Genomic DNA, 42204 nt, shown 5'->3' with positions numbered 1-42204 from the left:
GGCGTTGGTCGGGTCGCTGGACGTGCGGTAGTTGAACGCCGCCCCGCCCCACTGGTAGGTGAGCACCCAGATGTTCTTCGGCGCGAAGTAGAACAGCGTCGGCGCGACCGCACCGAAGTTCATCCCGTTCTGGCTGGCCGAACCCATGTCCGACCAGTTCGTGAACAGGCCGAAGTTCATCGACCCCCACGTCGAGCCGGTGTCATGGGTGGTGGCGTAGACCAGGTGCTTGCCGTTGTAGACGACGTTGGTGAAGTCCTTCAGCGACACCCACCCCGACTTGGGGTTGGCGAGCGAGCCGGTCGAGGTCCACCGGTACGACGACGGCAGCGTGCACCCGCCGCCGGTGTTGCCCGGCGTGGTGGGCGTGGTGCCGCCGACGCGGACGAGCTGCCACTGCTGGTTGTTGCCGCCCCAGTCGCTGTACTGCACGACGTTGCCGCCGTCGGCGATCGAGGCGCCCTGCACCTCCAGGGCCTTACCGGAGTTACGGTTGATCAGCCGCACGTACCCGCCGGACGAGTCCGCGAGCCGCCACTGCTGGTTGGTGCCGTTCAGGTCCGACCACTGCACGACCGAGCCGCCGTCGGCGGTCGAGAAGTTGTACACGTCGAGGACCTTCGAGGACAGCTTGGACTTCAGCCGGTAGTAGCCGCCGCCGGAGTCCACGAACTGCCACTGCTGGTTGGAAGCGTCGCTGCGGGCCCACTGGGTGATGCGGGCACCGTCGTTGGTGGCGAAGTTGTACACGTCGAGGGCCTTGCCGCTGTTGCGGTTGACCAGGACGTACGAGGCGCTGGTGTCCACGGTGGCGGCCGCGGCGGTCGTCATGTTGACGACCACCACGCCACCGCCGACCAGGGCCATGGCGGCCGCGGCGAGGCCGATGCGGCGTCGCGTTCGATACGTACTCATGTGCGGGGTGTGCTCCTTCTTCACGGGGGTGTCAGCTATACGCGGACGAGCTGCCACTGCTGGTTGTTGCCGCCCCAGTCGCTGTACTGCACGACGTTGCCGCCGTCGGCGGTCGAGGCGCCCTGCACCTCGAGGGCCTTACCGCTGTTGCGGTTGATGAGCCGGACGTAGCCGCTGCCGGAGTCGGCGAGCCGCCACTGCTGGTTGGTGCCGTTCAAGTCGGCCCACTGCACGACGGTCCCGCCGTCGGCGGTGGAGAAGTTGGAGACGTCCAGGACCTTGCCGGAGTGCTTGGAGCGGATCCGGTAGTAGCCGCCGCCGGAGTCGACGAACTGCCACTGCTGGTTGGCGCCGCTGGTCCGCGTCCACTGGGTGATCCGGCCGCCGTCGTTGGTGGCGAAGTTGTAGACGTCGACGGCCTTGCCGCTGTTGCGGTTGACCAGCACGTACCAGGCGCTCGTGTCCACGCCCGTGGATCCGGTCGGGCCGGGGTTCGTGCCGGCGTTGAGCGCGTTCAGGGTCGAGGTGTAGGCCGCCTTCTTCGCGCCGGAGGCCGTGAAGAGCAGCGGGTTCTCGCCGGTACGCCACGAGTCGCTGTCCCGGATGCCCCAGACGGTGATGCCCGTACACCTGGAGACGGCGAGACAGGAGCGCACGACCGTGGCGTAGTTGTCGGCCTGGTTGCTGCCGGCGATGTCCAGCTCGGTGATCTGCACGTCGACGCCGAGGTCGGCGAAGCGCTGCAGGTTGGCCTGGTAGTCGCCGGACACCGAGTTGCCCAGGTGGGACTGGAAGCCGACGCAGTCGATCGGCACGCCGCGGGACTTGAAGTCGCGCACCATGTTGTAGATGCCGGTGCTCTTCGCGTTGATCCCGTCGGTGTTGTAGTCGTTGTAGCAGAGCTTCGCGCCCGGGTCGGCGGCCCGCGCGGTGCGGAAGGCGACCTCGATCCAGTCGTTGCCGGTGCGCTGCAGGTTGGAGTCGCGCCGGCCGCCGCTGCCGCCGTCTGCGAACGCCTCGTTGACCACGTCCCAGGCGAAGACCTTGCCCTTGTAGTGGGTGGCGACCTGGGTGATGTGGTTGACCATCGCGTTGCGCAGCGCGCTGCCGGACATGTTCTGCGCCCAGCCGGGCTGCTGGGCGTGCCAGGTGAGGGTGTGCCCGCGGACCTTCTGCCCGTGGGCCTGGGCGTGGGCGACGATCTGGTCGCCGCCGGTCCAGCGGAACTGGCCCTGGTTGGGCTCGGTGGCGTCCCACTTCATCTCGTTCTCGGGCGTGATCGCGTTGAACTCGCGGTCGAGAATGCCGACGTAGGTGCTGTCACCGAGCCGGCCGGCGGCGACGGCGGCGCCGAAGTAGCGCCCCTTCTCCGCGGCGGAGGTGCCGAGGGTGGTGCCGGCGTCGGCGGAGCCGTTGACGAGCACGGCCGCGCCGACGGCGAGCACGGCGGCCGCGATCAGCGGCAGTATCACGCGTCTTCTCACGAGCTGTCCTTCCTTACGGGGTGGTCATGTCGAAGCGGCTGACGGTGGCGGTGCCGCCGAGCGCTTTGGTGGCGTAGTTGAAGATCGCGTAGCGGTAGCCCATGAAGAACTGCCACGCGTTGTTGAGGGTCAGCGCGGAGCCCAGCGACGTGAAGTTGGTGCCGTCGGTGCTGTAGGAGAACCGCGCCTGGCGGCCCGATCCGGGCCGGATGTCCGCGGTGGCCCGCAGCCAGATCCGCCCGCCGGACACGACGGCGCTCGCCGCCTCCGTGCCGGTGTTGCTGGTCCCCCAGCTGCTGTTCATCGTCAGCCCGTTGACCATGGCGACCCGGGTGGTGCCGCCGTCGCGCCGGACGCCGATCCACGCCGACGAGTCGCGCAGCATGGCCAGGCCGGCCCGGTCACCGTCGGCGAGCGCGGAGTAGTCGAGCTCGATCGTGGCGGTCGACGTCGGCCCCTGGATGCGGTGGGTGAGGGTGTTGCGGGCCTGGTACAGGTCGTTGGTCACCGTCGCGGTCTGCAGCCGCAGCCCGCTGCCGGTGGAGAACTTCGAGGTGTCGGGGTTGTGGTTCCACTCCCACTGCGGGCCGAGCGCCGCGCCGGTGAACGTGTCGGCGCCGGTCATCGGCTTGACCGTCTTGGCGGTGGTGATGTTCGGCTTCGGGTATGAGGCGCCCCAGCCGCCGTTGACGGTCTGCACGACGGGCCAGCCGTCGGAGGTCCAGCTGATCGGCGCGAGCGCCGGGACGCGGCCGCCGGGGTACGCGTCGACGAAGGACATGTAGTACCAGTCGCCGTTCTGCGTCTGGACCAGGCCGCCCTGGTGCGGGGTGCCGCCGCCGGAGATCGGGCTCGGCATGTTGAGCAGCACCTGCCGCATCTCGTACGGGCCCCAAGGACTGCTGGACTTGAGGATGTACTGGCCGTTGGCCGGCCGGGTCACGAAGATGTAGTAGCTGCCGTTGCGCTTGTAGAACCGCGAGCCTTCGAGGGTGCCGACGCTCGACGGCGTGGTGAACACCTGCTGGGTCCGGACCTGGCTGAGCCCGTCGGCGGACAGCTGGGCGACGCTGAGCGTGCTGTTGCCGTACGCGACGTACATCGTGTCGTTGTCGTCGACGAGCAGCCCGGCGTCGTAGTAGCAGTTGTTGATCTGGGACCGCTTCTGCCAGGTGCCGTCGACCGCGGTGGCGGTGTAGACGTAGGTGCGGTTGAACTCGACGCAGCCGATCCAGTAGTACGTGCCGTTGCTCTTGCGGTAGTTGAGAGTGGAGGCCCAGATGCCCTTGACGTAGGCCCGGCCGCCGCTGAGGTCGTAGTTCGACGACCCGAAGTCCAGCCGGGGCACCGAGTGCCCGGCGTACTCCCAGTTGACCAGGTCGTAGGAGCGCAGGATCGGCGCACCCGGCGAGTAGTGCATCGTGGACGCGGAGTAGTAGTAGGCGTCGCCGACGCGGATGATGTCGCCGTCGGCGAAGTCCTGCCAGACGACCGGGTTGTTGTACTGCCCGGACGGCGTGGTGGGGTCGGTGCCGCCGAGCTTCACCAGCTGCCACTGCTGGTTGTTGCCGCCCCAGTCGGCGTACTGGACGATGTTGCCGCCGTCGGCGGTCGAGGCGCCCTGCACCTCGAGGGCCTTGCCGGAGTTGCGGTTGATGAGTCGCACGTACCCGCCGGACGAGTCGGCGAGCCGCCACTGCTGGTTGGTGCCGTTGAGGTCCGACCACTGCACTACGGTCCCGCCGTCGGCGGTGGAGAAGTTGGAGACGTCCAGGACCTTGCCGGAGTGCTTGGAGCGGATCCGGTAGTAGCCGCCGCCGGAGTCGACGAACTGCCACTGCTGGTTCGCGCCGTCGCCGCGGGTCCACTGCGTGATGCGGCCGCCGTCGGCGGTGGAGAAGTTGTAGACGTCCAGGGCCTTGCCGCTGTTGCGGTTGACCAGCACGTAGGAGGCGCTCGTGTCGACCGTGGCGGCCGATGCGGTGGTCATGTTCGTGACGGCGACCGCACCGCCGACCAGGGCCGCGACGAGCAGGGTGATGATGCCCGACGCCTTGTTACGGACCGCCATGCGGTGCTCCTCGAAATCGTGTTAGCGCTCACATACAGTCCGCGAGATTGCCAGACCGAATGCGAACATTCAAGAGGCCACGGACATGCAATGTCTTTCGTGACGTAACATCGCCGAAATTTTCACGCGTGAATTCCTGCGACGTTTCCGGCGGCCCAGAAATAACAATAAAGGCGCCGACGGATTTGTGTTATGCGCGGCGGGAACACATGGTCGCGCCCGCCGCATGCTTGACGCGGCGGGCGGTTGTCGGTGACAGTCAACGACCATGCCGGGCGGCTGCACGGTGAACGCTGCGACTGCGATGTGACGATGCGAACCACCGACGTGAACGAAACGGACCTCGTGCTGGCGGCCCAGGCCGGTGACCGGCGGGCCGTCGATGAGCTCGTCGCCGCCGGCCTGCCGCTGGTCTACACGATCGTCCGCCGCGCGCTGGACGGGCCCGCCGACATCGACGACGTCGTGCAGGACACCATGCTGCGGGCCGTGCGGCAGCTGCCGGCACTGCACCAGCCGGAGAGCTTCCGGGCCTGGCTGGCGGCGATCGCGGTCCACCAGGTGAGCACCCACCTGCACCGCCGCGGCACCGCCGCGCGGCGGATGGCGCCGCTGGAGGAGGCCGCCGAGGTGCCGGACGCCGCCGCCGAGATCGAGGACGTCACCGGGCTGCGCCTGGAGCTGTCCGGCCAGCGCCGCCAGGTGCGGCGGGCCGCCCACTGGCTGGACCCGGCCGACCGCGCGCTGCTGCCGCTGTGGTGGCTGGAGAACGCCGGCGTGCTCAGCCGCACCGAGCTGGCCGGCGCGCTGGGCGTCAGCGTCGCCCACGCCGCCGTCCGTGTCCAGCGCATGCGCCACCAGCTCGACCTGAGTCGCGAGATCGTCGCCGCGCTGGACGCCACGCCCCGGTGCCCCGACCTGGACGCGCTCGTCGCCGGCTGGGACGGCACGCCGGGCCCGCTGTGGCGCAAGCGCCTCGCCCGGCACGTGCGGCCATGCCCGGTCTGCGCCCCCGCCGCCGAGGGGCTGATCAGCGCGGACCGGCTGCTGCCCGGGCTCGCGCTGCTGCCGGTCCCGGCCACGCTCAGCTCGGGCCTGATCGGCAAGGCCACCCTCGGCGCGACCGTCAAGGCCGGGGTGTTCGGTCACCTCGCCCAGATCCTCGCGGCGCACCCCGTCGCCGCGACCGTCGCCGTCGCCGTCGCGGCCGGCGCCGCCGTCACCGTGACCGCCCTGCCCGCCGACCCGCCGCCGTCCCAGGGGCTGCAGACGGCGACGACGACCGCGGTGCGGGTGCCGTCCGCCGCTCCCCCGGCCGCCACTGCCGGGCCGGCGTCGAGACCACCGGCGACCACCGCCGCCACCGGCTCGCCGTCCGCGCGCACCGCCACCCTGGCCCCCGGGCGGACCGTCTCGATCGAGTCGGCCCACGAGCCGGGGCTGTTCGTCACGACCGTCGACGGCCTCGGCGTGCTCGCGGCGGTCCCGGCGGACGGCGACGCCGAGCAGCGGCGCCGCGCGACGTTCACGGTGCTCGCCGGGCTGGCCGACCCGGCGTGCTTCACGTTCCGCGCCGACGACGGCCGGTTCTTGCGGCACGCGTCCTGGCGGTTCCAGCTCAGCCGGGACGAGGGCACGCCGCTGTTCCGCGGCGACGCCACGTTCTGCACCCGGGCCGGCGCGGCCGCGGGAACGGTCGTGCTCGACGCGCAAATCTACCCCGGCTGGTTCCTGCACCACCGCGGCGAGCAGCTCTGGGTCGACCAGGACAACGGCACCGCCGCCTTCCGGGCGGAGTGCTCCTTCCGCATCCGGCCCGCGCTCCAGTAGCGGTGCGGCTTCCGCGTCGGGCGCGTTCCGGAGCGGTGCGGTCCGGTTGCGGATCGGTGAGCGTCGAACCGACCGGCGGACACCGGGTGGCCAGTTCGTGTCGGGTGGCCGGACAGTTCGTCGCCGCGCCCGGTGGAGTCGCAACCGACGACGGTCATGGTTGGGGGGTCGAAAGAGATCACCTCCAAGGACGGAGCTCCCAACCGTGAACATCGCCAAGAGACTGCGGGCCGCCGCGGCGGGCGCGCTGCTGGCGCCGGCCGCGGTCGCGCTCGCCGCGGGGCAGGCGCACGCGGTCGTCAAGGCCGCGGACACGGCGGCGTCGGCGACCACCCTGGCCCAGGTGCGGTCGGCCATCGGCGCCGACACCGGCACCGCGGCGACACTGACCGGCAAGGGCGTCGGCGTGGCCCTGATCGACACGGGTGTCGCGTCGGTGTCCGGGCTGCCCGCGGCGCAGATCGTCAACGGCCCGGACCTGTCGTTCGAGTCGCAGGCCGCGAACCTGCGGTACCTGGACACCTACGGCCACGGCACGCACATGGCCGGCATCATCGTCGGCAACGACACCGCCACCGGCACCAAGGGCATCGCCCCCGGCGTCAAGCTGACCTCGCTGAAGATCGGCACGTCGACCGGTGCCGTCGACGTGTCGCAGATGATCGCCGCGATCGACTGGGTCGTGGCGCACCGCAACGACGACGCCGCCAACCCGATCAAGGTGCTGAACCTGTCGTACGGCTCGGGCGGCTCAGGGCAGTCGTGGACCGACCCGCTGCAGTTCGCGGTGGAGAAGGCGTGGCAGGCCGGCATCGTCGTGGTCGCCGCGGCCGGCAACAACGGCAACGCCGCCGGCACGCTCACCAACCCGGCCGTCGACGACTGGGTCCTCGCCGTCGGCGCCACCGCCACCAACGGCACCACGGCCACGGCCGACGACACCCTGGCCACCTTCACCAACCTGGCCTCGACCACCACGGCCGGCGTCGCCGGTCAGGTGGACCTGCTCGCCCCGGGCACGTCGATCGCGTCGCTGCGCGTCCCCGGCTCCAACGTCGACAACCTCTACCCGTCGGCGCGGGTCGGCGAGACCCTGTTCAAGGGCAGCGGCACCTCGCAGGCCACCGCCGTCGTCACCGCGGCCGCCGCGCTGGTGCTGCAGGCGAAGCCCGCCGCCACCCCCAACCAGGTCAAGGACTGGCTGGTCAAGGGCGCCACCCCGCTCGGCACCGGCACGGCGAAGACTCTCGGCCTGGCAACCCTCAACGTCAACGGCGCGCTCGCCCGCACCGGCACGACCGTGGCCACGCCGTCCCTGTCGTGGTCCAGCGGCACCGGCTCGATCCAGGGCTCGCGCGGCACCAGCAGCCTCACCCTCGACGGCGTGAAGCTCACCGGCGAGCGCACCATCTGGGGCTCGTTCAACGGCGCCCTGTGGGCCAAGTCGACCACGCCGTCGTGGTCCGGCGGGTCGTGGCGGGGCTACCAGATCGCCGGCAACGACTGGACCGGCACGTCCTGGGCGTCCCGGACGTGGGCGCCGGCGACGTGGGCCGCCGCGCCGTGGGCCGGCAGCGCCGCCACCGGCTGGAGCGACCCGGCGTGGTCCGGCCGCACCTGGTCCGGCCGGACGTGGTCGGCGGGCACCTGGTCGGGCCGCACCTGGTCCAGCGACGGCTGGGCCGGCGGCACCTGGTCCTGACCGGTTCGTCGTGAGGGGGCGGGCCCGGCATCGCTGGGCCCGCCCTTTCGTCATGAGCTGTGCAGCCCGGCCTCCCGCAGCAGCCGCTCGCGCCGCTGCTCCGGGAGCCGGTCGACGTACACGGTGCCGTCGAGGTGGTCGCACTCGTGCTGCAGGCACCGGGCGAAGAACCCGGTGCCGGTCACCGTGATCGGCGCGCCGTTCCGGTCGAAGCCGGTCACCGTCGCGGCCGCGGCCCGCGGCACCTCGGCGCGGGGGCCGGGCACCGACAGGCAGCCCTCGGTGCCGGTGGCCGTCCCGGCGAGCGCGGACGCCTCCTGCAGCACCGGGTTGACGACGTGCCCGACATGGCGGACGCCGTCGTCGTCCGGGCAGTCGTAGACGAACACCCGCAGGTCCACGCCGATCTGGTTGGCGGCGAGGCCGACGCCCTCCGCCGCGTACATGGAGGCGAACATGTCGTCGATCAGCGCTGCGAGCGGCTCGTCGAAGGCGGTGACGTCGACACACCGGCGGTGCAGCACCGGCGTGCCGTAGTAGGTGATCGGGCGGGCCGCGCCCCGGGTGATCGGCATCGTCGCAGTGTAGATACCGTCAGGCCATGCCGCCCCACACGCCTGGGCCGAGGTGACGGGCCACCATCTCGGCGGACTCCTCGTGCCCCTGGCGCAGGTTGCGCAGCTCCTCCTCGGACAGCGCGGGCATCGGCGGGAACTGCGGCATCGCCGGCATCCGGAGCTGCTCCGCGGTGATGGTCAGCACCGCGACCAGGTCGTCGCGGGCCTTCTCCGGCTCCGTGGCGGCGGGGGCGCTGGCGAACCCGTGCCGGTCGCGGACCACCTCGGCCCGCACGATCTTGCGCCCCTTCCGGACCTTCGTCTGCTCCGGTATGCCCGGGTCGATGACGAACATGACGTCGGCCTGCGGGGCTGGCGCGGCGTCCCACCACTGCCGCCACTCCTCGGTCGCGTCCAGCGCCTCGACCAGGTGCAGCCGCGTCAGCTCGTACTCCGCAGACATCTGGACGCCGAGGCCGTAGCCTCCGGACCAGCTCAGCCACGCCGGCTGCCACCCATCCGTGCCGTCCTCGACCGGCCGGCCCCACGCGGCGCTGGTGCCGCTCTCGTAGCTCACCGGCGCCCGGTGCTCCCATGGCCGGTCCGTCACCCGCTCGTACGCCGTGGACGCCACGAACAGCAGGTCCTCCGCTTCGACGTCGTCAAGGGCGAGCAGCGACGGCGGGTCCTCGACGATGCGCCGGAACGCCCGCGATCCGGACAGCACCGCGGCGCAGCGGATGTACAGGAAGGCGTCACCGTGTGCCACGGCGTGCTCCGGCGTGTCCAGCCGGTGCAGCGCCTCGGCGAGGCGGTCCTCGAAACCGGTGATGTCGCCCTCCGCCCGCGCGGCGAGCACGTCCACCAGCCGGGCCGCCCGCGCGTCGAACGGCAGGTCGAGGACGCCGTCGATCATCCGCCAGAAGTCGTCGCTGTTCATCACCGCCCAAGCTAATCCATCACTGTCGCGGCGACGGGCAAACCGGCGGGTTCCTTCCGAGCGGCCGTCTGCAGGACGACGGCGGAGGCGAGCACCAGGGCGGCGCCGGTAAGCTGGACCGGGGTGAGGGACTCGCCGAGGAGGATGGCGGCGAGGGCGGTGGTGACGACCGGCTCGAACGTGGACAGGATCGCGGCGGTGGACGGGCCGGTGCGCTGGAGGCCGGCGAAGAACGTCAGCATGGCCGCGACCGTCGAGACGACCGCGATGCAGCCCAGCCACAGCCACCCCACCGGGGCGAAGCTCAGCCCGACACCGCCGTTCAGCACGGCGTTGGCGGCGAGGGTACCGGCGGCGCCCGTCATCACCAGCGCGGACAGCAGCACCGGCGGCATGCTGTGCACGACCGTGTCGGCGACCAGGATGTAGACGGTGTAGACGACCGCGGAGCCGAAGCCGAGCAGCGCGCCGAGCGGGTGGAAGCTCACGCTGCCGGTGCCGAGCAGGACCAGCAGCGTGCCGGTCGACGCGGCGACGAGGGCCGCACCGCGGCGAGGGGTGAGGCGGTCGCGGCCGAGCAGGACCGCCGCGACGGTCACCAGGACCGGGAACGTGTACAGGATCAGCGACAGCAGCGAGGCGTCCATGAGGCGCAGCGCCACGAAGAACAGGCTCGCCTGGGCGGCGTAGCCGATCGCGCCGAGTCCGAGGGCGGTGCCGACGGCGCGCCGCGACGAGGCGCCGCCGCGCAGCTCGGGGCGCAGGAGCAGGACGAGCCACAGCAGCGCGGCGGCGAGGACGAAGCGGACCAGCAGCAGCGCCCCGGGCGAGACGCCCGCGTCGTAGGCGAACTTGCCGAAGATCGCGAGCGCGCCGAAGCACGCCGCGGAGACGAGACACAGTGCCGGACCCATGCGTCGAGCGTTGACCATGAAACCGTGCAGGTCCAGCGATGATTCCCGGTGCTGATTCGTTAGGATTCCCGCATGGTCGCGCTGGATCTGCGCCGGCTGCGGTTCCTGCGCGAGTTCGAGGAGCGCGGCACCCTCGCCGCGGTCGCCGCCGCGCTGGGCTACAGCCCGTCGACGGTCTCGCAGCAGCTGACGCTGCTGGAGAAGGAGGTCGGCACGCCGCTGCTGGAGAAGGCCGGCCGCGGGGTGCGGCTCAACGACGCCGGCCGGCTCCTCGCCGGGCACGCGCGGGTGCTGCTGTCGGCCGCCGAGGCGGCGGAGGCCGACCTGGCCGCGCTCGGCGGCGACATCCGCGGCACCGTCCGCGCCGGCGGCCTGCAGTCCGCGGCGCGGCGGCTGCTGGTGCCCGCGGTCGCCCGGATGCGGGCCGAGCGGCCGGGGGTGCGGGTGGAGATCTTCGAGCTGGAGCTCGAGCAGGCGCTGCCCGGCCTGCGGCTCGGCGCGGTGGACCTGGTGATCGGCGACGAGTACGACGGCCATCCACGGCCGCGCCCGGCCGGGATGCGCTTCGCCGTCCTGCTCGAGGAGCCACTGCAGGTGGTGCTCCCGGCTGCGCACCCCCTGGCGGAGGGCGGCGGGCCGGTCGCGATCGCCGGGCTGCGCGACGACGTGTGGACCGCGTCGGCCGAGGGCACCGGGCACCACGCAATGGTCGTCGGCACGTGCCGGGTGCGCGGCGGCTACGAGCCTGACGTGCGGCACCGCTCCAACGACGCCGACGTGCAGCTGGAGCTCGTCCGGGTCGGCGCCGCGGTCGCCCTGATGCCGCGCCTCGCCCTGCCGCCCGGCGACCCGGCGCTCGCCGTCCGCGACCTCGCCGAGTCGACGCTGCGGCGCCGCCTCGTCACCGTCACCCGCGACACCCCGCCGGCGCCCGCCCTGACGGCGTTCCACACGGCCGTGCAGGACCTGGCGGCCCGCGTAACAGCGGCGGCGCTGCCGGACAGGTAGAGGTGTGAGCGTTGATGTCGCGGTCGTGGGTGTGCCGCACCGGCAGGTCCACGACCGCACGTGCAGCGGCATCCGCTCAGCGAGCGCACCACAGGTCGAGCACAGCTTGGACGACGGGAACCAGCGGCCCACGGCGACCAGGGTCCGGCCGTACCAGTCGGCCTTGTATTCGAGCATGGTGCGGAACTGCCGCCAGGCCACTCCCCCGGCCCTACCCGACGCCGACACCGCTGCCGACCCTCCCACCACCCCGGGCACTGACCGGTCCGGACAGGGTCGAACTCGACGTGGCCCGTCTCGACCGGGCAGGGCGCTGCTCGGCGCGACGCTGGACCGCTCGAAGGAGGAGCGGTCCAGCGTCATCCGGTGGTGGCTAGCGGCCGAGGAGCCGCCACGTCTGGTTCAGCGGATTGCCCTGGCCGGCCGGGTTGCAGGTCCATTGGTGGACGAGCGCGCCGGCGGCGGTGGAGATGGTGCTGACGTCGACGCACTTGCCGCTGTGGCGGGCGACGAGCTGGTAGTCGTGGCTGTCGTTGCCGCTGTACGTGACCTTGCGGAGGGTGAACTGCTGGTTCTGGCCGCCGGTGCACGTCCACTGCTGCACGGCGGCGCCGTCGGCGGTGGAGACGCCGTTGACGTCGAGGCACTTGCCGGTCTGCTGGTTGACGACGGTGTAGGTGTTCGCGACGCCGGAGACCGGGCGGAAGTTCCAGAGCTGCTGGTCGCCGCCCTCGCAGTAGTACTGCTGTTGGCGGTTGCCGTCGCTGGTGCCCAGGTTGGTGTTGTCGAGGCACTGCTGGGAGTGCTGCGCGACGGCGACGCTCTGGAAGCTGCCGTCCGACGGCGGCAGCACGGTGATGGTGAAGGCGTCGTCGATGTTGCTGTGCGGCAGGTTCACCGTCGTCGCGTTGCCGGACAGGGTGACCACGCTGTTCTGGATGGTGGTGGGGCCCTGCACCGCGCCGCCGTTGTTGTTCGGGATGCGCTGCACGAGCACGCGGACCTGGTTGTTCTGCACGATGCCGGACGTGGTGTCCAGGCGCTGCAGGTTGACCGCGATGTTGCCGGTGGTGCCGCCGCCACCGACGAGGATCTTCGCCACGCCGTTGGACTTGGTGGCGAACGCGTCGTACGCGGCGCTGGGCGTCACGTTGGAGATCTGACCGGTCTGCGAGCCGTAGAACCGGTAGACCCACCATTCGCCCTTGGGCTGGTGCTGCCCGGCGCTGTTGCGGACGAGGAGGTTGCCGAGGTCGTTGTGCAGGTTGGCGGTGCTGGCCCAGTTGGCGCGCAGCCCGTCGGCGCCGGACCGCTCGAGGCGGGCGATGTACCACGAGCCGTCGCCCGGGTTCTGCTCACTCGGGGAGCCGTACTCGTTGATCTGGTACGGGCGGGTGTTCACCAGACCCCGGGCGCCGAGGCTGGCGTTGGCGTTCGCGACGTCGGCGACCGGGTCGCCGGGCAGGCTGTGCCAGCTGTAGATGTCCGGCGCCACGTTATTGGCCTTCACGTGGTCCAGAAACTGCGTCCACCAGCCGCTCTGGGTGGTGGGCACGCCGGCGTAGCTGGGCCCGACGAGCAGGGTGCCGGGCATCTCGGCGCGCAGCCGCTGGTACGTGCGCCGCCACAGCTCGAAGTACTGGGCCTGCGGCCGGTTCCAGAAGAAGATGTTCGGCTCGTTCCAGATGTCCCACTGGACCGGGACGCCGGTCGCTTTCACGTCGGCGATGACCCGGGTGAGGAAGTTGTTGTAGTCGGTCCAGTCGCCGTTGTCGCCCGGGAAGCGGGAGATCGGGTAGCCGTCGGCGCCCCACAGGTCGTGCGGCAGGAGCACGAACGTGCCGCCGAGCGCCGCGGTGCGCAGCAGCTGGGCCCGGGTGGCGTTCCAGCGCCGGTCGTACTTGCCGGAGACCCAGCCGCCGGGCTGGTCCAGCTGGGCCCCGCCGGCGCGCATGGCGCGGAACTTCACGTCGCGGTAGAAGTGGTCGGCGGGGCCGGCGGCGTTCTCGGTCATGCCGTAGATCCAGCCGGACGCTCGGTACGTGGGGCTGCCACCGGCGACGGAGAAGTTGACGCTGATCGACTCGTCGGCGGCGTTCGCCGGGGTGGCGACCGTCAGCGTCGCGGCGGCGACGGCAAGAGCGACGGTGGTGAGGAACGTGCGTTTCAGGTGCATCGGTGGGACTCCCTTGAGGTTGGCGGGGCAGGGAGCGAGACGCCGTCAGCGGTGGCGGCGCTCGACGTGTGCGGCGGCCAGGATCAGGTAGGCGCTGGCCGTCCAGGTGTAGGCGCGGTCGCGCAGACCGGCGCCGGTGTGCGCGTCGAAGTTCTCGGCGAAGCCGGACCGTTCGCACAGCGCGCGGAAGCGGGCGCTGATGTCGTCGGCGAGGTCGGTACAACCGGCCCGGCGCAGCCCGTCCTCGATGAGCACGGTGGACGGCGCCCAGATCGGGCCCCGCCAGTAGCCGTCGGCCTCGTAGTGCGCCGACGCCGGATCTTCGGTGGCGAGGCCGTGCTCGGTGAGGTGGGCGCGGATCCGTTCGGCGAGGATGTCGCGGATCCCGGCGGGCAGCTCGGCGCCCAGGACGATCGGCATGAGGAACAGCAGGCTGTCGGTGCTCCAGGTGTCGTGGCTCGCGGGGTGCCGGGCGACGAACCGGTCGCCGGTCCACAGCTGCCGCAGCAGAGCGACCCGGAGCTGGTCGGCGCGAGTGCACCAGGCGGTGGCGTCACCGGAAAGGCCCAGGTGCGTGGCGAGGGCGGCGAGTTCGCGGATCTGGAGGACAAGGAATGTGGCGAGGTCCGCGCTCTGCACGACGCGGCTGGGGTCGAACAGGGTCGCGTTGTCCCAGCCGCTGTCGTTGCCGTGGTGGTAATGCGGCAGGTCCTCGCCGGGAACCTGGCGGACGGTGAGCCAGAAGTTGGTCCAGCGCACCATGTGCCCGTAGACCGCCTCGAGTTCGGCGGGGTCCAGGGTCGCCGTCTGCTCGCGCAGCTGCGCGAGGGCCCAGCCGTGGATGGGTGGTTTGACGAAGTTGTAGAGCACCTCCGAGTGGGTGATCGAGTCGGGAAGGCCGCCGGTGTCGTCCTGGTGGTCGAACGGGAGGCGAAACTGGTGCCAGGCGAGGTCGGGATCGCCGGCGGCGAGGGCGAGGGCGTTGAAGCAGTGGTCCCAGCTCCACACCTTGTCCATCCAGTGCTTGGACATCAGCACCGCCGGCCGGGTGAGAAACCCGTTGGGCGCGACGGTCGCCGACCACAGCACGTAGGCGGCGAGCTCCGCGGCGGGTGTCTGCTCGTCCCGCCACGGTGCGACCTGGTCGGCGAACGCCGCGAACTGCGCGTCGACGGCCTTGACGGCCTCGTCGAAGGTGACCGCGGTCCGGTACGGTGCGCGGCCGCTGGCGTACTCCTCGATCGCGATCTCCCACGTCCCGTCGCCGAGCACGACGCCGCGCTCGGCGGCGCCGACCGCTTCGACGCCGCGGACTTCGACGTCGTCTCCGGTCAGGATGGTGATGCGGTACCGGCGGCCGGTGCCGTAGTCGGTCAACACGACGGCGTCGTCGACCGGGTCGCGGTACAGATAGCTGCCGGTGAACGGGGTGAGGGTGGACTCGGCGACGAGGACGGCCATGCCCAGGCCTTCGCCGCGCAGCCGCACGGTGTCGGGTGTCTCGTAGGTCGCCTCGACCGTGCCCGCGTCGTGCGCCCATTCCAGCCGGGCCGCGGTGGCGGTGACCGTCGCGGTCTGCGCCGGCTCGAACCGCAGGACGGCGTGCATACCGGTCTGGTGCGACACCAGGTGCAGGTCGTCGGCGACGGTGTGCAGCCCGACGACCGGCGAGATGCCGAACCAGGAACCTGCGTGGCTGAAGGGGATGTCCCGGATCGGGAACACGACGGTCATTGCGGTGGCTCTCTTTTCGGGGTCAGTCCTTGACGGCGCCGGCGGTCACGCCGGCGGCGACGAACCGCTGGGCGGCGACGAGCAGGACGGTGGCCGGAATGGAGGCGACGACGGCGGTGGCCATGATCGCGTTCCATTCCTGGTTGTTGTTGCCGATGTACTGGTAGATGCCGAGCGTGATCGGGCGCAGGTCGCCGCCGCCGTCGAGCGTGCTGGCGAAGACGAAGTCCGACCACGCCCACAGGAACGCGAACAGTGCGACGGTGACGATCGCGTTGCGGCTGACCGGAAGCACGATCGCGGTGAACGTGCGCAGCGGTCCGGCGCCGTCGGTCTTCGCCGCCTGTAGCAGCTCCTCGGGGATGCCGGCCATGAACGTGGTGAACACCAGGACCGCGAACGGCACGGCGATGGTCGAGTCGGCGAGGATGAGGCCGGGCCACGAGTTGAGCACGCCGAGGTTGAGGTAGATGGCGTAGAACCCCATCGCCATGATGATCCCGGGGATCATCTGCGCGACCAGGAACGCGAAGCTCAGCACTCCCCCGCCCCGCGGCCGCAACTTGGCCAGGGAGTAGCCGGCGGGCGCGGCGAGCAGGACGGTCAGTGCGACGGTGCCCAGCGCGACGAGCAGGCTGGTGCCGAGGTACGGCAGCTGCTGGTCGAACACCGCCCGGTAACCGTCGAAGGTCGGGTCTACCGGGAAGACATGAGGTGGGCTCTTGCGCATGTCCTGGTCGCGGGTGAGCGAGACGTTGACCATCCAGTACACCGGGAACAACATGACGGCGGTCAGCAGCAGGCCGACCCAGGTGCGCCAGCGGTTCATCCGAGCCTCCGCTGCACCCGGATGTACAGCAGCCCGCAGACGAGGGCCATCACGATCAACAGGTTGCCGACGGCCGCGCCGGGCCCGAACTGCGGCACGAGGTTGCCGAACCCGAGCCGGTAGGACCAGGTGGCGAACGTCGTGGAGGCGCCGTTCGGCCCGCCCTTGGTCATGATCCAGATGAGGTCGAACACCTTGAGCGTGTACACCAGCCCGAGCAGCAGCGTGATCAGGGAGACCGGCCGCAGCAGCGGCAACGTGATCCGCCAGAACTGCTGCGCGCCGGTCGCACCGTCCAGCTGCGCCGCCTCGTACAGGTGCGAAGGAATCGCCTGCAGGCCGCTGTAGAGCACGACGAGGTTGAACGGGACGCCGATCCAGACGTTGGCCGCGATCACCGAGGTCAAGGCCCAGTCCGGGGAGGTGAGCCAGTTGACCGGGTCCACGCCGACGAGGCCCAATGCGCTGTTGACGATCCCGGAGTCGCTGTTGAGCATCCACGACCACGTCGAGGCGGACACGATCAGCGGCAGCAGCCACGGCACGAGGAACAGCGCCCGCAGCGTCGCCGACAGCCGGAAGTGCCGGTTGAAGAACACCGCGAGGGCCAGGCCGATCGCGAACTGCAGGATCAGCGATGCAGCGGTGAACACCACCGTGTGCAGCAGCGCCGGCGTGAACGTCGGGTCCTCCACGACGGTGCGGTAGTTGTCGAGGCCGCTGAACGGCGCGTCCCCCTGCACGAACGAGCGCACCGTGTAGTGGCGCAGGCTCAGGTCGAGGTTGCGGTACAGCGGATAGGCGTAGAAGGCGATCAGGTACACCGCGACCGGCGCCACGAACGCCCACGCCGCCCACTGCCCCGCTCGTGTGCGCCGGGCCCCGGGTGGGGTGGCGGCCGGGACCGCCGCCACCCCGTTCCTGTCCCGGACGGACAGACTGCTCATCGGGCTACTTGGTCGCCGCGGCCGCGGCCGTCTGCGCGGTGGCCAGTGCGTCGGCCGGGGACTTCGACCCGCTCAGCGCCGCCTGTACCGCGGTCCACAGCGGCTCGGAGATCTTCGGGTACTTCGTGCCGAGGTCGTCGCTGGTGCGGCCCTTGGCTGCCTTGACCGCGTCGACCCACACCTTCAGCTCCGGGTTCGCGGTGACCTGCTTGTCCTGCACCGCGGTGGTCGGCGCGACGTAGTTCAGGGCGCTGACCGTGGCGAGGGAGTTGTCGGTGTTCGCCAGGCACTCGACGAGCTTCTTCGTCGTCGGGTACCGCTTGGCGTCCTTCTGCACCGGCACGCTCACGAACTCGCCGCCGGTCGGGGCCGGCGCGGTCCCGCCCTTGCTGCCGGGCACCGGGATGATGCCGTACTCGAAGCCGGCCTTCTTCGCGTTGCCCAGCTGCCAGGTGCCGTTCTCGGCGAACGCGTACTCGCCCGTGGCGAACTCCTGCCAGCTGGTCGTCTGCGTGTTGTTGATGACCGAGTTCGGGGCGTAGCCCTGCTTGAGCCAGTCCTGCCACAGGCTCAGCGCCGAGACCGCCTCCGGCGAGTCGAGCTTGCGCAGGTTGGCGCCGGAGCCCCAGTACCACGGCAGGAACTGGAAGCTGCCCTCCTCGGTGCCGATCGCCGAGAACGTGATGCCCTTCTTCCCGGCGGCCTTCACCTTGCCCAGCGCCGCCGTGAGCGACGGCCAGTCCTTCACCGAGGCGATGTCCACGCCGGCCGCCTGCAGGACCTTCTTGTTGTAGTACAGGGCCAGGGTGTTGGCGCCGATCGGGATGCCGTACGTCTTGCCGCCGGCCTGCCCGGCCGCGACGAGGTTCGGGGCGATCGCGGCGATGTCGAGCTTGTTGTCCTCGGTCGTGGTCAGCACGCCCGCCTCGGCGAGCGTGGATACGACGGGGTTGTCGACGATGAGCACGTCGGGCGAGTTGCCCTGCTGCGCGGCGAGCAGCGCCTTGTTCGTCAGGTCGCTGGTGTCGTAGCCGGTGCGCTTCACCGTCACGCCGGCGCCGGCACCGCAGGTGTTCAGCAGCTGGACCCACGCGGAGCTGTCGTCGTACTGCGGGTACGGGTCCCAGATGGTGTAGGTGCCACCGGCGGCGTCTCCCGCCGGTTCGTCGCCGGACGAGCAGGCGGCCAGCCCACCGAGCAATGTGAGCGCTAACAGGGATGCGCGCAGCCTGCGGCTGCCACGAAACGGCACATGCATGAGATGCCCCTTGGAGGGAGATGGCGGGGTGTGTTCCTGGGGGTGTTGACGAGCGGACGAGGACCGGAATGAATGGGACGGCCCACGTCGGAAGATCAGCGAACCGGTTCGCGAATCGGTTCGAGGGGAAGATACGCCCGGCCCGCAGATGGGTCAAGCCCTGCCCTACCGCGTTGACAGCGTCGCGCGGACCGGTCTACGGTCGTTTCGAACCGATTCGCTGGGAGGGTCATGAACATCGGCGAGATCGCCCAGCGCGCCGGCGTCGCCCGCAGCACCGTCTCCTACGTGCTGAGCGGCAAGCGCACGGTGTCCGACCCCATCCGGCAGCGGGTCCTCGCCGTCATCGAAGAGCTCGACTACCGACCGAATGCGGCAGCTCGCGCGCTGAAGGAAGGCCGGACCAGGACGCTGGGACTGGTCATCCCGCCGGCGACGCAACGCCTCACCGACATGCAGCTCAGCTTCGTCGCCAGCGTCGTGGAAGCCGCCGCGCACGCCGACTTCGACGTCCTGCTCTCACCGTCCGGCGGCGACCACGACCGCTCCTTCGAACGCATCGTCACCGGCCGCCGCGTCGACGGCGTCCTGCTCATGGAGATCCGCCTCGAGGACGATCGGGTCACCCGCCTCCAGCAGACCGGCCTGCCCTTCGTCACCATCGGCCGCACCGCCGACCCGCACGACATGTGGTGGGTCGACATCGACTACACCATCCTCATCGCGCGCTGTGTGCACCACCTCGCCGACCTCGGCCACCGGCACATCGCCTTCATCAACCGCTCGACCGAGCTCGTCGCCGCCGGCTACGGCCCCGGTCACCGTGCCCTCACCGGCTTCCGGGAAGCCGTCTCGGAGCGTGGCCTGACCGGCGTCGACGCCTGCTGCCCTGACGAGGCGACGGCGGGCGAAACCTGCCTCGGACAACTCCGCGCAGACCACCCACGCACGACGGCGGTCGTCACCATCAACGAGGCCGCCCTCCCCGGCATCCAGCGCGCGCTCGAACGGGCGGGCCTCGATGTGCCGGCCCGCTTCTCCGTCACCGGTGTAGCCGCCCGCCACTGGGCCGAGGACTTCCGCCCGCCGCTCACCGCGGCCGACGTACCGACGCTGGACATGGGCGCCGAAGCCGTCGAACTGCTCCTGGCACGCATCGCCGAGCCGGAGGCATCGCCTCGGCAGCTCCTGCACGCTCCGCCGATCTCGCTGCGAGCCAGCACCGGACCCGTTCCGCGCAACCCAGGCTGATCTGACCTGGCGAGTACCCCACGGCTGGCCGGCACCGCCTTGCTGCTCGGTGTCGTCCGGTTCGGGTTCGGCGGCGTCGCCGCACCGCTGGTCGGGCTCGCCGGCCGTCAAGGAACCGACCCCGATGGGCCACGAGCACGTCGGCGTCTCCCACGGCAGCGAGCTTGACGGCCAGGACCCGTTCTTCTCCCACGTCCACCTGCACGGCTGGCCCGCACCCGTCCGCGAATACCTGCCGCGCCTGCTCGACCTGATCCTCGGCGGCGGCATAAACCCCGGCAAGGTCTTCGACCTCGAGCTCCCCTATCAGACGGCTACCACCGGGCAGGCAGGACTTCTGCGTCAGCGCGGCATTCCTCGCCCGGGCAAGGCGTCGATCGCGACGATGTCGCGGTTTTCAAGGACGTGGCGGGGATAGCCGTCGCGGGCAAGGTGCAGAACAACCTGGCCCATCTGTCTGGTGCTGGTCATGAGGACGGGCGTGAGGCGCAGCATGCGGGCGATCAGGGCGATCGCGGGCAGGGCGGGGACGAAGATCCGGTACGCCGTGGTCTTGGACTGTTTGCCGTGCAGCGGCTCGACGAAGCCGGGGCGCAGCGCGTAGCCGTTGGGGAAGGTCTTGATGATGGCGTTCTCGGTGCGGCCTTTGACTCGGGCCCAGCGGCTGCGACCTCGTTCGGTGCTGTCGGTGCCGCCGCCGGAGACGTAGACGAAGGTCAGGTCGGGGTTGATCGTGGCGAGGGTACGGGCGGCGGCCACGGTGTAGTCGTAGGTGATGCGTTCGTAGTCCTGGGCGTTGACCGTGCTGGAGGAGACGCCGAGGGCCCAGAAACACGCATCGGCGCCGGCCAGGTCGTCGCTGATCGTGGTGAAGTCGCTGAAGTCGTCGTGGACGACCTGGCGCAGCTTCGGGTGGGCCAGGTCGAGCAGTGTTCTGCCGACGGTGACGACTTCGGTGACGTCGTCGGCGTTCAGGCTTTCCTGGATGAAGCCGTCGCCGACGAGGCCGCTGCCGCCGAACACCACTACCTTCACGATGGTTACTCCTCGACCGATGATGATTGCAGCGAACGGTTACCTGATCCGGCTGGGCGGCTGGTGCCGCTCGGGCGGAGCGCATGGCCTGCCGCGGGTCTCGGCGCGTCGAGGAGCTCGCGACGCCTCCGCGCCGGGCGCGGAAGCCGGGAAGAGGCCTGCAAGGGTGCGATGTGGTCAGGGCTCGGTGGGGAGGCGGAGGCCGGTGAGGCGCTCGGACTCGGCCCACAGCCGGGCGCGGACCTGCTTGTCCAGGGCTCGGCCGGTCGGCTTGGCCTTGATGGTGGGGCCGACCAGGCCGGCCCAGCGGGGGCCGTAGTAGCCGCCCGCGACCGCGGCGGGGCTGGTGGCGGCGTACAGCAGGGGCTCGGCGCCTTGCTGCACCTCTTGGATCGGGGTCAGCCGGCCGGCGATGCGCAGGGCGAGCGGAGGCGTGCCGCCGCCGAGGTTCGGGCCGGACGACGCGATGTTCGTGCGGGTGTTGCCGGGGTGCGCGCCGGCTGAGAGCAGCGGCCAGCCACGGGCGGCGGCGATGTCGGCGAGGTGCAGCGCGAGCATCAGGTCGGCCAGCTTCGACTGCGCGTAGGCGGCGACCGGCCCGTAGCCGTGCTGGGATTGCAGGTCGTCGAGGTTGATCCGGCCGCGGGCGGCGGTGCCGCTGCTCATCGTGACCACCCGCGGCGCCCGCGCGGCGAGCACCAGTGGCAGCAGACGGACGGTGAGCGCGAACGGGCCGAGGTAGTTGCTGCCCAGCTGCAACTCGAACCCGTCTTTGGTCTGCGTGCGCCGCGGCACCATCATCACGCCCGCGTTGTTGAGCAGCAGGTCGAGCGGGCGGCCGCCGGTATTGAGGCGGTCGGCGAAGTCGCGGACCGAGGCGAGGTCGGCCAGGTCGAGGCGGTCCACCCGGACGTTCGCCTTCGGGTGCGCGGCGAGGATCTCGGTGCGCGCTTGCTCGCCCTTGGCGGTCGTGCGCACCGCGAGGACCACCTCAGCGCCGGCGCCGGCGAGCCGTTTGGCGGCCTCCTTGCCGGTACCGCTGTTCGCGCCGGTCACGACGGCGAGCTTGCCGTGTTGGCTGGGGACCTCGTACATGCCGAACTCCTAAAGACCGCTGGTCTGTACCAGGTCCAAAGGTAAGCGACCGGTGGTCTTTTGACAAGAGACCCCCGGTCTGTAAGATGCCGGGCAGGACGAAGACCGGCAGACCGGCCACGGCAGGCAGGGCGAGAGGGCTGCAGGTGCCTGCCGATTATCGATCTTCGCCGGCGATGTCGAAGGGGGCGGAGCCCACCGGGAGATTCTCCTGACGGGCGAGCAGACCCGAGATGGTCACGGCCAGGGCCTGCCGCAACAGATCGGTGAAGTCAGCACGCAGCGCGGCCAGTGAAGGGTCGGCGGCATACGCGGCGAGCATCGGCTCCGGTGGCTGGCTGTAGGGCCAAGCCGCGCCCGCGACGAGCGTGGTCATCGCAACGACCCGGGTCGCGTCCTGAGCGCCGAGCTCCGGAAGGTAGCGCAGGATGATCCGCGCCTGGGCCTCGATCGACCTGTGGGAAGCGCGCTTGTACGCCAACGCCACATCGGTGGAGACGTTGTGGTCGAGCACGGACGCCTGCGCGCTGTTGAGGTCGCACAGCACCGGGCGCCGGGCCAGCGTTTCAGCCACGACCGCGGCCAGCCGGTCCCCCCGCTCACGGACCGTGCCCTCCACCGGTTCGAGCACCTGCTCCAGCTCGGCCACCCACTCCTCGAGCTCGGCATTGAGCAGCTCAAGCAGGATCGCCTCGCGAGACTCGAAGTACCGCAGCACGTTGGACTTGGCCAGGCCGGTACGCCGGCTCAGCTCATTGAGGCTGATCTTGGCCATCGGCATCTCGGCCAGCATCACGGCCGCGGTGTTCAGGATCTGCCGGCGCCGCTCGGCCCGCTGCTCCTCGGTATGAGCGCGCTTGAAGTCCATGAAACCCAGCTTACAGACCACGGGTCTCTTGCCGGGCCGGGCCGCCTGTCGCCTCAGTACACAGGCGTGGTTGTGATGCACAGCGCGGCTGAGCCGGGCCAGACCCCGCGCCATGAGGCGATACGCAATCCCTGCGCATGAAGGCTGGGCCCGATCAACGTGGGAACGGGCCCAGCGGTGACCTGTCGCCCACGGACCAGTTGTGACCGAACGGGTCCGTGAAGCCGCCTTGACGGTGCGTCCCCCAGGGCACGCGGTGGTCCTCGATCGCCGCTCCGGCGACCGCACCGGCCGCGACGGCGCGCTCGATGAAGGTGTCGGGGTCGTCGACGAACACCTCGATGCGGGTGCTCGTGACCCCTGCCCGGCCGGGACTGGTCTCCGCAGGGTTCTCGGGATTGACCTCGTGCAGGAAGAAGGGGGCGCCGCCGATCTCAAGACCGGCCACGCCACCGAGGTTCCACAGCTCCGTCGCGCCCAGTGCGGTCCGGTACCAGGCGACTGCGGCGTCCGCATCGGAGACGATCAACATCACAGAGATCACCGGCGGTGCGACGGGCACCGTGTCGCCGGACACGGCGGAACGATCCTGCGGTTCCTCGGTCATACCCACAGCATGCCGGACATCGCCGGCAGCGTCTCCCAGTCCTGCCGACGGCCGACGCCAGGACAGGTTTGGAAGGTCATTGAACTAACCGCTTGATGTGCGTAAAGTCGGCATCAACCGCGAACAACGGAGGCACCGCCATGAGTGGCTTCACGCCTACTCCGCAGGCGCACGAGCGTCTCGACCAACTGGCCATGCAACCCCTGCTGGGCGTGCGATGACACTGGTTGCCGGGGTCGACACGTCTACCCAATCGACCAAGGTCGTGGTGTGTGACGCGGACACCGGCGAGGTGCTCCGCGAGGGCCGCGCGCCACACCCCGACGGTACCGAGGCCGATCCGCGCCTGTGGTGGGCCGCGTACGAGCAGGCCAGCGCCGGGCTGCTGGACGGTGTCGCCGCGATCGGCGTCGGCGGGCAGCAGCAGGGCATGATCTGCCTCGACGAGGCCGGCGAAGTGGTGCGTCCCGCCGTGCTGTGGAACGACACCCGCTCGGCGCGTGCCGCGGTCGACCTCACCGACGAGTTCGGCGGCCCGCAGGCGTGGGCCGACGCGGTCGGGCTGGTGCCGGTGGCCAGCTTCACGGTCACCAAGCTGCGCTGGTTCGCCCGCGCCGAGCCGGAGCTCGCGGCCCGGACGACCACGGTGCTGCTGCCGCACGACTGGCTCACCCACCGGCTGCGCGCGGACGGGGGCGAGCCGACGACCGACCGCGGCGAGGCCTCCGGCACCGGGTACTGGTCGCCGGCGACCGGGGAGTACCGCCGGGACCTGGTGCAGCTCGCCTTCGGCCGGGATCTGGTGTTGCCGCGGGTGGCCGGGCCCGCCGAGACGGTCGGTGAGACCGCGTCCGGCGCGGTGCTGGCCGCCGGCACCGGTGACACCATGGGCGCGGCCCTCGGCGTCGGCCTGCGGCCCGGCGACGTGGTGGTGTCGCTGGGCACCTCGGGGTGCGCGTTCGGGGTGAGCGAGGCTCCGATCGCCGACGCGAGCGGGCTGGTGGCCGGCTACGCCGACGCGACCGGCCGGTTCCTGCCGCTGGTGTGCACGCTCAACGCGGCCCGGGTGTTGAGCACCGTCGCCGGCTTGCTGGGCCGGTCGCTGGCCGAATTCGACGAGTTGGCGCTCTCAGCACCGCCGGGCGCGGGAGGGTTGACGCTCCTGCCGTACCTGGAGGGGGAACGTACTCCCAACCTGCCCGACGCGCGCGGTCTGCTCGCCGGGCTGACGCGGGCGAACGCGTCGGCGGCGAACCTGGCGCGGGCCACGGTGGAGGGCATGCTCGGCGGCCTCGCCGACGCCCTCGACGCGCTCCGCGCTCAGGGCACCCCGGTCGATCGGGTGCTGCTGATCGGCGGCGCGGCCAAGTCCCGCGCGGTACAGGCGGTCGCGCCGGCGCTGTTCGACGCGCCGGTGAGCGTGCCGAGCCCCGGCGAGTACGTCGCGCGCGGCGCGGCGCGTCAGGCGGCCTGGGCGCTGGCCGGCGGTGCCGAGCCGCCGCAGTGGCCTGTCACGGCCGAGGAGGTCGCCGCCGCCGGTACCCCGGAGGTGCACGAGCGCTACGTCGACGTCCGCCAACGGTCGCTGCGGCTGCTGACGTAACGGGATCGGGCGCCGGGGTGGTCGGGCGTACCGCTGCCGGGCGTGTCGGCCAACTCGCTCCGGGTCGACGGGCAGACATGGTCCCCACGGTGACCGGCTCGGGCGGCGCGGCACCACGGCGGCGGGGCCGCTCGTGGTGGCCGCGCGCGCCACCGGACGTCAGGCTGAATGACTCACTCGTCGCCCGTGCGCTTACGCCAGTCGCGCATCGCGTCGCGGATCTTGTCGAACACCGCGGTCGGCGGGCCGACCATGAGGTTGACGGCCGCGGACTCGCCAGCCGACGGGTGCGGGCGCGTCGGCACAACTGACTCGGCCGCCTCGAACGCGGCCGCCATCCGGCGCAGCCGGTCAATGTCGGCGTGCTGGCGCAGCTGCGCGAACTCCAGCCGCTCCTCCTGCGCCGCATGCGCCAGCACCGATTCGGCCAGGACGCCAAGGTGCCGGTCGAACTCCGGATGATCGATCCCCTGGTCGTAGAGGTCGGCGAGCGCCCGCTTCGACTCGGACTCCTCTTGAAGCCGTTCGCCGACCACCGAATCTCCGTTGGGAATCAGGTCACGCGCCGCCGGGTGCACGACCACTTCCTCGGCGTTCTCGTGCACGGCCAGCATCCGGACCAGATCGTGGAACAGCTGCTCCTTCTGCCCCGCCTGAGCAGAGCCGACGCGCATGAACATCTGCTTGATATCGGTATGCCGAGCGAGCAGGATCTCCACGATGTCGCGCTGTGTCGACGGCTCGCTGACGGCCTGGCTCACGTCGTTCGGTGAGGCGAACCGGTCACGGGAAAGTTCCTGCAAGGTCCGCACGACGTTGTCGTCGGCACCGTGCTCGCGAGCCTCCTCGACAAGACCCTGCTTGTTCGTCGGGTAGTGGACGTCGCCGAGGTACCGCTGGACCTCGATCGCGCTGGCAGTCATGCTCTAGCCACTACCCACCGGTGCATGCTCCAAGCCGAGGCCATGCCACGGAATCGCCTCGGGCCGGGACCTCACCGACCCCGGATGATTTCGCGTCTGCCCAGCTCAACAGCCGAGAAACGAGGAGCGCGCCCGGCGTCGGCTTGAGGCAGCTCTCTGCCGGATCCCGGCAGACGCAATCGCCTACTGGTCCATCGTCGCCTCGACTGGAGCGACCTGGGGGCCGACGCGGATCGCGTACGCGGCGACACCGGCCACGAGCAGCGTCGCGGCGGTGACGGTGGCGATGCGGTCGCCCGGTTCCTGCACCATCCACAGCGCCGCCTGCCGCCACCGCGGCCCGCCGGGGGCGACCATGAACGCGGCGAGGGCCGCCCACGCCACCGGCACCTGCCAGGCGGCGCGGGCGCCGGCGACGGCGGCGCCGAGGCCGATCACACCGATCAGTCCGGCCGTGTTGCGCAGCACGACCCCCACCGGGCCGAAGTCGGCGCCGAACGGGCGGGCGGCGAGCAGCAGGGCGACGACCACGACACAGCAGGCGACGAGGTGCGCCGCCCGGCGCGGTGGCCACGGCAGCGCGGCGGTCCGGTCCAGTGCCGGGTCCGGGCCGGCGAGGGTCGGGCCGAACGGCGCCGCCGCCATGGCGGTGGTGAGCACCGCGAGGCCGGCGGGCACGCCGGCACGGTCCATCATGCTGGACCAGGTGGCCACGACCAGCGCCACGGCGCCCGCCGAGCCGGCGACGGCGACCGGGACCCGGCGCGAACGCAGGTACAGTCGCAGCCCGCGGGTCACGGTGCGGCCTGACCGGTGAGGTACGGCATCAGGTCCTGCTCGCAGCGCGCCGCCGCGTCGCGCAGAGCGGTCACCCGGCGCAGCTGCTCGGCCCCGGGCAGCGCCCGCAACGCCTGCACGCCGGTCCGCACCTCGGGCTGGTACTTGTCCGCGTAGTCGAAGCCGGACCACGAGTCCCACAGCCGGACGGTGTCGGTGTCCAGCAGCCACGCGGCGGCGACGGCCTGGGCCACGTCGTCGCTGCCGTGGCCGCACCCGGACCAGCGGGTGCCGCCGCCCATGACGATGCTCTCCGCGACGTCGGGGTCGCGGCCGGTGCCGGGGTCGACCTCCAGTTGGAACTGCACGGTGCCAGGCGGCGGTTTCGGCCGGAACCACTGTTCGCTGTCGTTCTCGCCGATGGTGTCCAGCCGCAGCTCGACCGCGCGGGTCGGCGCGCCGGGCAGCTTCGCGAGGGCGCGCAGGGCGCGGCGGGCGTCGGCGGAGACGCCGGGCAGCAGGTGGGCGTGCGCGGCGGTGACGCAGACCTGCGGGGTGCCGTCGGCGCAGACGTACCGGTACGCGCCGGCGTCCAGCTGCCAGATCCCGGCCGGGCCCGGGCTCGCGATGAGGACCAGACCGGCGATGCCGGCGGCGAGGCCGGCGAACCCGCCCGCGCGCCACAGACCCGACGCGCCCGCGGCGAGCAGGACGCCGGTCAGCAGCAGCCCGGCGCCGAGGGCGAGGTGGCTCAGCAGCAGGCGGCTGGACGTCGTCTCCCACACGGTGTCCGGCGGCCAGGAGATCATCAGGGAGAGGTTGCCGAGCCGGTCGTCGCCGTGTGCGATCTCCGCCGCGCCGACCTGCACGACCAGCACGGCGGCGGCGAGCAACGGCGGCACCACCGGCGCGGACCAGCGCCGGCCGGCGGCCATGCCCGTCCAGGCCGCGCCGACGAGCACCAGCGCGTCGACCAGCGCCGCGCCGGCGCCACGCAGCCCCAGGTACGTGCCGGCGAGCAGGGCCGCGCCGGCGGCCAGGACGAGCAGGTGCGCGGCCGCGACGGCGATGCCGAGCGCGCCCATCGCCGGCAGCGCGCGCTGCCAACGGGGGCGCCCGGTGCTCAGCAGCAGGTCCTCGGCGCGGGTGCGGCGGTCCCGGCGGCCGAGGACCGCGCCGCCGGCCAGCGCGAGTGGCATCAGGATGAACATGCCGGTGGTGTGCACGTAGCCGAAGCGCAGCCACTGGCCCTGCCAGAAGGTGTACATGCTGGCGGCGGACAGCCCGCCGACCACGACCAGCAGCACGGCCACGGCCGGGGCGTTGGATCGGCGCAGCTCGGTGCGCAACGGCCGGATCATGCCGCGTCCCGGTGCCGGTGCAGCAGGACCGAATAGCCGCGCTCGGCCGGGCTGTCACCGACGCCGCCGGTCTCACCGTGCCGGATCAGGTCGGCGGGCACGCCCTGGAAGACCAGGCCGCCGTCGTCCATCAGCACGACGTCGGTGCAGGCGGCGACCACGTCCTCCACGAGGTGGGTGGAGACCAGCACGCAGCTGTCGACGCCGAGCTCGCGGATCAGCTCACGGAACTCCACGCGCTGCTCCGGGTCCAGCCCGACGGTCGGCTCGTCCAGCAGCAGCAGGTCCGGCTCGTTGACGATCGCCTGCGCGATCCCGGCGCGGCGCAGCATGCCGCCGGACAGGGACTTGAGCTTGGCGTCAGCGCGGTCGGTGAGCCGCACCCGGTCGATGGCCTGTTGCGCGGCGGCCGGCACCGCCGAGGACGGCATCTCCCGCAGCCAGGCCATGTACTCCACGGCGTCGCGGACGGTGAAGCGGGGGTAGAAGCCGAACTGCTGCGGCAGGTACCCGAGCCGGGCCCGCACGGGACGCAGCGCCCGGCCCGCGGTGGCGTCGATGCCCAGCAGCCGCAGCGTGCCGCGGTACGGGCGGACGACCGTGGCCAGGGCCCGCATCAGCGTGCTCTTGCCGGCGCCGTTGGGGCCGAGCAGCCCGTGCACGCCGGTGCCGAGGCGAAGGTCGAGGCCGTCGACGGCGAGGTGCCGGCCGGCTTTCACCGCCAGTCCGGCCGCCTCGATGGGCCAGGCATGCCGGCTCGGTGCCACCTCGTCGGCGCTCACTGCGCGTACCAATGTCGTCTCCTTTGTACAGGTCAGCGCCAGGTGGCGGGGTTTCGCAGGTGGTCGGCGCGCAGTGCGGTCAGCAGCGCCAGCACGACGGCGGCGGCGGCCCACGCGGGCATGGTCTCGGCCCGGATCAGGGCCTCCGCCGGCGCCGTGGCGGACGCGCTGTCGTGACCGAACGTCACCGCGCCGGCCGCCGCCAGCCAGCCCCCGCCGAGCAGGGCGGCCGCGAGCGGCACGCCGATGCGGCTGCCGAGCAGGAGCGTCGCGGCGGTGAACGTCAGGCACGGCAGCAACCACAGCGCCGGGTTGCGGCCCAGCGCCAGCCCCGCCACCGTCAGCGGCGGCAGGACCAGGGCGAGGACGGCGAGGGTACGGCGCAGCAACAGCTCCAGCCCGGCCCGGGCGGTCCCGGCGATCGTCTCCCAGGCCGGGTTGGCCCGGTGGGACCACGTGACCGCCAGTCCCGCGAGGGGCGCGACCGGCGCCAGCAGCAGCACCACCGAGGGCCGGTCGGGATAGTTCCAGTCGAGCAGGACGGCGGCGAGGATCGCGCTGCACGTCATGGCGGCCCAGCCGAGCACGGACCAGCCGGTCCACCGCAGCCGCCACCGTCGCAGCCGCCCCTGCAGCGGCGACCGGGGCACCGGCCGCGGTCCGCTGCGCGCCTGGGCGAGGATCGTGGTGCGGGTGTCGTCCAGCAGCGCCCGCAGCGGCGGGGCCGCCAGCTCGGCCAGCCGCGCCCGGCACTGCGCGCACCGCTCCAGGTGCACCTCGAGCGTCCAGGTGGTGGCGGGGTCGGGGCCGAGGGTGCCGGCGGCGTACGCGGCGAGGGCCGCCGGTGCGACGTGGGGTGCGACGTGCGCGGTCATGTCAGCGCCTCCCGTAGCGCGGTGCGGGCGCGCCGCGCCCGGCTCTTCACGGTGCCCTCCGGCAACCCCAGCAGGATCGAGGTCTCGCGCACGGTGAGCCCGTCCAGGACCATCGCGGCCAGGACCGCCCGCAGCTCCGGCGCGAGGCTGTCCAGCGCCGCGCCGAGCTCCAGGCCGATCGACCCGGCGAGGGCCTCGTCCTCGGCGGTCGGCGCGCTGCGCTCGGGCAGCACCTCCGTCGGCACCTCCTGCAGGCGGGACCGCCGGCGCAACGCGTCGACGAGGCGGCGTGCCGCGATCGTCCAGATCCAGCCGACGGCCGTGCCGCCCGGCGCGTCCGCCCCGCCGGACTGCCGCAGCCCGGTGAACGAGCCGGCTGCCCGCCACACCGTCAGGTAGGTGTCCTGCAGCACCTCGGCGACGATGCCGTCGTCGCCGCAGCGGCGGCGCAACCGGATCGCCAGCCAGGGCGAGGTCCGCCGGTACAGCTCGTCGAACGCGTCCAGATCGGCGCGCGCGACCCGCCGCAGCAGCCGCTCCTCGTCCTGATCACTTCCTCCCACGTCTAGATGGTCGACCGCGAGGCACCCGGCGGATCACCAAACGACGTGACCTGGGTCACTTACACATTGCCGCGAGCCCGCAGGACAGCCCTTGCCTGTCCGCGAGGAGGTGAGAACTGGTTGGGACACCACTGAAGCAGGCAGTACCTGGTTGGGACACCACTGAAGCAGGCAGTACCTGGTCGGACCACTACCGGTCCGGCGGCGCCTGGGAGACGGTCCTCTGGGGCCGAACGACTAGCAACGACGAACCAGGCGTCGCAGGCGTTCGTGAGATCAGCCTGGCACAGTCCGACCAGAGACGACCGGGAAGATCGTCATCTGGAGCCGATCGACCAGGCCCGCCGCGCACCATCGCCCGGCTCAGCGACGGGCTTGCCTGCGAGCGCAGCGGCACGTCGAAGTCCCCCGAGGACAAGCTCGCCCAGATCGACCGCAAGTCCCGCAACGGCGCTACTGTCGACCTCGGTCTTCCCGCCGTCAGAGACGAGCAACGTTGAACGACACAGAACGCGACGAACCGACCCGGGATATCAGCACCCGGCCCCTCGAAGACCTCGAAGACCTCGAAGACCTCGAAGACCACGCTGCCACCCAGCACGGCCACGAGTTGGAACAAGTCCGCGTCGTCGCCCAGGCCAACGCCGGCCGACCCGACCAACCGCGCCAGGTCCGCCTACGCTGGGCCAAGCTGTCCTTGAACGCCAACGAACGGCTACACGGCGAAGGCCCGTGGGATCGGGCCCGCATGCTCGGGCACAACTTCCTGCTCCGCGCCTGGGTCATCGAGCATCTCGGCTCTGATACGGACCCGGACTGGAACCCCGAGATCCTCGCCGCCGACACCCTCGCAGCGCTCACCCTCGATCCCACCCATGCTCGCACGATGTCCGCAGGCTGGCGCGACCTCCCGATCGAGCAGATAGACGAGCTACGCAGACAGAAGAACCTGACAGCCCATTTGGACAGACTGGTTGACATCCTGCAGCCCGGACCAACCAAGGACCGGCTCGTCGCCTGGGTAGAGGTGCGCGAATTGCTGCCGTGAACCATCGCCCCAGCGACCCGGCGATGAGCACCTCGACCAGCTCTGCCTGCTGTCCCGGCGAAAGCCACGCCGGGAAACCCGGCGGCCGTCGCATCCGCAGCTTTAGAGGGCGGCCAAGTCGCTCGTGCAGTGCGGGCAGCGGACCGCGCTCGCCGGCACGTCCTCCATCCGGCAGTTCGGGCAGGTCTTGGTCGGGGGCGGGTCGCCGAACACCGTCTTGCCGCGCCTGTGCATGTACGCCCGGTACGGCACCACGATCAGGTAGTAGATGACGGCCATGAAGATGACGAAGTAGATCAGGGCGCCGATGAACGCACCCAGGTCGATCCGCTGGCCGTTCACGGTCCAGCCGATGCCCTTGCCCGTCGCGCCGCCGCCTGCCGCCGCGTTGACCAGCGGCGTGATGATGCTGTCGGTGAAGGACTTGATCAACGTACTGAAGGCCAGCGCGACCACCAGACCGACGGCGACGACGATCAGGTCGCCCTGCATCAGGAAGTTCTTGAAGCCCTTCAACATCCGCACCCCCGTGTGGCCGCTGCTCGGACCTCTCTACCGAGCCGGCGCCGACCTAAACCAGCAAACGCGGCGACGGCGGCCGCGTGATCAGCGGTCAGGTCCCGTGCCGCCTGCTCGGCTACCTCCGCGCAGCGTGTCGCGCAGGGAACGCCCGGCGGACGCCAAGAGCTGATTCGAACGCGGCCAGGGCGTGTGGTGCGGCGGCGAGGCGGGCGGTCAGGGCAAGGTCCACGGTGCGACCTCCTGAGCCTTCGCCTGCTGTGAGTCAGGCGCGCTCGGCAACCGCAGCGCCAGAGCAGAACGCCACCCGGCCTGGATCCAGTTCCGACAAGCTGGGGTCCGCGGCGCCCGGCGCCACCCGCATCTGCTGGCACGTCGCCGTATCGAGCTCAGCGGCGACGCTGACCTCCACAGCGGCGGTTCCACCCGGCAAACCCCTCGAGCGACACCGGCGCCCGAGGTGGTCAACCGCAACTTCACGGCGACCGCGCCTCCGCGCTGGTCGCGCGTCCACGGCCAAGTCCGAGCGGCTCCCACCAGACCCAGCATCCGACCCGAACTGCTCCGTCGCCTGCTCGTCAAGGCGGCTACGCTGCCCTCGTGACGCACGAGAAGGAGATCGTCGAGCCGGTCGACCTGTGCCTGCCGAACGGGCGGCTCAACCCCGCGGCGGTCGGCTGGACCCGCCGGCCGCTGCACCGGGCGAACCTGCGTGGCTGGGGAAGGGCCAAGCGCTGGGAGTACTGGGGGATCGTCACGCCCACCCACATCGTCGGCCTCGTCGCATCGTCGCTGGACTACGCCGGCGTGCACGGCGTCTACGTGCTCGACCGCGCAACGAAGGTCGAGGTCAGCAAGGACGCGGTGGTCCTCTTCGCCCGCGGCGCCGTGCTGCCGCCCGTCAGCGGCGCGGGCACCGCGAGCGTGCGCGGCGCCGGCCTGTCGATCGACATCGACCAGACCCCCGAGGGCAGCACGATCCGCGCCACCGCACCCGGCGTCGAGATCGACCTCATCGTGCCGCTGCCGCCCGGCCACGAGTCGCTCGGCGTCGTGGTCCCGTGGAGCGCGCGCCGGTTCCAGTACACGGTCAAGGACGTCGGCCGTCCGGTGCACGGCTCCCTGCGGGTGAACGGCACGGCGCACGCCGTGGCCGGGGAGGACTCGTTCGCCGTGCTCGACCACGGCCGGGGCAAATGGCCGTACGCGATCCGGTGGAACTGGGCGGCCGGCAGCGCGCCGGGCGTGTCGATCCAGCTCGGCGGCAAGTGGACCGACGGAACCGGCTCGACCGAGAACGCGCTCTTCGTCGGCGGGCGGCTGCACAAGCTCGGCGCCGAACTGCGCTGGAGCTACGACCGCCGCGACTGGCTGCGGCCGTGGCGGATCAGCGGCGACCGGGTCGAGGTGGAGTTCCACCCGTTCCACGAGAAGATCGCGCGCACCAACCTCGGCATCGTGGCCAACGAGACCCACCAGTGCTTCGGGCACTTCTCCGGCTGGGTCCAGGCGGACGACGGCGGCCGGGTGAGCCTGGACGGCCTGGTCGGGTGGGCCGAGGAGGCGCACAACCGCTGGTAGCGCAGCCGGGCGTTGACCTGCCGGACCACCTCCTCGGGGAGTTTGACCACGCGCCGGTCGTAGGTGAGCAGGCCGTTGAGCTCATCGTCCACGTCGGACAGTTGCGTGTAGACGGTCGCGCTCAGCCCGGCCGGGATCGCGGGCACGATCTGCTCGGTGTGCAGCCGCGTGAAGGCGTCGCCCAACTCCTCGGCGGTCCGCCGACGCAACCGCGACGCCTTGCAGGCAGCTGGATATCAGGTCGTCGAGTCCGCCGTCGCCCATGACGCCACCCTGACCGTCGATGAACTCGTCGGCGGACTGTTCTCGGTCATGTCAGCCGACGAGCTGCCGCCACAGCGCCGGAGCCCGCACCCGTGCAACCTCGTCGATGCTTCAACGGTCCTTCCGAATGACGACATCCACGAGACCACGGGGGGTACATCGATGGGAAGACGTCTTGCCGCGGCGAGCCTCGCCACGCTGCTCGGGCTCGCGCCGGTGGCACCGGCCGCGGCCGCCGCACCCGTGACCTTCACCCCGGGCGCGCCCGGGCTCGGCGACCCGCACTACCCGCTGTCGGGCAACGGCGGCTACGACGTGCGCCACTACGACCTCGACGTGCGCTACGCCCCGGCCACCGACGAGCTGACCGGCCACGCCACGATCCTCGCCGCCGCCACTCAGCACCTGTCCCGCTTCGACCTCGACCTGACCGGCCTGGCCGTCGACGCGATCCGCGTCAACGACCGTCCCGCGGCCTGGACCCGCGACGGCGGTGAGCTGGTCATCACCCCGGCCCGGGGCCTGCGCGAGGGGCAGCCGTTCACCGTCGACGTGCGCTACCACGGGGTGCCGGTCCGGTACAGCTACCCGAGCGACATCCCCGGCGAGCCGGCGTACGAGTACGGCTTCATCCGCACCGACGACGGCGCGATCATCGCCGGCGAGCCGGAGTCCGCGACGCTGTGGTTCCCGGTGAACGACCACCCGCGGGACAAGGCGACCTATTCGATGCGCCTGACGGTGCCCGAGGGGCTGACCGCGATCGGCAACGGCGTGCCGCTCGGCTCGTCCACCCGCGACGGCTGGACGACGTGGCGGTGGGCGGCGCTCACCCCGGTCGCCAGCTACCTGAGCACGATGGCGGTCGGCCGGTTCCGCGTCGATCAGCACCTGCACGACGGGCGGCCGACTGTGATCGCCGTCGACGCCGCGCTCGCCCCGGAGGTCGCCGACCCGGTCGTCGGACGCACCGACGAGATCACCGACTACCTGGAGACCCTGTTCGGCGCGTACCCGATGGAGGCCAACGGCGCGATCGTCGACCGGGCCGACACGCTGTGGTTCGCGCTGGAGACCCAGACCCGGCCGACGTACCCCGCCTCGTACTTCACGTCCGGCACCAGCAGGTACCAGGCGACGGTCGTCGCGCACGAGCTCACCCACCAGTGGTTCGGCGACAGCGTGTCGGTGGCCAACTGGTACGACACCTGGCTCAACGAGGGCTTCGCCACCTACGGCGAGTGGATGTGGGGCGAGCACGACGGCTGGTTCACCGTGCAGCACGAGTTCAACCAGTTCTACGAGTTCCCGATCGACCACCCGTTCTGGGCGCCCGCCTACGATCCGGCCGGTGAGCGGCCGTGGGGGCTCTCGGCGTACACCCGCGGCGCCATGACCCTGCACGCCCTGCGGATGCACGTCGGCGACGCCACGTTCTTCCGGATCCTGCGCACGTGGGCAGCGGAACGCCGGTACGCCAACGGTTCCACCGAACAGTTCGCCGCGCTCGCCTCCCGCGTCGCCGGACGGGACCTGCGGCCGTTCATCATGGACTGGCTCGCCGGCCCGCAGAAGCCTCCGAACCCGGACCCGGCACCGGCGGCGCTCGCCGCCCCGGCGACGACCGGCGGGGGCTGCGCACCGCCGACGGGCCTTCCACCCCGCATCATGGCGGGCTGCGGCCGATGATCGGTGCCGCACCGCCGTCACTCGTTGATGCCGGTGCGGCCGCACCGGCCGGGTCGATGGACCGGGCCGGTGCCCGCCAGGCGCGGGGTCAGTCGAACAGCTTGTCGACCGCGGCGGGTGCCGCGGGCGGAGCGAGGCGCTACACGACGCCGCGGCACATCGAAGCGCACCACGCACGCCGCGTTATAGTGACCGTGGAGACCTAGATGCGCACGGATGGTGGCGACATGCCATGGGTCCATTACTCATCACGGTGCTGCTATTGACGATGGCCGGGTTTGTGGCCAGCGTCCGGATCGTCCGGCAGTTCGAGCGTGGTCTGATTTTCCGGCTCGGCCGTCTGCGGGACACGACGCGTGGGCCCGGCCTGACCCTGATCGTGCCGTTGCTGGACCGGCTGCAGAAAGTGAACCTGCAGATCGTCACCATGCCGGTCCCGGCACAGGACGGCATCACCCGGGACAACGTGACCGTCACAGTCGACGCGGTGGTGTACTTCCGGGTCACTGACCCGGTCCGCGCCGTCGTCAACGTGCAGGACTACATGTTCGCGGTCCTCCAGGTGGCACAGACGTCGTTGCGCTCGATCATCGGCAAGAGCGACCTCGACGAGCTGTTGACCAATCGCGAGCGGCTCAATCAGGGCCTGGAGGTCATGATCGACAGCCCGGCGATCGATTGGGGCGTCCACATCGACCGGGTGGAGATCAAGGATGTCTCGCTGCCGGAGTCGATGAAACGCTCGATGTCCCGGCAAGCCGAGGCGGAGCGCGAACGGCGCGCGCGGATCATCACCGCGGACGGTGAGCTGCAGGCGTCGCACAAGCTCGCCGACGCCGCGGCCACGATGGCGCAGACGCCGACCGCGTTGCAATTGCGGCTGTTGGAGACGGTGGTCGAGGTGGCGGCCGAGAAGAACTCGACGCTGGTCCTGCCGTTCCCAGTCGAACTGCTGCGCTTTCTGGACAAGCCGGAGTCGGCGCGAGTCCCGGCCCCGGCATCAGAGACGGAGCACGCCACCGAGTTGTCCGAATCCACGCCGCGCGCCAGCCTGCGCGGCCGCGAAATGGGCAACCCGAGCTTCGACGCCGCGCCCATCGCAAGGACGTAGAGCGGCACCGTTGCTTGATTGATCGGGTGACCTGTACCGGGCGGGCTTGCCCAGGCGATCTTTGTGGTGAATCGGTGTGCTCCGGTACATCGGCGGCGGTGCGGCGGGTACGCGTTCCGAATCATCAGGACGCTGTAGTGCCAGGTGCCGAGCGCTCTGCACGAGGAGGAATGCCATGGTCGCTGTCGGTTTCGTCGGCCTTGGGGACATGGGTTCTCGCATGGTTCCCCATCTGTTGCGCGCCAACCACCGGGTGGGTGTCTTCGACGTCGTGCCGGGGCGGATTGATGCGATGACGGCGCTGGGGGCCGTCGGGGCCGACAGCCCGGCGGCAGCAGCCCGTGACGCTGATGTGGTGATGAGTGCCGTGATGTCCGCCGACATACCGGGGGCACATCTGGGGGAGGGTGGCATTCTCGCCGGAATGCGACCCGGAGCAGCCTTGGCCGTCCTGTCGACCACGACTCCGGCCATGCTGCAGTCGCTCGCATCGCAGATGCCGGCAGGCGTTCACCTCGTCGACGCTCCGCTCATCGGTGGCGTGCGGTACGCCTCGGAAGCCACGCTGACCGTGCTGCTGGCGGGCTCCGACGACGCGACGGCCTTGGCCGAGCCGATCCTGGACGCTTTTGGGCAGGTCGTTCGTGTCGGGCCGCTCGGATCCGGCGTGGCTTACAAACTGATCACCAATGTGGTCGTCATGGCTGCCGAGGCGGGGCTGCGTGAAGCCCTCGACCTGGCTGACGTTCTGGGTGGTTCGTACCAGACCACGCTCGATCTGCTGGCCCGCGGTCCGATGGCGGCGGTGGTGAAACGTGCGTTGGATCGCGACAATCCGCGTGCCCTTCGCGACTCTGCCGTCGACTTCGATGTGCTGCTGGCTGCCGGCGGAGAAGACAACCTGCCGATCTCGGCGGCCGGGCGTCGCCGTCTCTGGGCCGCTACGGAAGCCACTTCTCCGCCGCCCGTCTTCGTAGATTTGACCTCCCACGCCACAGCCCTTCCAAGGTTCCGCAACGAGCCAAGACGAGGACAAGCAGGCGAACCGGGTCTGCACAGCGAATAGGATTGCCGCCATCCCGGACCCCGGCGCCGCGCGGTTTCCGGGCCGCGCCGGGGTCCGGGGCCGTCAGGCCGTGTCCGCCTGGGCGCCTGGCCGCCCGTTCTCCACCACGAAGCTGGCCCGGGTGGAGACCGGCGCCCCCGACTGGGTCACGAACGGCACGATCCGGTAGTCGGTGCGCATCTGGTCGTGGGTGAGCAGGCAGCGCACGTATCCGCGGCGCGCGTTGTAGAACTTCATGTGCGGGTTGCTGGCGAGCCACTCGGTGCCACGCGTGTCCATGTCGGACCCGTCGCCGCCGGAGGTGATCGACGTGCCGAGGAACTCGACCCCGACGGTGCGTGAGGACTGGTCGTCGAAGTTCTGCTTCAGGTCGGCGACCATGCTGCAGTGGGCGTCGCCCGTGACGACCACCATGTTCCGCACGCCGCGCTCGACGACGCCGTCGAAGAGGCGCTGCCGGGCCGCCGCGTAACCGTTCCAGTTGTCGTCCGGCAGCTTCTTGCCGGGGCCGGGGTCTCGGTCGGCCTGGGCGATCACGGTCTGGTTGCCCAGCACGTTCCACCGGGCCGTCGAGGCGCTCAGGCCGTCGAGCAGCCACTTCTCCTGCGTGGCGCCGAGCATCGTGCGCGACGGGTCGTCCATCTCGGCGGGCACCTGGTCCGAGCGGTACTGCCGGCCGTCGAGGATGTTGAACTGGGCGAGGTTGCCGTAGGTGAGCCGCCGGTACAGGCGCATGTCCGACCCCTGCGGGATGTTGGCGCGGCGCAGCGGCAGGTGCTCGTAGTAGGCCTGGTACGCGAACGCACGGCGCTGACGGAAGCTCTCCGGCGACTGCGTGGGGTCCTCGGAGACGTCGCCGGCGTAGTTGTTCTCCACCTCGTGGTCGTCCCACGTGACAGCCCAGGGGAACCGGGCGTGTGCGAGCTGCAGGTCCGGATCGGTCTTGTACTGGGCGTGCCGGATGCGGTAGTCGGCCAGCGAGAAGATCTCGGCGGCGGGCAGGTGCGGGCGGCCGAGCGTGCCGGCGGCCGGGCCCTCGTAGATGTAGTCGCCGAGGTGCAGCACCAGGTCGAGGTCCTCGTCGGCCAGGTGGCGGTAGGCGGTGAAGTGCCCGGTCGGCAGGTTCTGGCAGGACACGAAGGCGAAGGCGAGCTGCCGCCGGTCCGCGCCGTACGCGGGTGCGGTGCGGGTCCGCCCGATCGGGCTGAGGTGCTTGCCGACCCGGAACCGGTAGTAGTACTCCCGGCCGGGGCGCAGGCCGGTGACCTCGACGTGGACCGAGTGGCCCAGCTCCGGGGTGGCGTGCTCGGCACCGGCGCGGACCACGTTGTGGAACCGCTCGTCCTCGGCGACCTGCCAGTTCACCGGTACGACCCGCCGCGGCATGCCGCCGAGTCCGTCGACGGCGACCGGGTCCGGCGCCAGGCGGGTCCACAGGACTACCCCGTCCGGCAGAGGGTCGCCGGAGGCGACGCCGAGCGTGAACGGGTTGTCGGCAAGGCGCGGGTCGGCCCACGCGGGTGCCGCGGAGAATCCGGCGACGGCGGCCGCTGCGCCGGCTCCGGCCGCACCCGTCAGTCCGAGGAATGTGCGTCGGTGGAGTCTGGCCACAAGAGGCTCCTTTCAAGGTGGTGCGATGTGCCAGGCCGATGCTTCGGGACCGAGGTTGCGGACAAATGGCACCGCGATGACCCGCAGCGCAATGACACGCACCCATCCAGATGCCACCGAACGCGGACCGTGACCGACCCACGGGTCGCCGATGCCGGCCCGCCGGGCCCGATCGTCCACGGCGAGTCGTGCCAGGTCGGTCATTTGAGTGTCATTTACTCATGTGCCCGAATCGGAGCACCTCGATCCTGATCCTGTCGGTGACCGCTCGCCCGCGCGGTGTCGCGGGGCGGTCGACTCCGCCGTGCAGGAGGCACCATGCTCCGTCGACCCCTGTTCGTCCTGTTCACGATCGTCGTGGTGTTCGCGGCCGCGGCTCCCGCACGGGCCCGGCCGCCGGCCGATCCGCTTGCCGGATCGGCCGTGGCCGGCTGCGGCACGCGGCAGACGCCGTCGGTGGTCAGCGCCAGCACGTACGAGGACATCAACCCACCCGCCCATGCCGTCGACGGGAATCCGGACACCCGCTGGTCCGGCTACGGCTTCGGCGCCTACCTCCAGCTCGAACTGCCCGCCCGGGCCACCCTGTGCGCGGTGCAGGTGGCGTGGTTCCGCGGTGACGAGCGCTGGAACGACTACACCGTCTACACGTCCGCGGACGGCACGACGTACCGCAACGTCAACGCGGGCCGCAGTACCGGCACCACGCGGGCGATGGAGACCTACGCGTTCACCCCGCACGAGGCGCGCTTCGTCCGGATCGCCTTCTGGCAGAACGCCGAGCAGCATCTGTGGGCCAGCATCAGCGAGGCCGCGGTCCTCGGTGTCGACGCCACAGGTGGCCCGCAGACCGTCGTGGCGGTCGGTGACATCTCGCAGACGTGCGTGGCCGCCGACTGCCCGACCGCCCGTACGGCGGCGCTGACCGGGCAGATCAACCCGGCGCGCATCCTCGGGCTGGGCGACCAGCAGAACGGCAACGACACCTATGAGGACTTCCTGCGGTACTTCGACAAGACGTGGGGGCCGTTGAAGGGACGGTTCCACCCCACGCCCGGCAACCACGAGTACGAGGTGACCGGCGCCGACGGCTACTTCCGCTACTTCGGCCCGGCGGCGAAGCCCCAGGGAGCCAGCTGGTACAGCTTCGACCTCGGCAACTGGCACATCGTGTCGCTCAACTCGGAGTACGACCGCAACGAGGGCGGCGCCCAGCTGGCCTGGCTGCGGGCCGACCTGGCCGCGACCACCAAGCCCTGCATCGCCGCCTACTGGCACCGGCCGAAGTTCAGCTCCGGCAGCGGCCACGGCAACTTCCCCAACGTGAAGCCGTTCTGGGACGCGCTGTACGCCGCCGGCGCCGACCTGGTTCTCAACGGCCACGACCACGACTACGAGCGGTTCGCGCCGCAGCGCCCCGACGGCGTCGCGGCCCCGGCCGGCATCCGCGAGTTCGTCGTCGGCACCGGCGGCGCGGGCCTGCGCCCGTTCGGCACCACCGTCGCCAACAGCGAGCGGCGTATCGCCGGCACCCACGGCGTCCTGCGCCTCGACCTCGGCACGAACGACTACGCGTGGCGGTTCGTCGACGTCGACGGCGCCACGCGCGATCAGGGTGGCCCGGTCGCCTGCCACTGAGCCGCCCGACACCTTCGACAGCGAACACCCACAGAGGAGGTACCCCCGATGACATCACGATGGCGGCCGCTGCTGGCGCTGCTGGCGTGCGGTCTGGCCACGGCCGGACTGGCGCTGGTGTCGCCCGCAGCCCAGGCCGACCCGGCCGGCGTGTTCGAGACGCTCAACTTCGAGGATCCGGCCGACCGCACCGTGCCCCCGCCCGGCTGGATCAAGCAGGCCGCCCGCACCGATTCGATCCAGATCGTCAGCGACGTGAAGCGCGACGGCGGATACGCCGCCAAGTTCGACCTCAAGAAGGACGACGCGATCGTCTCCAACGGCAAGCGCTCCGAGCTCACCCAGTACGACAACCAGCCGGCCAACGTCGAGCGGTGGTACGGGTTCAGCATCTACCTGCCCACCTCGTGGGTGTACGACCGGTCGCCGGAGATCGTCAGCCAGTGGCACCAGTGCGACGCGGCCCGGTGCACCGGCGGCTCCCCGCCGCTGGCGCTGATGACCGAGAAGGGCCGGTGGATGCTCGACATGCCGCTGCGCTCGCAGAAAGTGGACCTCGACGCCTACAGCACGGGCACCTGGACCGACTGGGTGTTCCACGTCGTCTGGCGCACCGACGGAGGCGGGATGCTGGAGGTGTGGCGCAACGGCGTGTACAAGTTCGGCTTCCAGGGCCGCACGCACGCCGACTCGCAGGGCTCGCCGTACTTCAAGTTCGGCATCTACAAGTGGGACTGGAAACCCGGCAGCACGAACCCGTCGGACACCACGCAGCGGACCATGTACTACGACGCGCTGCGCCTCGGCGACCAGCGCGCCACGTTCGCCGATGTCGACCCGGCCCGCTCCGGCGGCGGCCCCTGCAACCGCGCGCAGCCGGTGGCGGGGGTGTCGGCCAGCACCTATGAGGCCGTCAACCCGCCGCAGAACGCGGTCGACGGCAACCTGACGACGCGCTGGTCGGGTTCCGGTTTCGGGGCGTTCCTGACGGTCGATCTGGGTGCTCAGCGGAGCATCTGTGGTGCCGGGGTGGCGTGGCATCGTGGTGACGTGCGGTGGAACGACTACACGATCTACACGTCGGTCGACAACGTGACCTACGTGAAGGCGTGGGAGGGCCGCAGCAGCGGCAAGACGTTGCAGCCCGAGGTCACCACGTTCCCGGCCCGGCAGGCCCGCTACGTGAAGTACGCGTGGTGGAACAACGCCGAGGGCAACGGCTGGGCCAGCATCACCGAGGCGACCGCGCTCAGCCAGTGACGCGGCGGCCGGCGGCGGGCCTCACCCGCCGCCGGCGGCCAGCGGGGCGAGCGCGAGCCGTTCGGCGAGGTGCCGGCGGCTGCCGATCGCCAGCTTCGTGTAGGACAGTTGCAGCAGGTTGCCCACGGTGCGCACCGAGATGCCGAGCCGCTGCGCGATCTCGCCGTTGCGCAGCCCCGCGGCGGCGAGCTCGCAGACCTCCCGCTCCCGGGCGGTCAGCCGGGCGGAGGCGGTGGGGGACGGCAACCACGGCGGCGCGTGGCCGGCGCAGCGCTCGGCCGCCCGCTGCCGCGCCCGGTTCGCCGCCGCCGG

37 protein-coding genes and 1 pseudogene are annotated in these 42204 nt (G+C 71.2%); 13 read left to right on the top strand and 25 right to left on the bottom strand.

The window, feature by feature from the left end; translation table 11 throughout:
- From AB0J72_RS53675 to AB0J72_RS53665, 3 genes are all read right to left on the bottom strand, one after another.
- The coding region (locus tag AB0J72_RS53675) for a non-reducing end alpha-L-arabinofuranosidase family hydrolase (protein WP_363415295.1) at nt 1–867 on the bottom strand (867 nt) is incomplete at its 3' end.
- Nucleotides 868–950: 83 nt separating this feature from the next.
- Nucleotides 951–2399 (bottom strand): endo-1,4-beta-xylanase, encoded by a 1449-nt coding sequence (locus AB0J72_RS53670; protein WP_363415290.1) that lies wholly within the window; start codon nt 2397–2399, stop codon nt 951–953.
- Between the two features lie 13 nt (nt 2400–2412).
- Complete coding sequence (locus AB0J72_RS53665) at nt 2413–4470, bottom strand: family 43 glycosylhydrolase (RefSeq protein WP_363415287.1); 2058 nt, start codon at nt 4468–4470, stop codon at nt 2413–2415.
- 312 nt (nt 4471–4782) lie between these two features.
- On the opposite strand from AB0J72_RS53665, the gene AB0J72_RS53660 reads away from it, so the two are divergent.
- Complete coding sequence (locus tag AB0J72_RS53660; RefSeq protein ID WP_363415284.1) at nt 4783–6300, top strand: sigma-70 family RNA polymerase sigma factor; 1518 nt, start codon at nt 4783–4785, stop codon at nt 6298–6300.
- A gap of 205 nt (nt 6301–6505) precedes the next feature.
- Nucleotides 6506–8002, top strand: coding sequence for a S8 family serine peptidase (locus AB0J72_RS53655; protein ID WP_363415281.1), 1497 nt, complete (start codon nt 6506–6508; stop codon nt 8000–8002).
- A 50-nt stretch (nt 8003–8052) separates the two neighbouring features.
- Here AB0J72_RS53655 and def read toward each other — a convergent pair whose 3' ends face one another.
- The 3 genes from def to AB0J72_RS53640 are packed head-to-tail and all read right to left on the bottom strand — an operon-like array spanning nt 8053 to nt 10413.
- Entirely contained in the window at nt 8053–8577 is a 525-nt protein-coding gene (gene def / locus AB0J72_RS53650) for a peptide deformylase (protein ID WP_363415278.1), read from the bottom strand.
- A gap of 19 nt (nt 8578–8596) precedes the next feature.
- The gene (locus AB0J72_RS53645; RefSeq protein WP_363415275.1) at nt 8597–9499 is read right to left on the bottom strand and encodes a DUF4240 domain-containing protein; all 903 of its coding nucleotides are present in this window, start codon (nt 9497–9499) and stop codon (nt 8597–8599) included.
- Nucleotides 9500–9510: 11 nt separating this feature from the next.
- The gene (locus tag AB0J72_RS53640; protein ID WP_363415292.1) at nt 9511–10413 is read right to left on the bottom strand and encodes a DMT family transporter; all 903 of its coding nucleotides are present in this window, start codon (nt 10411–10413) and stop codon (nt 9511–9513) included.
- A 72-nt stretch (nt 10414–10485) separates the two neighbouring features.
- Between AB0J72_RS53640 and AB0J72_RS53635 the strand changes: the two genes are divergently transcribed.
- Nucleotides 10486–11421 carry a LysR family transcriptional regulator gene (locus AB0J72_RS53635; RefSeq protein ID WP_363415272.1) on the top strand — a complete coding sequence of 312 codons (936 nt, stop codon included), beginning with the start codon at nt 10486–10488 and terminating at the stop codon, nt 11419–11421.
- Nucleotides 11422–11511: 90 nt separating this feature from the next.
- Here AB0J72_RS53635 and AB0J72_RS53630 read toward each other — a convergent pair.
- From AB0J72_RS53630 to AB0J72_RS53605, 6 genes and pseudogenes are all read right to left on the bottom strand, one after another.
- Nucleotides 11512–11598 (bottom strand): annotated as a pseudogene (locus tag AB0J72_RS53630) (zinc ribbon domain-containing protein); the annotation flags it as partial.
- Between the two features lie 196 nt (nt 11599–11794).
- A complete protein-coding gene (locus tag AB0J72_RS53625; protein WP_363415269.1) occupies nt 11795–13597 on the bottom strand; it encodes an RICIN domain-containing protein in 1803 nt (600 codons plus the stop codon).
- 45 nt (nt 13598–13642) lie between these two features.
- Nucleotides 13643–15331 (bottom strand): glycogen debranching protein, encoded by a 1689-nt coding sequence (locus AB0J72_RS53620; protein WP_363415266.1) that lies wholly within the window; start codon nt 15329–15331, stop codon nt 13643–13645.
- Between the two features lie 22 nt (nt 15332–15353).
- Complete coding sequence (locus AB0J72_RS53615; protein WP_363415264.1) at nt 15354–16160, bottom strand: carbohydrate ABC transporter permease; 807 nt, start codon at nt 16158–16160, stop codon at nt 15354–15356.
- Nucleotides 16157–17107 carry a sugar ABC transporter permease gene (locus tag AB0J72_RS53610; protein WP_363415261.1) on the bottom strand — a complete coding sequence of 317 codons (951 nt, stop codon included), beginning with the start codon at nt 17105–17107 and terminating at the stop codon, nt 16157–16159. The genes AB0J72_RS53615 and AB0J72_RS53610 overlap by 4 nt, the downstream gene beginning before the upstream one ends.
- 4 nt (nt 17108–17111) lie before the next feature.
- Entirely contained in the window at nt 17112–18365 is a 1254-nt protein-coding gene (locus AB0J72_RS53605) for an extracellular solute-binding protein (protein WP_363415258.1), read from the bottom strand.
- Between the two features lie 231 nt (nt 18366–18596).
- Between AB0J72_RS53605 and AB0J72_RS53600 the strand changes: the two genes are divergently transcribed.
- On the top strand, nt 18597–19616 hold the full coding sequence (locus tag AB0J72_RS53600; protein WP_363415255.1) for a LacI family DNA-binding transcriptional regulator: 1020 nt from the start codon (nt 18597–18599) through the stop codon (nt 19614–19616).
- 124 nt (nt 19617–19740) lie between these two features.
- Complete coding sequence (locus AB0J72_RS53595; protein WP_363415252.1) at nt 19741–20034, top strand: hypothetical protein; 294 nt, start codon at nt 19741–19743, stop codon at nt 20032–20034.
- Here the strand turns inward: AB0J72_RS53595 and AB0J72_RS53590 are convergent.
- The 4 genes from AB0J72_RS53590 to AB0J72_RS53575 all read right to left on the bottom strand — a co-directional run bounded on the left by AB0J72_RS53590 (nt 19959) and on the right by AB0J72_RS53575 (nt 23221).
- Nucleotides 19959–20651 carry an epimerase gene (locus AB0J72_RS53590; RefSeq protein WP_363415249.1) on the bottom strand — a complete coding sequence of 231 codons (693 nt, stop codon included), beginning with the start codon at nt 20649–20651 and terminating at the stop codon, nt 19959–19961. The genes AB0J72_RS53595 and AB0J72_RS53590 overlap by 76 nt on opposite strands.
- A 177-nt stretch (nt 20652–20828) precedes the next feature.
- Nucleotides 20829–21746: an SDR family oxidoreductase gene (locus tag AB0J72_RS53585; protein WP_363415246.1), complete on the bottom strand. Its 918-nt coding sequence runs from the start codon at nt 21744–21746 to the stop codon at nt 20829–20831.
- Between the two features lie 157 nt (nt 21747–21903).
- Nucleotides 21904–22614, bottom strand: coding sequence for a TetR family transcriptional regulator (locus AB0J72_RS53580; protein ID WP_363415243.1), 711 nt, complete (start codon nt 22612–22614; stop codon nt 21904–21906).
- A gap of 154 nt (nt 22615–22768) precedes the next feature.
- Nucleotides 22769–23221, bottom strand: coding sequence for a VOC family protein (locus AB0J72_RS53575; RefSeq protein WP_363415240.1), 453 nt, complete (start codon nt 23219–23221; stop codon nt 22769–22771).
- Between the two features lie 217 nt (nt 23222–23438).
- Here AB0J72_RS53575 and xylB point away from each other — a divergent pair, with 217 nt between their 5' ends.
- Nucleotides 23439–24824 (top strand): xylulokinase, encoded by a 1386-nt coding sequence (gene xylB / locus AB0J72_RS53570; RefSeq protein ID WP_363415237.1) that lies wholly within the window; start codon nt 23439–23441, stop codon nt 24822–24824.
- 173 nt (nt 24825–24997) lie between these two features.
- Here xylB and AB0J72_RS53565 read toward each other — a convergent pair whose 3' ends face one another.
- The 6 genes from AB0J72_RS53565 to AB0J72_RS53540 all read right to left on the bottom strand — a co-directional run bounded on the left by AB0J72_RS53565 (nt 24998) and on the right by AB0J72_RS53540 (nt 30105).
- Nucleotides 24998–25747: a DUF2795 domain-containing protein gene (locus AB0J72_RS53565; RefSeq protein ID WP_363415235.1), complete on the bottom strand. Its 750-nt coding sequence runs from the start codon at nt 25745–25747 to the stop codon at nt 24998–25000.
- A gap of 183 nt (nt 25748–25930) precedes the next feature.
- Nucleotides 25931–26545, bottom strand: a complete 615-nt coding sequence (locus AB0J72_RS53560; protein WP_363415232.1) for a hypothetical protein — start codon at nt 26543–26545, stop codon at nt 25931–25933.
- Nucleotides 26542–27885: a hypothetical protein gene (locus tag AB0J72_RS53555; RefSeq protein WP_363415229.1), complete on the bottom strand. Its 1344-nt coding sequence runs from the start codon at nt 27883–27885 to the stop codon at nt 26542–26544. The genes AB0J72_RS53560 and AB0J72_RS53555 overlap by 4 nt, the downstream gene beginning before the upstream one ends.
- Nucleotides 27882–28679 (bottom strand): ABC transporter ATP-binding protein, encoded by a 798-nt coding sequence (locus AB0J72_RS53550; RefSeq protein WP_363415226.1) that lies wholly within the window; start codon nt 28677–28679, stop codon nt 27882–27884. Before AB0J72_RS53550 ends, AB0J72_RS53555 begins: the two co-directional genes overlap by 4 nt.
- Nucleotides 28680–28699: 20 nt before the next feature.
- A complete protein-coding gene (locus tag AB0J72_RS53545) occupies nt 28700–29542 on the bottom strand; it encodes a zf-HC2 domain-containing protein (RefSeq protein ID WP_363415223.1) in 843 nt (280 codons plus the stop codon).
- Nucleotides 29539–30105 carry an RNA polymerase sigma factor gene (locus tag AB0J72_RS53540; protein ID WP_363415220.1) on the bottom strand — a complete coding sequence of 189 codons (567 nt, stop codon included), beginning with the start codon at nt 30103–30105 and terminating at the stop codon, nt 29539–29541. Before AB0J72_RS53540 ends, AB0J72_RS53545 begins: the two co-directional genes overlap by 4 nt.
- Before the next feature lie 496 nt (nt 30106–30601).
- Between AB0J72_RS53540 and AB0J72_RS53535 the strand changes: the two genes are divergently transcribed.
- Entirely contained in the window at nt 30602–31153 is a 552-nt protein-coding gene (locus AB0J72_RS53535; protein WP_363415217.1) for a hypothetical protein, read from the top strand.
- Between the two features lie 102 nt (nt 31154–31255).
- Here AB0J72_RS53535 and AB0J72_RS53530 read toward each other — a convergent pair whose 3' ends face one another.
- Nucleotides 31256–31672, bottom strand: coding sequence for an MscL family protein (locus AB0J72_RS53530; RefSeq protein WP_363415214.1), 417 nt, complete (start codon nt 31670–31672; stop codon nt 31256–31258).
- 600 nt (nt 31673–32272) lie between these two features.
- On the opposite strand from AB0J72_RS53530, the gene AB0J72_RS53525 reads away from it, so the two are divergent.
- From AB0J72_RS53525 to AB0J72_RS53510, 4 genes are all read left to right on the top strand, one after another.
- A complete protein-coding gene (locus AB0J72_RS53525; protein WP_363415211.1) occupies nt 32273–33253 on the top strand; it encodes a DUF2804 domain-containing protein in 981 nt (326 codons plus the stop codon).
- Between the two features lie 156 nt (nt 33254–33409).
- Complete coding sequence (locus tag AB0J72_RS53520; protein WP_363415209.1) at nt 33410–35206, top strand: M1 family metallopeptidase; 1797 nt, start codon at nt 33410–33412, stop codon at nt 35204–35206.
- Nucleotides 35207–35438: 232 nt separating this feature from the next.
- Complete coding sequence (locus AB0J72_RS53515; protein WP_363415206.1) at nt 35439–36317, top strand: slipin family protein; 879 nt, start codon at nt 35439–35441, stop codon at nt 36315–36317.
- A 175-nt stretch (nt 36318–36492) separates the two neighbouring features.
- A complete protein-coding gene (locus AB0J72_RS53510) occupies nt 36493–37383 on the top strand; it encodes an NAD(P)-binding domain-containing protein (protein WP_363415203.1) in 891 nt (296 codons plus the stop codon).
- A gap of 63 nt (nt 37384–37446) precedes the next feature.
- Here AB0J72_RS53510 and AB0J72_RS53505 read toward each other — a convergent pair whose 3' ends face one another.
- Nucleotides 37447–38994 carry an alkaline phosphatase D family protein gene (locus tag AB0J72_RS53505; protein ID WP_363415200.1) on the bottom strand — a complete coding sequence of 516 codons (1548 nt, stop codon included), beginning with the start codon at nt 38992–38994 and terminating at the stop codon, nt 37447–37449.
- Nucleotides 38995–39312: 318 nt separating this feature from the next.
- Between AB0J72_RS53505 and AB0J72_RS53500 the strand changes: the two genes are divergently transcribed.
- Nucleotides 39313–40632, top strand: coding sequence for a discoidin domain-containing protein (locus AB0J72_RS53500; protein ID WP_363415198.1), 1320 nt, complete (start codon nt 39313–39315; stop codon nt 40630–40632).
- Nucleotides 40633–40680: 48 nt separating this feature from the next.
- On the top strand, nt 40681–41892 hold the full coding sequence (locus tag AB0J72_RS53495) for a heparin lyase I family protein (RefSeq protein WP_363415195.1): 1212 nt from the start codon (nt 40681–40683) through the stop codon (nt 41890–41892).
- A 21-nt stretch (nt 41893–41913) separates the two neighbouring features.
- On the opposite strand, the gene AB0J72_RS53490 is transcribed toward AB0J72_RS53495, so the two are convergent.
- A partial coding sequence (locus AB0J72_RS53490) for a helix-turn-helix transcriptional regulator (protein WP_363415192.1) occupies nt 41914–42204 on the bottom strand: 291 nt, incomplete at its 5' end.

Origin of the sequence: Dactylosporangium sp. NPDC049742, from assembly GCF_040674675.1 — a bacterium.
Lineage (GTDB): Bacteria > Actinomycetota > Actinomycetes > Mycobacteriales > Micromonosporaceae > Dactylosporangium > Dactylosporangium maewongense.
Note: the sequence above shows the minus strand (reverse complement) of the source record. Positions and strands in the feature narration are given on the sequence as shown.

Coding starts and splice junctions, on each gene's coding strand:
- AB0J72_RS53665 (WP_363415287.1), bottom strand. CDS start 4,470: ATGGCGGTCCGTAACAAGGCGTCGGGCATCATCACCCTGCTCGTCGCG.
- AB0J72_RS53660 (WP_363415284.1), top strand. CDS start 4,783: ATGCGAACCACCGACGTGAACGAAACGGACCTCGTGCTGGCGGCCCAG.
- def (WP_363415278.1), bottom strand. CDS start 8,577: ATGCCGATCACCCGGGGCGCGGCCCGCCCGATCACCTACTACGGCACG.
- AB0J72_RS53645 (WP_363415275.1), bottom strand. CDS start 9,499: ATGAACAGCGACGACTTCTGGCGGATGATCGACGGCGTCCTCGACCTG.
- AB0J72_RS53640 (WP_363415292.1), bottom strand. CDS start 10,413: ATGGGTCCGGCACTGTGTCTCGTCTCCGCGGCGTGCTTCGGCGCGCTC.
- AB0J72_RS53635 (WP_363415272.1), top strand. CDS start 10,486: ATGGTCGCGCTGGATCTGCGCCGGCTGCGGTTCCTGCGCGAGTTCGAG.
- AB0J72_RS53625 (WP_363415269.1), bottom strand. CDS start 13,597: ATGCACCTGAAACGCACGTTCCTCACCACCGTCGCTCTTGCCGTCGCC.
- AB0J72_RS53620 (WP_363415266.1), bottom strand. CDS start 15,331: ATGACCGTCGTGTTCCCGATCCGGGACATCCCCTTCAGCCACGCAGGT.
- AB0J72_RS53615 (WP_363415264.1), bottom strand. CDS start 16,160: ATGAACCGCTGGCGCACCTGGGTCGGCCTGCTGCTGACCGCCGTCATG.
- AB0J72_RS53610 (WP_363415261.1), bottom strand. CDS start 17,107: ATGAGCAGTCTGTCCGTCCGGGACAGGAACGGGGTGGCGGCGGTCCCG.
- AB0J72_RS53605 (WP_363415258.1), bottom strand. CDS start 18,365: ATGCATGTGCCGTTTCGTGGCAGCCGCAGGCTGCGCGCATCCCTGTTA.
- AB0J72_RS53600 (WP_363415255.1), top strand. CDS start 18,597: ATGAACATCGGCGAGATCGCCCAGCGCGCCGGCGTCGCCCGCAGCACC.
- AB0J72_RS53595 (WP_363415252.1), top strand. CDS start 19,741: ATGGGCCACGAGCACGTCGGCGTCTCCCACGGCAGCGAGCTTGACGGC.
- AB0J72_RS53585 (WP_363415246.1), bottom strand. CDS start 21,746: ATGTACGAGGTCCCCAGCCAACACGGCAAGCTCGCCGTCGTGACCGGC.
- AB0J72_RS53580 (WP_363415243.1), bottom strand. CDS start 22,614: ATGGACTTCAAGCGCGCTCATACCGAGGAGCAGCGGGCCGAGCGGCGC.
- AB0J72_RS53575 (WP_363415240.1), bottom strand. CDS start 23,221: ATGACCGAGGAACCGCAGGATCGTTCCGCCGTGTCCGGCGACACGGTG.
- xylB (WP_363415237.1), top strand. CDS start 23,439: ATGACACTGGTTGCCGGGGTCGACACGTCTACCCAATCGACCAAGGTC.
- AB0J72_RS53565 (WP_363415235.1), bottom strand. CDS start 25,747: ATGACTGCCAGCGCGATCGAGGTCCAGCGGTACCTCGGCGACGTCCAC.
- AB0J72_RS53555 (WP_363415229.1), bottom strand. CDS start 27,885: ATGATCCGGCCGTTGCGCACCGAGCTGCGCCGATCCAACGCCCCGGCC.
- AB0J72_RS53545 (WP_363415223.1), bottom strand. CDS start 29,542: ATGACCGCGCACGTCGCACCCCACGTCGCACCGGCGGCCCTCGCCGCG.
- AB0J72_RS53530 (WP_363415214.1), bottom strand. CDS start 31,672: ATGTTGAAGGGCTTCAAGAACTTCCTGATGCAGGGCGACCTGATCGTC.
- AB0J72_RS53515 (WP_363415206.1), top strand. CDS start 35,439: ATGGGTCCATTACTCATCACGGTGCTGCTATTGACGATGGCCGGGTTT.
- AB0J72_RS53510 (WP_363415203.1), top strand. CDS start 36,493: ATGGTCGCTGTCGGTTTCGTCGGCCTTGGGGACATGGGTTCTCGCATG.
- AB0J72_RS53500 (WP_363415198.1), top strand. CDS start 39,313: ATGCTCCGTCGACCCCTGTTCGTCCTGTTCACGATCGTCGTGGTGTTC.
- AB0J72_RS53495 (WP_363415195.1), top strand. CDS start 40,681: ATGACATCACGATGGCGGCCGCTGCTGGCGCTGCTGGCGTGCGGTCTG.